Source organism: Flavobacterium cyclinae, from assembly GCF_021172145.1.
Classification (GTDB): Bacteria; Bacteroidota; Bacteroidia; order Flavobacteriales; family Flavobacteriaceae; genus Flavobacterium; species Flavobacterium cyclinae.
This window is the reverse complement of the sequence record NZ_CP089095.1, coordinates 1,094,823-1,152,493: the sequence shown is the minus strand read 5'-3', so window position 1 is coordinate 1,152,493 and position 57,671 is coordinate 1,094,823. Positions and strand designations below refer to the sequence as shown.

At 31.5% G+C, this 57,671-nt stretch carries 59 protein-coding genes (2 of these 59 cut by a window edge); 36 read left to right on the top strand and 23 right to left on the bottom strand.

Going from position 1 to position 57,671, the window contains the following annotated elements:
• The 6 genes from LOS86_RS05505 to LOS86_RS05480 all read right to left on the bottom strand — a co-directional run.
• Nucleotides 1-163: the start of a GmrSD restriction endonuclease domain-containing protein gene (locus LOS86_RS05505; protein WP_231843623.1), read on the bottom strand. The gene continues 1,241 nt to the left of window position 1, outside the view; 163 of the gene's 1,404 nt are visible here — the first part of the coding sequence; it begins with the start codon at nt 161-163; its stop codon lies beyond the left edge, outside the window.
• An 18-nt stretch (nt 164-181) separates the two neighbouring features.
• A complete protein-coding gene (locus tag LOS86_RS05500) occupies nt 182-3,040 on the bottom strand; it encodes an SNF2-related protein (protein WP_231843622.1) in 2,859 nt (952 codons plus the stop codon).
• A 410-nt stretch (nt 3,041-3,450) separates the two neighbouring features.
• Nucleotides 3,451-5,577 carry a virulence-associated E family protein gene (locus tag LOS86_RS05495; protein WP_231843621.1) on the bottom strand — a complete coding sequence of 709 codons (2,127 nt, stop codon included), beginning with the start codon at nt 5,575-5,577 and terminating at the stop codon, nt 3,451-3,453.
• Between the two features lie 97 nt (nt 5,578-5,674).
• Entirely contained in the window at nt 5,675-5,956 is a 282-nt protein-coding gene (locus tag LOS86_RS05490; protein ID WP_153200096.1) for a helix-turn-helix domain-containing protein, read from the bottom strand.
• 89 nt (nt 5,957-6,045) lie between these two features.
• Nucleotides 6,046-6,954 (bottom strand): hypothetical protein, encoded by a 909-nt coding sequence (locus LOS86_RS05485; RefSeq protein WP_231843620.1) that lies wholly within the window; start codon nt 6,952-6,954, stop codon nt 6,046-6,048.
• A gap of 326 nt (nt 6,955-7,280) precedes the next feature.
• Nucleotides 7,281-8,498: a site-specific integrase gene (locus tag LOS86_RS05480; RefSeq protein ID WP_231843619.1), complete on the bottom strand. Its 1,218-nt coding sequence runs from the start codon at nt 8,496-8,498 to the stop codon at nt 7,281-7,283.
• A 406-nt stretch (nt 8,499-8,904) separates the two neighbouring features.
• Here LOS86_RS05480 and LOS86_RS05475 point away from each other — a divergent pair, with 406 nt between their 5' ends.
• The 10 genes from LOS86_RS05475 (at nt 8,905) to LOS86_RS05430 (ending at nt 18,467) form a co-directional block, all read left to right on the top strand.
• Complete coding sequence (locus LOS86_RS05475; protein WP_231843618.1) at nt 8,905-10,206, top strand: hypothetical protein; 1,302 nt, start codon at nt 8,905-8,907, stop codon at nt 10,204-10,206.
• A gap of 644 nt (nt 10,207-10,850) precedes the next feature.
• Nucleotides 10,851-11,726 (top strand): hypothetical protein, encoded by an 876-nt coding sequence (locus tag LOS86_RS05470; protein WP_231843617.1) that lies wholly within the window; start codon nt 10,851-10,853, stop codon nt 11,724-11,726.
• 563 nt (nt 11,727-12,289) lie between these two features.
• Entirely contained in the window at nt 12,290-12,748 is a 459-nt protein-coding gene (locus LOS86_RS05465; protein ID WP_231843616.1) for a hypothetical protein, read from the top strand.
• Nucleotides 12,749-12,919: 171 nt separating this feature from the next.
• Nucleotides 12,920-13,453, top strand: coding sequence for a hypothetical protein (locus LOS86_RS05460; RefSeq protein WP_231843615.1), 534 nt, complete (start codon nt 12,920-12,922; stop codon nt 13,451-13,453).
• A 56-nt stretch (nt 13,454-13,509) separates the two neighbouring features.
• Nucleotides 13,510-14,079 carry a DUF3805 domain-containing protein gene (locus LOS86_RS05455; RefSeq protein ID WP_231843614.1) on the top strand — a complete coding sequence of 190 codons (570 nt, stop codon included), beginning with the start codon at nt 13,510-13,512 and terminating at the stop codon, nt 14,077-14,079.
• Between the two features lie 162 nt (nt 14,080-14,241).
• Nucleotides 14,242-15,282, top strand: a complete 1,041-nt coding sequence (locus tag LOS86_RS05450; protein WP_231843613.1) for a ligand-binding sensor domain-containing protein — start codon at nt 14,242-14,244, stop codon at nt 15,280-15,282.
• A gap of 176 nt (nt 15,283-15,458) precedes the next feature.
• Complete coding sequence (locus LOS86_RS05445) at nt 15,459-15,854, top strand: lipocalin family protein (protein WP_231843612.1); 396 nt, start codon at nt 15,459-15,461, stop codon at nt 15,852-15,854.
• A gap of 618 nt (nt 15,855-16,472) precedes the next feature.
• Nucleotides 16,473-17,051: an outer membrane beta-barrel protein gene (locus LOS86_RS05440; protein ID WP_231843611.1), complete on the top strand. Its 579-nt coding sequence runs from the start codon at nt 16,473-16,475 to the stop codon at nt 17,049-17,051.
• Between the two features lie 91 nt (nt 17,052-17,142).
• Nucleotides 17,143-17,751, top strand: coding sequence for an outer membrane beta-barrel protein (locus LOS86_RS05435; protein WP_231843610.1), 609 nt, complete (start codon nt 17,143-17,145; stop codon nt 17,749-17,751).
• Between the two features lie 107 nt (nt 17,752-17,858).
• Nucleotides 17,859-18,467, top strand: coding sequence for a hypothetical protein (locus LOS86_RS05430; protein WP_231843609.1), 609 nt, complete (start codon nt 17,859-17,861; stop codon nt 18,465-18,467).
• Nucleotides 18,468-18,582: 115 nt separating this feature from the next.
• On the opposite strand, the gene LOS86_RS05425 is transcribed toward LOS86_RS05430, so the two are convergent.
• A complete protein-coding gene (locus tag LOS86_RS05425) occupies nt 18,583-19,209 on the bottom strand; it encodes a rhomboid family intramembrane serine protease (RefSeq protein WP_231843608.1) in 627 nt (208 codons plus the stop codon).
• 79 nt (nt 19,210-19,288) lie between these two features.
• On the opposite strand from LOS86_RS05425, the gene LOS86_RS05420 reads away from it, so the two are divergent.
• On the top strand, nt 19,289-20,179 hold the full coding sequence (locus LOS86_RS05420) for a lysophospholipid acyltransferase family protein (protein WP_231843607.1): 891 nt from the start codon (nt 19,289-19,291) through the stop codon (nt 20,177-20,179).
• Between the two features lie 59 nt (nt 20,180-20,238).
• Here LOS86_RS05420 and LOS86_RS05415 read toward each other — a convergent pair whose 3' ends face one another.
• Genes LOS86_RS05415 through LOS86_RS05405 form a run of 3 tightly spaced genes read right to left on the bottom strand, consistent with a single transcriptional unit; the run spans nt 20,239 to nt 23,000 of the window.
• Complete coding sequence (locus LOS86_RS05415) at nt 20,239-21,726, bottom strand: aminotransferase class V-fold PLP-dependent enzyme (protein ID WP_231843606.1); 1,488 nt, start codon at nt 21,724-21,726, stop codon at nt 20,239-20,241.
• A 27-nt stretch (nt 21,727-21,753) separates the two neighbouring features.
• Nucleotides 21,754-22,230 (bottom strand): hypothetical protein, encoded by a 477-nt coding sequence (locus LOS86_RS05410; RefSeq protein WP_231843605.1) that lies wholly within the window; start codon nt 22,228-22,230, stop codon nt 21,754-21,756.
• A gap of 5 nt (nt 22,231-22,235) precedes the next feature.
• Nucleotides 22,236-23,000, bottom strand: a complete 765-nt coding sequence (locus LOS86_RS05405; RefSeq protein ID WP_231843604.1) for an MBL fold metallo-hydrolase — start codon at nt 22,998-23,000, stop codon at nt 22,236-22,238.
• Between the two features lie 108 nt (nt 23,001-23,108).
• Here LOS86_RS05405 and LOS86_RS05400 point away from each other — a divergent pair, with 108 nt between their 5' ends.
• Nucleotides 23,109-24,593 carry a TonB-dependent receptor gene (locus tag LOS86_RS05400; RefSeq protein WP_374107581.1) on the top strand — a complete coding sequence of 495 codons (1,485 nt, stop codon included), beginning with the start codon at nt 23,109-23,111 and terminating at the stop codon, nt 24,591-24,593.
• 67 nt (nt 24,594-24,660) lie between these two features.
• A complete protein-coding gene (rlmH, locus tag LOS86_RS05395) occupies nt 24,661-25,134 on the top strand; it encodes a 23S rRNA (pseudouridine(1915)-N(3))-methyltransferase RlmH (RefSeq protein ID WP_231843603.1) in 474 nt (157 codons plus the stop codon).
• A gap of 158 nt (nt 25,135-25,292) precedes the next feature.
• Here the strand turns inward: rlmH and LOS86_RS05390 are convergent, their stop codons facing one another.
• The 3 genes from LOS86_RS05390 to folP are packed head-to-tail and all read right to left on the bottom strand — an operon-like array spanning nt 25,293 to nt 27,380.
• Nucleotides 25,293-25,763, bottom strand: a complete 471-nt coding sequence (locus LOS86_RS05390) for a peptidase associated/transthyretin-like domain-containing protein (RefSeq protein ID WP_231843602.1) — start codon at nt 25,761-25,763, stop codon at nt 25,293-25,295.
• Nucleotides 25,764-25,817: 54 nt separating this feature from the next.
• Nucleotides 25,818-26,555 (bottom strand): hypothetical protein, encoded by a 738-nt coding sequence (locus tag LOS86_RS05385; RefSeq protein ID WP_231843601.1) that lies wholly within the window; start codon nt 26,553-26,555, stop codon nt 25,818-25,820.
• Nucleotides 26,556-26,558: 3 nt separating this feature from the next.
• Nucleotides 26,559-27,380 (bottom strand): dihydropteroate synthase, encoded by an 822-nt coding sequence (gene folP, locus LOS86_RS05380; RefSeq protein ID WP_231843600.1) that lies wholly within the window; start codon nt 27,378-27,380, stop codon nt 26,559-26,561.
• A gap of 69 nt (nt 27,381-27,449) precedes the next feature.
• Between folP and LOS86_RS05375 the strand changes: the two genes are divergently transcribed.
• From LOS86_RS05375 to LOS86_RS05355, 5 genes are all read left to right on the top strand, one after another.
• Nucleotides 27,450-27,989 (top strand): DUF1599 domain-containing protein, encoded by a 540-nt coding sequence (locus LOS86_RS05375; protein WP_231843599.1) that lies wholly within the window; start codon nt 27,450-27,452, stop codon nt 27,987-27,989.
• A 60-nt stretch (nt 27,990-28,049) separates the two neighbouring features.
• Entirely contained in the window at nt 28,050-29,138 is a 1,089-nt protein-coding gene (locus LOS86_RS05370; RefSeq protein ID WP_231843598.1) for a MauE/DoxX family redox-associated membrane protein, read from the top strand.
• Nucleotides 29,139-29,282: 144 nt separating this feature from the next.
• Nucleotides 29,283-29,783: a TlpA family protein disulfide reductase gene (locus tag LOS86_RS05365; RefSeq protein WP_231843597.1), complete on the top strand. Its 501-nt coding sequence runs from the start codon at nt 29,283-29,285 to the stop codon at nt 29,781-29,783.
• 99 nt (nt 29,784-29,882) lie between these two features.
• A complete protein-coding gene (gene tpiA / locus LOS86_RS05360) occupies nt 29,883-30,632 on the top strand; it encodes a triose-phosphate isomerase (protein WP_231843596.1) in 750 nt (249 codons plus the stop codon).
• A 136-nt stretch (nt 30,633-30,768) separates the two neighbouring features.
• Complete coding sequence (locus LOS86_RS05355) at nt 30,769-31,161, top strand: DUF1801 domain-containing protein (RefSeq protein WP_231843595.1); 393 nt, start codon at nt 30,769-30,771, stop codon at nt 31,159-31,161.
• A gap of 32 nt (nt 31,162-31,193) precedes the next feature.
• Here LOS86_RS05355 and rho read toward each other — a convergent pair whose 3' ends face one another.
• Nucleotides 31,194-32,945: a transcription termination factor Rho gene (rho, locus tag LOS86_RS05350; protein WP_231843594.1), complete on the bottom strand. Its 1,752-nt coding sequence runs from the start codon at nt 32,943-32,945 to the stop codon at nt 31,194-31,196.
• 186 nt (nt 32,946-33,131) lie between these two features.
• On the opposite strand from rho, the gene LOS86_RS05345 reads away from it, so the two are divergent.
• The gene (locus tag LOS86_RS05345) at nt 33,132-33,542 is read left to right on the top strand and encodes a DUF4293 domain-containing protein (RefSeq protein WP_231843593.1); all 411 of its coding nucleotides are present in this window, start codon (nt 33,132-33,134) and stop codon (nt 33,540-33,542) included.
• A gap of 108 nt (nt 33,543-33,650) precedes the next feature.
• Here the strand turns inward: LOS86_RS05345 and LOS86_RS05340 are convergent, their stop codons facing one another.
• Entirely contained in the window at nt 33,651-34,145 is a 495-nt protein-coding gene (locus LOS86_RS05340; protein WP_231843592.1) for a metallophosphoesterase family protein, read from the bottom strand.
• Nucleotides 34,146-34,242: 97 nt separating this feature from the next.
• Here LOS86_RS05340 and truA point away from each other — a divergent pair, with 97 nt between their 5' ends.
• The 11 genes from truA (at nt 34,243) to LOS86_RS05285 (ending at nt 44,538) form a co-directional block, all read left to right on the top strand.
• Nucleotides 34,243-34,989 carry a tRNA pseudouridine(38-40) synthase TruA gene (gene truA / locus LOS86_RS05335; RefSeq protein WP_231843591.1) on the top strand — a complete coding sequence of 249 codons (747 nt, stop codon included), beginning with the start codon at nt 34,243-34,245 and terminating at the stop codon, nt 34,987-34,989.
• 38 nt (nt 34,990-35,027) lie between these two features.
• On the top strand, nt 35,028-36,779 hold the full coding sequence (locus tag LOS86_RS05330; protein WP_231843590.1) for an ABC transporter ATP-binding protein: 1,752 nt from the start codon (nt 35,028-35,030) through the stop codon (nt 36,777-36,779).
• A gap of 419 nt (nt 36,780-37,198) precedes the next feature.
• Nucleotides 37,199-38,587 (top strand): dihydrolipoyl dehydrogenase, encoded by a 1,389-nt coding sequence (gene lpdA, locus LOS86_RS05325; RefSeq protein ID WP_231843589.1) that lies wholly within the window; start codon nt 37,199-37,201, stop codon nt 38,585-38,587.
• 80 nt (nt 38,588-38,667) lie between these two features.
• A complete protein-coding gene (locus tag LOS86_RS05320) occupies nt 38,668-38,979 on the top strand; it encodes a hypothetical protein (protein WP_231843588.1) in 312 nt (103 codons plus the stop codon).
• 104 nt (nt 38,980-39,083) lie between these two features.
• The gene (locus LOS86_RS05315; protein WP_231843587.1) at nt 39,084-39,662 is read left to right on the top strand and encodes a hypothetical protein; all 579 of its coding nucleotides are present in this window, start codon (nt 39,084-39,086) and stop codon (nt 39,660-39,662) included.
• Between the two features lie 124 nt (nt 39,663-39,786).
• Entirely contained in the window at nt 39,787-41,016 is a 1,230-nt protein-coding gene (locus LOS86_RS05310; RefSeq protein ID WP_231843586.1) for an ATP-binding protein, read from the top strand.
• A 138-nt stretch (nt 41,017-41,154) separates the two neighbouring features.
• Entirely contained in the window at nt 41,155-41,724 is a 570-nt protein-coding gene (locus LOS86_RS05305; protein WP_231843585.1) for a hypothetical protein, read from the top strand.
• Between the two features lie 29 nt (nt 41,725-41,753).
• On the top strand, nt 41,754-41,903 hold the full coding sequence (locus LOS86_RS05300) for a hypothetical protein (protein ID WP_231843584.1): 150 nt from the start codon (nt 41,754-41,756) through the stop codon (nt 41,901-41,903).
• A gap of 121 nt (nt 41,904-42,024) precedes the next feature.
• A complete protein-coding gene (locus tag LOS86_RS05295) occupies nt 42,025-42,807 on the top strand; it encodes an MlaE family ABC transporter permease (RefSeq protein WP_231843583.1) in 783 nt (260 codons plus the stop codon).
• A gap of 2 nt (nt 42,808-42,809) precedes the next feature.
• On the top strand, nt 42,810-43,556 hold the full coding sequence (locus tag LOS86_RS05290) for an ABC transporter ATP-binding protein (RefSeq protein ID WP_231843582.1): 747 nt from the start codon (nt 42,810-42,812) through the stop codon (nt 43,554-43,556).
• Nucleotides 43,557-43,563: 7 nt separating this feature from the next.
• Nucleotides 43,564-44,538: an MlaD family protein gene (locus LOS86_RS05285; RefSeq protein ID WP_231843581.1), complete on the top strand. Its 975-nt coding sequence runs from the start codon at nt 43,564-43,566 to the stop codon at nt 44,536-44,538.
• 6 nt (nt 44,539-44,544) lie between these two features.
• Here LOS86_RS05285 and LOS86_RS05280 read toward each other — a convergent pair whose 3' ends face one another.
• The 7 genes from LOS86_RS05280 to LOS86_RS05250 form a co-directional block, all read right to left on the bottom strand.
• Nucleotides 44,545-44,973, bottom strand: a complete 429-nt coding sequence (locus LOS86_RS05280) for a hypothetical protein (RefSeq protein ID WP_231843580.1) — start codon at nt 44,971-44,973, stop codon at nt 44,545-44,547.
• Nucleotides 44,974-45,020: 47 nt separating this feature from the next.
• Nucleotides 45,021-45,704, bottom strand: a complete 684-nt coding sequence (cmk, locus tag LOS86_RS05275) for a (d)CMP kinase (RefSeq protein ID WP_231843579.1) — start codon at nt 45,702-45,704, stop codon at nt 45,021-45,023.
• Nucleotides 45,705-45,739: 35 nt separating this feature from the next.
• A complete protein-coding gene (locus LOS86_RS05270; RefSeq protein ID WP_231843578.1) occupies nt 45,740-46,126 on the bottom strand; it encodes a hypothetical protein in 387 nt (128 codons plus the stop codon).
• Between the two features lie 102 nt (nt 46,127-46,228).
• The gene (porQ, locus tag LOS86_RS05265) at nt 46,229-47,248 is read right to left on the bottom strand and encodes a type IX secretion system protein PorQ (RefSeq protein WP_231843577.1); all 1,020 of its coding nucleotides are present in this window, start codon (nt 47,246-47,248) and stop codon (nt 46,229-46,231) included.
• Between the two features lie 120 nt (nt 47,249-47,368).
• A complete protein-coding gene (gene lon / locus LOS86_RS05260; protein ID WP_231843576.1) occupies nt 47,369-49,831 on the bottom strand; it encodes an endopeptidase La in 2,463 nt (820 codons plus the stop codon).
• Between the two features lie 166 nt (nt 49,832-49,997).
• Nucleotides 49,998-51,035: an RluA family pseudouridine synthase gene (locus tag LOS86_RS05255; RefSeq protein WP_231843575.1), complete on the bottom strand. Its 1,038-nt coding sequence runs from the start codon at nt 51,033-51,035 to the stop codon at nt 49,998-50,000.
• Entirely contained in the window at nt 51,022-51,675 is a 654-nt protein-coding gene (locus LOS86_RS05250) for a PASTA domain-containing protein (protein ID WP_231843574.1), read from the bottom strand. The genes LOS86_RS05255 and LOS86_RS05250 overlap by 14 nt, the downstream gene beginning before the upstream one ends.
• Nucleotides 51,676-51,852: 177 nt before the next feature.
• On the opposite strand from LOS86_RS05250, the gene LOS86_RS05245 reads away from it, so the two are divergent.
• From LOS86_RS05245 to LOS86_RS05230, 4 genes are all read left to right on the top strand, one after another.
• Complete coding sequence (locus LOS86_RS05245; protein WP_231843573.1) at nt 51,853-52,827, top strand: D-alanine--D-alanine ligase; 975 nt, start codon at nt 51,853-51,855, stop codon at nt 52,825-52,827.
• Between the two features lie 19 nt (nt 52,828-52,846).
• Complete coding sequence (locus LOS86_RS05240) at nt 52,847-53,455, top strand: zinc-ribbon domain-containing protein (RefSeq protein ID WP_231843572.1); 609 nt, start codon at nt 52,847-52,849, stop codon at nt 53,453-53,455.
• Between the two features lie 2 nt (nt 53,456-53,457).
• Entirely contained in the window at nt 53,458-53,916 is a 459-nt protein-coding gene (gene coaD / locus LOS86_RS05235; protein WP_231843571.1) for a pantetheine-phosphate adenylyltransferase, read from the top strand.
• 61 nt (nt 53,917-53,977) lie between these two features.
• Nucleotides 53,978-55,516, top strand: a complete 1,539-nt coding sequence (locus tag LOS86_RS05230; protein ID WP_231843570.1) for a SulP family inorganic anion transporter — start codon at nt 53,978-53,980, stop codon at nt 55,514-55,516.
• Nucleotides 55,517-55,575: 59 nt separating this feature from the next.
• Here LOS86_RS05230 and LOS86_RS05225 read toward each other — a convergent pair whose 3' ends face one another.
• The gene (locus LOS86_RS05225) at nt 55,576-56,211 is read right to left on the bottom strand and encodes a class I SAM-dependent methyltransferase (RefSeq protein ID WP_231843569.1); all 636 of its coding nucleotides are present in this window, start codon (nt 56,209-56,211) and stop codon (nt 55,576-55,578) included.
• A 174-nt stretch (nt 56,212-56,385) separates the two neighbouring features.
• Here LOS86_RS05225 and LOS86_RS05220 point away from each other — a divergent pair, with 174 nt between their 5' ends.
• Both LOS86_RS05220 and LOS86_RS05215 read left to right on the top strand, forming a co-directional pair.
• Entirely contained in the window at nt 56,386-57,123 is a 738-nt protein-coding gene (locus LOS86_RS05220) for a hypothetical protein (RefSeq protein ID WP_231843568.1), read from the top strand.
• 1 nt (nt 57,124) lies between these two features.
• On the top strand, nt 57,125-57,671 hold the 5' portion of the coding sequence (locus LOS86_RS05215) for a M14 family zinc carboxypeptidase (protein ID WP_231843567.1). It continues 1,166 nt past the right edge of the window; only the first 547 of its 1,713 coding nucleotides appear in the window; it begins with the start codon at nt 57,125-57,127; the stop codon falls past the right edge of the window.

Here is a 57,671-nt window from a genome sequence, read left to right as displayed (position 1 = left end):
GGAATTCGCGAATGGAAAAATCTTTTGCTTGCCAAATAATTTTTCTATTATCTTCTTCTGATAATTCTAATTCTTCATTTGTATCAAATTCATTTTGTAAATCTAATAAATCATCATCACTCCATTCATCGTTTTCTATATTTGAGTTTGATTGTGTATTCATGTATTCCAATATATTTTATTAAATTAATTCCCAGTTTATTTTAAAAAGTAATTTTAACTCTATCTTTTGTTGCAATTTAGCCTCAACAATATCTATGATTTTATCTTTTTCTTCTTCGATTTTTCTCCCTTCAATTTCATATTGTCGCCAAGCTTCATCGCGTTTTTGTTCTTTATCCTTGAGTTTTTTTCGCATGCTTAATTTCTCAGGTAAACTTTGAGATAATCTACTAATACGTTTTAGATCTTTGATTTCTTCCTCTAATTCTTTTAAAGTTACTTTCAGAGAATTTCTTTTATCATCTGACCATTTATCTAATTTCTCTAATTCTTCATCAAAAAATGTTGCATTTCTATTTTCAATTTGTCTTAAGATAGTTGCTTTATTTTTATCAAAAGTGTTTTCTAAAATTGATTCTTTATAGATTTCATAAGTAGTTAATTGTTCTTTAACTGGGAGGCTTAATAATCTTTCACATTCTTCTTTTGTTAAACGTGTGTCTTCTGAAATACCCGAAAGTACAATGTAATCTTCCTCTTCAAGAGCAGAAACTGTTACTTGATTTATTTGTAAACTACCTTTTTTGCCAATGTACTTTTCTAATAAGGCTATGTTTGTTTTTGTACCTGTATAATCAAAAGTTAAAGTACTATTTTCAAGATTAATTTCTTTAAAATAATTTATTATTGATTGAGCCAAAGGATGACCTAAACGATAAAAATAGGCACTTTCTGCTTCTTTATTTAATTGATATCTTCCAGTGTTAATGCTAGGAACATTGTAGGGATTTTTATTCAATTGAAATAAAAATTTATTATCATCAAAATTAGCTACTTCTTTTAGAGCCAATTTTGTTATTTTCCATAACCACTGCTGGTATTTGTTCAAATAAATTTCACTGTCGTTAAGTGTAACCTTTAGTTTTTCAATTACTTCTTCATCAAAATTTTCAAGTAATTTTTGTCTTGTTTTTTTATATTCTACATCAATGTCTTCTTTGAATTCTTCTTTTAATTTATCAAATGCTAGATTGATTTCTTCATTAGTTCTACAATATTGGTATATCTCAGCAATTTTCTTTTCAAAATCAATTCCACTTTCTATGGAACCCAATACTTCATCACTTGCCCCAAATACTCCATCAAATAATTTAAACTTTTCATTAAGAATTTCAAAAACTCTTTGATCAGCTGCATTGTTAGTATTTACAAAGTTTACCACAACGACGTCAAATTTTTGGCCATATCTATGACAACGACCAATTCTTTGTTCAATTCTTTGAGGATTCCAAGGTAAGTCGTAATTGATTAAAAGTGAACAAAATTGTAAATTGATACCTTCAGCAGCAGCTTCTGTAGCAATCATAATTTTAGCTTCGTTTCTAAAATGTTCAACAATAGCAGCTCTAGTATCAGCACTTTTAGCACCACTAATTACATCCGTGCCTTTATGTTTCGCTATCCAAGATTGATAAATTTCGTTAATTTCTGGTGTATTATTTTGACCATTGAATAAAACTACTTTTCCTTTGTAATCTTCTGATTGTTCTAATAACTCTTTTAAATAGTACTGAGTTCGTTGTGATTCAGTAAAAATTATAGCTTTTTCATTAGCTTTAAATTCTCTTAACTTATCAAAACCTTGTTCTAAGGCTGTTTTCAACTTTTCACCTTTAGCATTATGTACAATATTTTCAGCTAAATCTCTGAATGTGTATAGTTCTTCAACTTCGTTTTCTATTGCTTTTATTTCTTCATCAGTATAGAATTCCTCTTCTTCAACAACTTCGTTTTCGTAATATTCCTCCTCTAACTCTTCATAAGTATCGTAGTCTTCAAATATATCATCAAAAGATTGATTGACTTTGATTTTCTTTAATTTGTTGTCTAATTTAACTGCTAAAGACCCAATTGTTTTTGCAATAGCGTGAGTAGAAGAAGCAAGCAACTTTCTTAAAATTAGCGTTATTAGATGTCTTTGACTATTTGGTAAAGCGTATAAACTCTCTCTTTGTAGATACTCAGACACCATATCGTATAACAACTGTTCATCTTTACTGGGTGTAAAGTTAATTGTTAAGGGTATTCTGTTTGTATAGTTAATATACTCCTGAACTTGTCTTCTTAAGTTTCTTTTACAAATTGGTTTTAATCTTTCTTTTAAATCATCAAAATCTTCTTCGTTGTTAAGTCGAGAAAATTGAGATTTAAAACTTTTTATATCACCAAATGTAAATTCATCTATAATGCTTACCAAACCAAACAACTCTAAAAGGGAATTTTGTAAAGGTGTAGCAGTTAATAATACTTTCTTTCTTAATTCTAAAGCATTTTTGATGTTGTTGCCAATTTTATTATTTGGACGATATACATTTCTTAATTTGTGAGCTTCATCAATAATTACTAAATCCCAGTTAACCAAACTTAAAAAATCAGATTTATTGCTTGCAAAATTGTATGATGTAATGACTATTTGAGTTTGTTCAAATGGATTGAAAACATCATTTTTTTTGAACTGATTAAATGATTTTGTTTCTAAAATCATTGACGGTAAATAGAATTTATCCATCAATTCCTGATTCCATTGTTTTCTTAAACTTGAAGGACAAATGATTAACAACTTTCTTTTTCCAACAGCCCAATGCTGAGACAATAAAATACCAGCTTCAATTGTTTTTCCTAAACCAACTTCATCTGCTAAAATAGCACCCTTGGAAAGAGGAGAATTAAATGCAAATAAAGCTGCTTCAATTTGATGCGGATTTAAATCAACTTTAGCGTCCATTAATGTTGCACTAAGTTTTTCAACACTATCACTAGGACAACGTTTCGTTAATTCATAGGCATAATATTTGGCTTGATATTGATTAATAATCATCTTGAAGAATAGAATAGAAATGTATAGAATATTAATTCGTAAACTTACAAAAAAAGTATTGAAAGAAAAATGTGGAAAACCGTATTTACGTTAAAATTGATGAAAAATACTGCAAAATACCGCAGGGTGTAGGGTGTAGGGAAAAACCGAGTAAAAGATTTTTATTTTTTAGGAAATAAAAAAAACGGATTTATTTGAGGAATTTGGTGCAAACTACACTTTGAAGTTTATTGATTTGCTTTTGATTGTGCCGATGTTGCTAGAAAATTTGAAAAGTAAAAAAACTCAAAATGTTTGTGTGGAAATTTGGTTACACCCCTTACACCCTCTTTTTAGTATTCAGTTTTCGGTGGTCAGTTTGCAGAAAGAAAAGTGGCAACTTGCGTTTACCACTTTTGATTTTTTTGTGTTCATATTTCGGATTGTCGGTTGGTTTGATCTACTTCTTCGTAGGTGAATTCTTTTACTGCGTAGACTGGACTTCCTTTTCGCATTAGTCTTGTGAAATTGTGTTTTTTTAAAGCTTTTCCGATTTTGTTTATTGTTCCGTCGTTAATAGTGATTTTTGCTCTTTCGGCTAGTTTAGCTGCTATTTGTGAGGCGTTTAAATAATGTGTAGCATTTTCTCTATCGCAAGGTTCAAACCAAGTTAAAAGCAATTCTTCTTCTGGGCTTCGTAGTTGGTATTGTTCGTTGTTTTCGGTGATGTTTTTGATTTCTTCTTGGTCGAACCAATGTCTGAATCCTGTTTTAAATAAATACAAGGCTTGTGATAATACATTGTCAATATTGATTTCGTGTTGGTATTGGATGTTTTCTACCTCAAAACAAAGAAATCTTCTGCTTCCTGTACTGTCGTTTAAGAATTGCGCTGTGTTGACACTTCCGGCAAATGATGCGCGTCTTGGCATGGTTTCGTTGTTGTGTCCGTAGGCTTTTCTCATTCTGATTTGTGTCTTTGTGATGATTTCTTTTAAGCTTCCAATTTCGGAACGGTTTAGGTTTTCTAATTCGTCCAGGTTGATTAACATACATTCTGAAAGCTGCACTAAAGTGTCTTTGTTGTTTGGGTTTATGGTTCCAGAGAATAGATACTCTTTTAACTTTCTAGGTACTAGTTTTTCTACCCAAGTGGTTTTTCCTAATCCTTGTTTTCCACTGAATACAATTACCGTGTGATTGATTACTTTGTCATCCAATACACAACCTACCATTGCTACAATCCATTTTTTAAAACACTCTTGCCAAAGTTCTTGTTTTGTAGTGGTTATCGTGTTTGCCAATTCTAAAATATAATCTGTTTTTTCATCATACGATGGTAGATTGTAAAAGTAATCTTCGAACGGATTGTATAATTCACAGAAATCGGAATACAATAGGTTTCGCAAAGAAGAAAGGTTTGTTTTGATTCTTCCTTTTAAACATTCACGAAGCATTGAGTTTTCAATGAAATCGTTCATTACATGCCATTTCTTTTTACCGAAATACTGAAACTCTAACTTACCAGAAACCATGTTATGCCGAAATACATATCTTGTTGATAGGAATAGTTCTAATCGGTCGATTTGTGTTGGTTTTGGTTTGTCTTCGTCGTCGTCCTCATAGAAGTCGCCTCTCGACTCCGCTCGAGGTGACAAGTTTTGATTGTCTGATTTTTTTGTGTTGTTTTTAGTGTTTCTGTTCTTTTCAAAGTTTTCATCTTTACCAAATTCGTGAATGTTTCCGTAGGCGCTGTGAACGGTTTGTGTTACTTCTTTTTCGTCATAGCCAAAGTCTGTTAGTATGAAGCTTAGTGCTTCGTTTAATGAAATGCCTTTTCGGTTTAGGTTGCACGCGAGTTGGTGTACAAATACGTTTCGGCTACCTGTCGCGTATTGCACTTTTTTTTCGGTGAAGCGGACGCAGTGATTATAAACAGCTTCGCTGTTAGTCGCAGTCACAGTCGCGGTTGGCAGTTGTGTCACTTCGACAGGCTCAGTGTGACTGGATTGCTTCGTTTCACTCGCAAAGACGATAGCAGCTTCGTTTTGATAAAGGTTATCATCGAATGAGTAGAAACATAGTCGGGTTATGTCTTTTCCGGATTTGTCTATTTCATGGTTTAATAGGGTTTCATAGTATTTTTGAATGGCCAAAAAGGTTTCTTTGTGGTCTTCTTTTGTTGTGTTTACTTTTACTAAAATTTTTAATCCATTACCTGATGGACTTATGAAACTTGCATAGGTGTATTCGGATTGATTGGCTTTGTGCTTTGCGTTTTGTAAATCGTTTTGACTTAATTTATCGATGTCTAGGATAATGAAATTGGAGTATGCTTCTAGAAATTCCATTTTTCTTCCACCAACAAATTTTCCTGAAGGAGTGAATGCAGGTAATGATTTTTTGGCTTTTTCATAGGCTTCTAGTTTGTTTTCTGCTAATGATTTACGCAAATAGGTTATCCCTGGTCTGTACTTACCTGTTTTGATTTCGTGCAGGATTTCGGGAATTGTTTTGTGTTCTATTACTTCGTTGAAGTTTTTGAAGATTGTTATCATGTTTGAGTGATTAGTGAAAAGTGATTAGTGAAAAGTCTTAGTGGTTGTTCCTGTTTTACAGTCACAAACTTCACAGGTTCCGTTGCACTGTTTCATACTATTTCCCTTTGAATGATTTGTTGTAGTGTTCTTGTAGTAGTTTTTCAACATCAGAAAGTTTGTAGTAAATTTTGCTACCTACTTGACTGAATGAGATTTTACCTTCATCTCTCCAGGTTTGTGCTGTGCGTTTGGAGATTTTCATGAGCATGATGAACTCTTGATTGTCTAAGAAGGTTTCTTTCTTTGGGTCTGGCTTGGTGTTTAGTTGGCTTTGAATTGCGTCTAATTTTGCCATTAAGTCGTTGTACTGGTCTTTTGTTAAAATAATTGCTTCCATTTTCGTAGTTTTTAAAAGTTTATGGAGCAAAATTGTGAAGTAAAAACAAGTCCCTTAGTCCCAAACGGGTCCCAAGGGACTATTATTTATTAGAGGAAATTGTCGAGGTCTATTCGTTTGTGGGTCTTTGGTCGTTTATCGCCTCGAGATGGTTTGAGGATGGTTTCGACCGTTTGGGGACTTATTTCGTTGTTGTCTTTGTCGATAAAGTTATTGACGATCATATTTACTATTTCGCCATTGGAAGCATCAATAAATGATTTTCCATCAACAAATAGTTCACGACTTAGTTGGTAGAAAATATCTACTAATTGGTTTAGATTTCCGTTGAATTTCAGTTTTTTAGTGGTTAGTTTTTTCTCCAGTTCTAGTTCTTTTTCCTTCTCAATTTCCGAACGCATTTTGCGAAGCGTTTGTAATTTTTCAATCAGCTGAACACATTGTTGGTCATAAGAATGTAGTTTACTGTTTATTGAAATTATGTCAGCTTGTCGGTATTCGAAAATTTCTTCGTTTAAAAACAAGATTTGTTCATTGAACGATTCCATTTTTTCAACCTGTTGTTTGATTTCAAAAAATGAAAAATAACGATCTTCCGATTCGGCATTGATTAACCTTTTTGGAGTTGCTTGCTTAGTTTCTTTTACGCTCGAAGATTGCAGCTCTGTTCGTTTTTTCTCGATGATATTGTACAATTTGTTGAATCTACTCAATGCTTTTTGGCTAAAGAATAGTTCTTCATTGTTGGCTAATAATTTTTCAAACTTGTTTAACCAGGTGTTTCCGTCTTGGGCAAGTTGGAGTTGGTAGTTTATGAATTCGGGTAGTTGGGATTGTGGGATTGTAAATACTTTTTCGAGTAAAGCAATACAATAGTTTTCCAGTGTGGGTTCCTGGTCGTGAGTAATGTCAAAAATAGAAGCTGCACTTTGTGCTGTGTCGATGGTTCTCCATTCTGAGAACAATGATTTTTTGATGTTTTGCCCTTTTAAGTTCACGTTTTTTGCCGGTGTTAAATTTGTTCATTCGTAATTATTTGGTTAGTCCATGTAAAAACCAGTTTATTCACATCAGCTTTTAGCTCAAAGTTCGACTATACTTCAAGTAAATTAAGGCTTGATTTTGTGTAAATAAGATTTTTTTGGATGCCTAAAATTAGAACAAATAAAGTACCAGTTTGCGTTGTTTTTCGTACAAGTTTTTAACAAAATTGCGAAGGCTTGTATTTGCTAGGGTTTTGGATTTCGAGAGTATAAAAGAGCAAAATTTACCTTCGAAAAAGAAAACGAGAGTAATTTTTTGAAGTAATTACTCTCGTTCTGTTTTAGTAGATGTAGTTGTCAACCGCTTTGTCTAATTCTTCTGAAATGATTTTGGCATATACCTGGGTTGTGCTGATATCGCGGTGGTCCATTAGTTTTGAAACGTGCTCAATTCTCATTCCGTTATTTAAAGCATTTGTTGCAAAAGTGTGGCGGCTTATGTGAAATGTTACTTTTACTGGAATTTCTAATTTCTTTGCAATGCGCTGTAATTGAAAATTAGCCGCTTTATTGGCACTTTCTATAAAAGTATAACGGTATTCATCATTCTTTAAATACAGCTCTTTATTTGTGATTACAGGGAATATAAAGTCGTCTTGTTCTGCATCTTCCTTTTTGTACTTGTTGATGATGTTCAATGCTAACTGACCTATTTTAAACTGATGCATTCTTCCTGTTTTGCGAATTACTTTATGTATTCTTCTTTCTTCTTCATTGAAGTGTTTTACTTGAAATTCTAATACATCACTGAATCGTAATCCTCCTGCGAAAATTGAAAAGATAAACATATCGCGATATACACTCGCTTTTGATTTTTCATCTAGTTTATAATTGATAATCGCTTCGAATTGCTCTTTCTTTAAAAACTGTCTTCTGCTTGGGTCTTTCTTTAATTTCAACTTACTAAACGGATACATGTATTCCGGAATTAAATCTTCTTTGATAGCCTCTTTGAACATAATTGCCAAAATCATAATCGAATAACGTTGTGTTGTATTTCCGTTTTTTAGTTCGTTGCTTAGATAACTCATATAGTCCATTAATAATGAAACTGTAATGTCATCAAAATAAACCTCCTTCGTTCCTACCCATTTTTCGAACTTATCTAAATAGGCATGGTAATTTTTATAAGTTGAAATAGATACGTTGTTTTTGATTCGTTCACAATGTTTACGTGAGTAGTCGAAGAAGTTAGGCACTTCTTTTCCTTTTATGGCTTCTTTTAGTTTTTTAATGGAAACGGTTTTTACTTTTCGTTCCATGTCGGCAACTTGTCCTTCAGCATCGGCAATTTTTTGAGCAAGTGCAGCATTCATTCGCGCGCTATTAGGATAGCTTTTCTTAACTCTCTGCTTTGCTTCATCCCAATCACTTTCTTTAAGCTTGAGTCCGGCAGTGATAAATTTCGTTTTTCTATCTTTTATAATTCTAATGTACAAAGGGCTTTTACCTGTTTGATCTTTCTGGTTGGTGCGTAGTATTAATTTAATAGATGCCATAAAAATAGAATATTAGAAATGTTGTACTATATTTGTAAAGCGGTGCAAACGAGTGAAAGTATTGATTTTACTAGTGTTTCATTCTAGTGCAACGGAGTACTAAGGTACAACAATTGGTACAACAAATCAAGTATTTTTATGCTTTTTTATGCTTAAATTTGCTTTAGTATTTTTTATAAAGTCAATAAATACAGTACTTTAAGTGCAAAAGGGTACTTGCAGAATTATTATAGAGATAACAGCGGTTTGCTTCAATGGCTACTTCCGGATTTTCCTGCGGAAAATCCGCTGTTGAATGGAATGTTTTGTTATTTTTGTAATGGCTTGGTGTTGCATTTACGCCACATTTTTAAGCCGCGAAAAGTTAGCAGATAGTTTCCCCAAAAAAGCGTAAAAAATATCCTAAATGAAATTCTATATTAAATATCTTTTTTGCCTCTTCAGCTTTTTGGGAATTGCACAAAGTAATTTTCAAAATGATAGCGGTTCAATAACTCAAATAAAATTAATGTATTCCGAATATAAAGATTTTGTGTCAGTAAAAAATAAGTTATATGCTATATCTCAAAATAATGATTTAATTGAAATTGATTTAAAAAAAGATAATTTCAAATTAATTAAAAATAACATTACTGCAATTGCGAAAAAATCAAATGACGAATTAGTCTTTGGAAGTAAAGATGGAAAAATATTTATACTAAATAACAAACATAAAATTAAACAGATTGAGAAAATCGATGCAGAAATATTTTCTGTATTAATAAATACAAAAGATGAATATATAATATATTCCAACAAATCTATTTACTACAACAAAAAAAATTATATACCTAAAAGGGAAACCAATTTTTATGGAAAAGTTAGAGCAAAATACACTGGAACAATATTAATTGAACCTGATTACATTTATTTAGATAAAATGAATTTTATTTGGTTTGCCTATGATGAAGGAGAATGGGGAGGAAATGTTTGCTTTTTTGATTTAAATAAAAAAGAATTCATTTACGATCATTGGTTAAGACTTGATGAAGAGGTTAAATATAAAGACAGAAATGACTATTTCACAAAATTAAAGAAAAAATATCCAGAAATAATTAAAGTAACAGAAAGAGATACAATTTATAAATATCCATATAATTTAAGTATTTCAAGTGTAGCTAAAGGAGTTGCTTATAATAATACCGACGACTTATTCATAACTTCAAGTGGAGGTGGTCATACAATGATTTATGCTACCGAAAAAGACTTTCATTATTATGTTGATGGAACAATCGTGAAAATTTCAAAAAAAGAAAAAGATTATTATAAATCATGTTTTGATAAGGAAATTCTTGAAGATGAAAAATATAAGTTTGCTTTTGCGAGAAACTTTATGGGATTTAAAAATGATGACAGAGAATTGAGAGAAAAAATATTGACCGAGAATGAAATTAATAAATTAGGACCAATTACATTTAATAAATTCGATAATAAACTTTACTTCTTTAGCTCTAAAGGTTTTTATACTTTAAATAATTTAGATTGTTCTTTTTCAAAAAAACTATTTTTTAGTCCAAAACTAACTTGTAATTCACAATATGAGAAAGACTATTGTTTACATTTAAATGTGATTAAGTTTGAATTTATAAGTGAAAAAGAAATTCTATTTCTAACCAAAAATGATGGAATTGGATACTATAATGGTGAAAGTATAAAATATTATAGATAACTTAAATAATAAAACCATCTGCTAACACAGGTTTTGCAAGATTGCGGGTTTTGGGCTTAATTTAAAGTTAGTTTTATATCTTTGAGTTCAATGTTAAACCAAAATTTTGAGTTTGTTTAGTCCGCAACCTTGCAAAGCCGTAAAACGTTAAATGCAATATATTTTCCGAACTTACGCAGAAGGCTTCGCTCCTATTTTTCCGTTTGATATTTTTAAAAATAACTTGCCGAAAATTTTTGCGTGACAAGTGAAATCCGAACCGAACTTTGTCGATAAACTTTGTGTTGAAATTAAGTTTTCGGGAAAATTCGCTGTTAAACTAAAACCTGAAACTAAACGTTGCGTGAAAATATGCTTTGCGTGACAATCCGAACTTTGCGGATAAACGTTGCGTTGAGTTTTTAAGTTCCGAAAATATTATACTGTATACAACAGCGGTTTAAAAATATGGCTAGTTTCGGGAATTTTTGAAATGGCGCAGTTGTTTAATTTAAAGTTTTGGTTATATTTGTAATGGCTTGGTGTTGCATTTACGCCACATTTTTAAGCCGCGAAACGTTAACAACAAATTTTGACAACTAGGTCGGAAATACCGAAACAGCGACCAAAAAATCTGAAAGTAGGTTTTAATTAATTAATTTTATATGAAAATTTCTATTCTAAAAACTTTAGTGATTACGCTTTCTCTACTTTTATCAGAAAATGTAATTTGTCAAAACTCTGAATTTGAATTAACTGAATTAATTTCGACGGACGAACTTTTTAAAACCAAAAATTTGGTAACTGAAGAAAATTCTGTTGATTTTTTGAGACAATTTTATGCATTATCACTTGTAGAAAAAATTTCACAAAGTGAAGATTTAAAACTAGCGGTTCTAAATATAATTGATAAAGATATTTTTTCATGTAGTGAATTAGATGTTAAAAAAGTTTTAAACTTTATAAAAAAATCTAAAACAAAAAATGAAATCTTAAAGGAAATTGAGAAAAACTTTAATAGTCCAAATTCTTTTTTCAATGAAACCGCAGAAGAAGGAATTGCGGAATTTGAATTACTTAAATTAACTGAAGAAACTTATGCTTTAAACGCAAAAGTTTGTGGAAGTGGTGCAGGTTATCACAATCAATTTCTATTAGTACATAATTTTGATACAGTTAACCCAAATTTTATTGACGGTGACAAATTTTTAGAAGGTATATTTTTTACTGCAAAATCTAAATTAGAAAAAAAATTAAATGCAAAATTTAATAGACAATTTGCTAAAATGCAAAATTTTGGAACAACTCAAATAAACGGTGAAGATTATATAACACTTCCATATTATCAAGGAAATGAAAATATTGGAGGATTTTTATATGATTTAATTATTGCTTATAATTTTAAAAGCAACTCTTTTTATTATATTTATGATAATCCAAATTCTGAAAATGACAATTGGAAACGTGATAGAAACGATTTAGATTTTCAATTCTATACTTGGGTTACAGAAAAAAATCCGAATTGGAAAACTGTTGAATAAAAAAATCTGTTATTAACATTGGTTAGCTGTTATTGTGGCTTCTCGCCTACTTCCGAATTTTCTCCGAAAATCCGAAAGTGTTCGTATATTTGGTTTGGCTAGTAACTAAACACCACAACAGCAGCTAGTCAAGGACCGTTAAATGCAATATATTTTCCGAACTTTCGCAGAAGGCTTCGCTCCTATTTTTCCGTTTGATATTTTTAAAGATAACTTGCCGAAAATTTTTGCGTGACAAGTGAAATCTGAACCGAACTTTGTCGAAAAACTTTGTGTTGTAAATACATTCCGGAAAACCAAACTTTGCGCGACAGATCAAGTTTGCGTGACAATGGAAAGCCGAAAACCAAACTTTGTGGATAAACGTTGCGTTGTCTTTTAAGTTCCGAAAATATAAAACTGCATTTAACAGCGGTTTAAAAATATGGCTACTTCCGGATTTTCCTACGGAAAATCCGCTGCTGAATGGAATGTTTTGTTATATTTGTAATGGCTTGGTGTTGGCTCAACGCCACTGAGAGCAAGCCGCAGGACGTTGGCAATAATATCGAAACCTAATGAATATGAAACAAATCATTACAATAATATCTTTATTTATATCATTAATTAGCTTTTCACAAATTAATTTGACTTACGAAGAAGTTCAACAGAAATTCGGAATCGAAAACATATCAGAATCTCAAACAGCTGAAAACCATTTTGAGGTTAAAAAACAAAATGAATTGGAAACAATTAAATTCAATTACAATACTGAAAATATTGTGACAATGATAGAAATTGAAAGTAAACAATCAATAGATAATCATCGATTTCATAAACTTGCAAAAGAACTTAATCCAAAATTTAAATTGACATCATTTGGAGAAACTGATACGATGAATTTTTATTACGACTCAAAAAATAAACTTTTGAATATTAAAGTATATAAAACAAGTAAAAAATCCGAACTGAATAAAGTTATTTTTATTTCAGACACTGAAATAATTTCGGAATTAATTCCAGATATAAAAAAATGGAAATAAATACTATTGCCAACAATGTATAACGCAATTACGGCGGATTCGACTACGTCCGAATCCACTCGGAATTGCTAACGTCTGTGCTAAACCGAAAATTAACGCATATTAACCCGTAACTGACGGTTATACGAGACCGTTAGTGGCAATTTTACCGAAAACCTAAAAATAAGAAACATGCATAAAGTTCGAATATTTTTTCTTATTACATTCGCTCTAATTTCTTGTAATCAGAAAAAAATTGAAAAGAAAGACGATTTAAAAAAGTATGATGAAAATGGAAAGCTTATAGTATACAGCGAAGAAGTTTATTTTAAAATGTGGATAAAAAACAATAACTTGAACGTAACTGTTATAGACACTTTTTGCACAAACCAAAAATCAAGAGCCAAAGAAGACATTCAAAATGGAAAACTCGTTTATTTTGGTTATCATCCTAGAGAATTTAAAAAAATGACAGAAAAGCTTAAAAGATATGGGATTCAAACAAAAGAATATTTGAGAAGAGATATAGGAATGCCAGGATTCAAACCTTATTGTTATGAAGACGAAATGAATAATGAAATTAGCAGAAAATATGGAGAGAATTTCATTGATTCAATTTTTATTGTTTCTCAAAAAGAGAATGTGTTAGAAAATCCAAACGTTGAATATATAGAAGCTGGTAAAGATCTTAGGGAAAAATATCTGAATATAAAAAACAGCCACTAACCGCGGTTTGCTTTAATGGCTACTTTCGGATTTTCCTACGGAAAATCCGCTGCTGAATGGAATGTTTTGTTATATTTGTAATGGCTTGGTGTTGGTTCAAAGCCACTGAAAGCAAGCCACATAACGTTATGGGCAAGTTTAATACAGAAATGAAATACACAATTCTTTTAATATCGTTTTTGTTTATGAGTTGTAATTCGCAACCAAAGAACAATCTTTTTATTTCCGAATTTGGATACTCAATAATACTTCCTGAAAAATGGGCTGAATACGAAGACGAAAAAAATGTAAATGCATTCTTTGACACAGAAAATTGGACTGGTAATTTAAGAATTACTGTAATTGAATTAGATAGAAACATTGATGACCATTATATTGAAAAGGAATACAAGAGTCTTAAAAACGCCGAAAAAATTATTACTCAAAATGGTTATATTGGATTTAAGTATATAGAAAAATCTCAGGACGGTTTAATGTATTATTGGCAATTATTTTATAAAAATAAATTGTTTGTTTGTTCATTTTTATTGAACCCCGAAAATAATACAAAGTTAAAAGAAACCGAAATTGAAAAAGTTGGAAAAATTATAAATTCATTGAAAGCTTTTAATAAAACCAGCCCATAACAGCGGTTTGCTTCAATGACTACTTCTCAAGATTCCTTTGCATAATCCCATACTCTATAGAATGTTTCGTTATATTTGTAGTGGTTTGGTGCTTTTATATGTTACCTACTACTAGTCAGTGGAAATTCTATGACAACATTTTCAATCTTCAAAAAGACAACTATGAGATTATACCTACTTTTATTTCTTAGCACCTTTACTCTATTGACATCATGCAATGGACATACCACAAATCAGAACAAAAACACCAACCAAGGTATAAAAGGCGACATCGTAAAAGAACTTGGAAAAAGCATAATGGTGGTCTATCAAGACAGTAAAAACATTTATTGGTTTGGTAGTTGGGAAACAGGAGTATATAAATACGATGGAAAAAAATTGATTAATTATACAACAAAACATGGTTTGCCAAACAATAGAATTGATGAAATAAAAGAAGATAAATCAGGCAATTTATATTTCACAAGTAGTCATCCAAATTCTACAATAAGTAAATTTGACGGAAATACATTTACAACATTGGAGGCAATACCAAATAATGATTGGAAACTCAATTCCACAGATATGTGGTTCAAACATTCTTATGGAAATGAAAAAGTATATCGTTATGACGGAACTACTTTATATGAATTGCAATTACCTAAACCACCTAATCTTCCAAATCCATTTGAAATCTACAGCATTTATAGAGACCGTAAAGGAAATATTTGGTTTGGCTCTAACCCTGTTGGAGTATGTAGATATGATGGAAAATCGTTTGAATGGATAACAGAAGAAGATGTGACAGAATTTCGCGATGAAGGTGCAAACGGTGTGCGTTCAATTACAGAAGACAAAAATGGTGACTTTTGGTTCAATACGGAATATCGTTATAGTGTGTACGATAGCACCACATTAAAAAGCAATAAATTTTATACCCGACATAAAAGCATAGGTGGTTTAGATGGGAAAACTGCTAGCAATTTGGATGAATATCTTTCAACAGTAAGAGACAACAATAATAATTTGTGGTTTGTAACCTATCTAGATGGCGTTTGGAAATATGATGGAACGAAAATCACTCATTACGTAGTTCAAGAGAATTCAAAAGACATTACTTTATTCAGCATTTACAAAGACAACAATGGTGACCTTTGGCTTGGAACACACCAAAATGGAACATGGAAATTTAATGGAAAAACATTTGTAAAATTTGTACAATAACCAACAATGAAGAGTTTTCATTAAGAAAGGTATTGCTTCAAAAGCCTCTTCCGTATTTTCTTACATAAAACTTACTATTCAATAGAATGTTTTATTATATTTGTAAGGGTTTGGTGTTGCTTTAAGTCATTAATTCTAGCTTTAAAATTTGTCTAATATTGTTTTAAAATCATCAAATGAAACAGATAATAATCACACTTTTCTTTGTCATAAATTTATTTAGCATTACTAATTCAAATGAGAAAAAAATCTTAGGAGAATGGAGATATCAAAAAACTCAATTGACTGAAAAAATAGGAGAAAATCTTTACCGACAAAAAAACTCAGGAGTTGTTGGCGAACTCAAGATTAACTTTAAAAATGACTATACCGGAACTTCAAAAAATTCTCAAAGTGAAATTATTGATCAATTTACTTGGAAAGTATCAAGAGACAAATTGACAATTAAGTATCTTGGAGATGACTTGATTTTGAAATCATTTAGTAATGAGTTTAAAATCAAAATTCTGACAAAACATAAAATGGTGATTTATAATCAAGCAGAGAATAAGTCAATATTTTTTGAAAGGTAATTACAATAGCTTTTTACAGCTAATTATTGTAATTGCAATGAATAATACCCATTCGGAATTTATTTCGAAAATTCCATAAGTAATATTACATTTGGATTTTTTTGCCTTAAATTTAATTGACTACTTTAAATGGCAAACCCTTGAAAATAATTTAAAAAAACCTTATAAACATGAAACAAACTATTTCTAAAGTCTCTTAATTTATATTGTTAATCAACTATTCACAAATTAATCTGACTTTCTAATAAGTTAAATGTAAATTCTGATTAAATAATATAACTGAATCTCAAACCGATGGAAACCATTTTGAGATGAAAAAAATAAATGAAACGAAAACAATTAAATTTATAAAAAATATCCAAAATATAGTGATAATAATTGAAGTAGAATATAATCTATCAATAGAAAATCATAAATTTCAAAAATAATTCCTTATGTAAAAAAATGTAAATAAATACTTTTACCAACAATGTATAAATACACTTATTTATTATGATTTGACTTGGTTCAAATTCACTGAATAATTAATTTGTGTATTTACTAAATCGAAAAAACATTAACTTTATGCCTTAAGCTAATTTATAAAAATACAATCACAAGTAATTTTTAAAAAACATCATGAAAAAAACACTTTTTATTTTATTATTGAATCTAAATTTTGCTTTATTTTCTCAAGAATCCAAACTTAGTATTGAACTAAATTATCCTATCCCTGCCGACAATAATTTTATTGGAAAAAATTACACAGGTATAGTTGATATTGGAGGGAAATATAAAATTATTGATAAAAATATTTTAGATTTTGGAATTGCTTTAAATGCAGGCCTTTTAAAATATAATAATTCGAAAATTAATTCATCACAGAATTATAAAATTTATGCTTATCCAATTCAACCTAAAATATTTTGTGAGTTCAACATCAAAAATATTAAGAGGCTCCATCCATATACTTCACTTGGCTATAGTTTTATAATATTCAAGGCAACTGGAACCAATAATGGATTTGATATTTCAGACTTAAATGACACTCAAGCTGGGATTAACTTAAATTTTGGTTTATCTTATGACATTACAAGTAAACTTTTTGTGAATGGACAATTTGACTTTACTAAACTTCAAGAAGAAAATGGAATTCCAAATACTACCTTTAATACAAATGTTAATTTAGTAAAATTTGGTATTGGTTTAAGATTATAAAAACTATATTCAAGAATAGTTTACTTTGAAGATAACTTCATGATTATCTAACTTAAAATCCAAATGTAATTATAAAAACTAAATCCTTAAAATGAAAAAAATTACTCTTATTATTATCTTTTCTTTCTTTTTTAACTTTTCAAATGCTCAAAATTTTAGTTATGGAACTATTCTAGGATTTAATGCATATGATGTTGAAATAAACGGTCCAATAAATGCAGGGGCTGGATATAGTAATGTAAATTTTGGAGGTTTTATTGATTATAGTTTAAGTAATAGTTTTGGTATTAGAGGAAACTTGATATATAATAGCGTAAAAGAAGATAATTATTATCTAATAAATGGGAATCAAGTAGTAGGATATTTATTTAAAGAATCTGAAATAAAATCTTTACAATTGCATACACTTTTGAAATTCGATGTAAATAAAGAATATAATAAGGGGTTTTACTTAATTGGTGGTTTTAGAATGACTAATATTTTAAATGCCAAATTTGATGGTCAAGAAAATGATAATTTTTATAAAAAAATCAATTTCGGAGGAATATTTGGTTTTGGGGTTAATTTCGCAAAACATTTTGGAATTGAATTACTTCCAGAAGTTAATTTAACTAACACTATTGATTCAGAAAATAATAAATCTAAAAATTTTGGAGCCTACTTAAATCTAACCGTTAATTTAGAGTCAATAATTAATTAACAATTTCTTTTGGAAATACTTATAAGCAAGTTAATAGCATTAAAGAAATACTTAATAAAAAAACGTTCCAAATCAAATCAAAAAGATGCTGTAAAAGAATAATAAAAATGAAAAAAATCCAGTTAATTTTACTCCTAATTTCGTCTATTTGCTATTCACAAACTTCTACAAAAGATGGAATTAATATTGAGATTAAAAAAGTAAAAATTGTTGATAATGTTAGTGTAGTGGGTATACGCCAACTTAAAGTAACTAGTGACAAATTACAAAAAATAATGATTAAGTCTAAAATTAATTCTACAGCTGATAATAGAACTAAATTAAGTGCATTTTCACTTTTAGATACTAAAAACAAAATACGATATCGCCTAGCCGATTATAAAGGTTACACAGGTTTTATTGGATATCCTGAATTAATTCCTTTTCTAAAAACAGAATTGCTTAACAAAAATGGATATCCTTTGCTAGATGCACCTCCTTACGATCCGTCTGAAAAAGATTATTTTTATGACTATGATGTTAATGGTTATATGAACTTAGAATTACCTATTAACTTTGGGACAGAAAAAAATCCAAAAAAAAGTATTTTATACTTTGGAGAAACGTCGTATAAAAATTTTACCGCTGAATTATTTTTTGCACTATTGGTTGATCATATAAATTCAGATTTTGAATTATATTACAAAGACGAAAAAATAGCAGATATCAAATTTTAATGTATAAGAAAATTAAACTGGTCAGCTTACTTAACTGTTTTTAAAAAAATCGTATTCTATTTGATTAATCCTGATTTAAAAATTGAAAATTAACCCAAATAATTTTTTACTATTCTTAAATTTTCTTCATTTTAGCTAAAACAAATAAAATAACAATAGGAATTATCAAAGCTATAACGGTTATCGGTTTTTCAGTAATAAAATGGGGATTTTTTGCTAACGTAAGTCCAAAACCACCAATTGCACCTCCAAAATGTGCCACATGACCTATGTTGTCATTCTTAGCTTTCATGCCATAAATGGAAAATAGTAAGTATAAAAATCCAAAAACATATCCTGGAATAATTACATAAACATATAAATTGGGTTCTAAAAGAATAGCACTGTAAATGATTCCCGTAACAGCTCCTGAAGCCCCAACTGCTCTGTAATAATAATCGTCTTTATGAAAAAATAAGGTAAGTAAATTTCCTGCAACTAAACTTCCTAAATACAAATAAGCAAAATACAAGGAACCAAGATGATTAATTACAAAAGGCGTAAACATGTAAAGCGTTATCATGTTAAATGCTAAATGCATACTATCTACATGCAAAAATGCTGAAGAAAACATTCGGTATTGTTCACCAGATCGTATACTCCCAATATGAAATTCGTATTTTCTAAAAAAATAAGTATCATTAAATCCTTTAAAACTTATAAGTCCGTTAGCCACTAGAATTAATAACAATACAATGTTCATGGTGATTTTTTTGTAAAATTAAGAATAGTTTTCAGAATAAACTTATTTGTAAAAAAGTATATTTGTAAAAAATTTTGAAATGCAATTAGTAATTTATCTCATTATATACCCTTTTTTATGGGTAATTTCTATACTCCCTTTCCCTATTTTTTATCTTTTTTCTGATGCAGTCTGTTTTTTAGTCTATAGAATAATTGGATATCGCAAAAAGGTAGTTCGTCATAACATAAAATTAGCACTACCCCATTTATCAAAGAAGGAACGATTATCTGTTGAAAAGAAATTTTACAGCCATATGTGCGATATGTTTCTGGAAATGATAAAAACCATGAGTATTTCGCAAAAAGAAATGGAAAAACGTTTTGTTTTTACCAATATGGATGTGTATTATGATTTGGAAAAGAAAAACAAAAGTATTGCCTTAATGTGTGCTCATTATGCTAGTTATGAATGGGTGATTTCAATGAATTATTACACTAATTTTAAAGGATACGGTATTTATAAAAAATTAGCCAATCCTCATTTTGATGCTTTAGTGAAACGAATTCGCTCTAAGTTCAAAGCCGAACTAATTCCGACAAGGGAAACTATTGCGGTAATTAACAACAACTACAAAGAAAAAGTATTAAGCTTATACGGATTTGCAAGCGACCAATCGCCAAGACCAAATGCAGCTTATCATTTTACTTCATTTATGGGACACGTGGTTCCAGTTCATACGGGTGCCGAAATGTTGGCCAAAAGATTTGATATGAATATCATCTTTTTAAAAGTAAAAAAAGTAAAAAGAGGGTATTATGAAGCTAGTTTTGAATTGTTAACTGATGATGCTACATCTGTACCTAATTACGAGATTACAGATCGCTTTTTAGCTCTTGTAGAACAACAAATCTACGAAGCTCCTGAATATTATTTATGGACACATAAGCGTTGGAAAACCATTATAGAACCAGAAAGTAAAATATCCTAAAAGTCTTATATTGTGTTACTGAAATAAGTCTATAATTAAGACTTTTAAGATACTCCTTTTTATAATTGAAACCAGCTGTTTACTTTTTCTTTGATTTCGCTTTTGAAATTTTTATGAATAAATTCATTAGTTCGAGGATTGTATTCGTAATCGGCACTCCATTCTTTATGATTGGCCGCTAATTCTTTTATTTTATTACAAACAAATTCAATTTCTTCGGTTGTTGTTGTTGGATGTATTGACATTCTAATCCATCCAGGTTTTTGAATTAAATCACCCGAAGTAATTTTACAAACCAAATCATGTGAAGTTTCTTGGTCAACGTGCAACAAATAATGTCCGTAAGTACCCGCACAACTACAACCTCCTCGCGTTTGAATTCCGAATTTATCATTTAATAATTTAACACCTAAATTGTAGTGCAAATCATCAATATAAAAGGAAATAACTCCTAATCGATCTTGATGCTGATTAGCTAAAATATGAAGATTCTCAATATTCCCTAAAGCTTCAAAAATATAATCTACCAATTCATGTTCTCTCTCCAAAATATTTTGAACGCCCATTTTGTCTTTCAATTGGATAGCTAATGCCGTTTTAATTACTTGCAAAAACCCAGGAGTTCCTCCATCTTCTCTATCTTCAATATTATCGATGTATTTGTGCTCTCCCCAAGGATTGGTCCAGCTAACGGTTCCTCCACCAGGACAATCGGGAACATTATTTTTATATAAGTTTTTATTAAAAATTAACACTCCAGATGTGGCAGGCCCTCCTAAAAATTTATGTGGCGAAAAGAAAATAGCATCCAAATAACTTTCTGGATCTTCTGGATGCATGTTAATACTTACATACGGACCCGAGCAAGCGAAATCAGCAAAACAAACGCCGTTGTTTTGATGCATCAACTTTGCTACTTCATGATATGGGGTTTTAATTCCGGTTACATTGGAGCATGAAGTAATGGATGCAATTTTAAAACTTCTATCTTTATATTTTTCTAATAAAATTTTTAAATTTTCTATACTAAACAAGCCGTTTTCATCTGCAGGAATAATTTCAACATCGGCAATGGTTTCTAACCAAGACGTTTGATTCGAATGATGTTCCATGTGAGAAATAAAAACTACCGGTTTAATCGCTTTTGGAATAGTAGTAAACTCTTTTAAATTTTCTGGAATGCGAAGTCCTAAAATACGTTGGAATTTATTTACAACTCCTGTCATTCCAGTTCCATCGGTAATTAAAATATCATTTTCATTGGCATTAACATGATTTTTGATAATATGTCGCGCTTCATGATACGCCATGGTCATTGCGGTACCTGTAATAGATGTTTCAGTATGTGTATTGGCTACAAAAGGTCCAAAATCATTCATCAATCGTTCTTCAATAGGTCGATACAATCTTCCACTTGCCGTCCAATCGGTGTAAATGATTTTCTTTTCCCCAAAAGGAGAAATAAAGTTTTGATTGATTCCGATAATGTCTTTTCGAAATGCATCAAAATAATATTCTAATTTGGTTTTAGTTTGTGTTGTAGCCATTGTAAAAACTATGTAGGTTAGTAATGATTAGTATAACACCGTTTCAACGGTTTCAAATTGGGTAACTTTTCCTTCTTCTACAAAATATTTTAATAATACTTGTCCCCATAAATCTCCATTTGAAAATTCGGCAATAATCCAACGGTGATTTAAGGTTTTTGAAGTGTTAATTAAAAATGGTTTTCCATCAATTGGATCATAAGGAACTAAAGGATTTCCGTTTTTATTTTCGTTTAATGAAATTAAGTCTTCCTTTACTTTAATTCCTACTTTTTTATAGTCTAAATTATTCGAATAAAAATATTCTTGCGCATCTTCATCACTTTCCAAAGCAAAGTAATTAGCATTTGCTAAAGCAGCTACAGAATCTCTTGAAGTAAGCAAATTGGTCTTTACATGATCCATTTCTTTTTGCTTTGCATCTAAAATTTTAGTCGAATTCACATATTGGAATACATTAAATAATAATGAGAAAATCAAAGCGTACAAAATAACATTCTTCATAAATCTTACATATTAATTACTAAATTATCATAGGCCAAAAAAACATGTTCTGGCAACTTATTTTGAATTTCTTCATGAAAGCCAAATAAATGGCTGATATGCGTTAAATAGGTCGTTTTTGGCTGCACCAAAGATATAAAATGTAATACTTCTTCTAAATTAAAATGAGTAGCATGTGGTTCTTCTCTTAAACAATTTACAACCAACACCTTACAATTTTTAATCTTATTTATTTCTGAAGTTTCTATTGTTTTTACATCCGTTAAATACACAAAATCTTGAATACGATAGCCAAAAACCTGTAAAGTACCATGCATGGCATTAATTGGAACTATTTTCTCGTTATTTACAGAAAAGGATTGGTCTTCTTTTACTTCATTTTCAACGACAGAAGGTGCTCCAGGATATTTATTTTCGGTTTGAAAAATATAATCAAATCTTCTTTCTAAATTTTTTAACACGCGTTGGTGTGCATAAATTGGAATTGCACCTTGTTTAAAGAAAAAAGGACGAATATCATCTAAACCTGCCGTATGATCGGCATGTTCGTGTGTAAACAATAAAGCATCAATATGTTGGCATTTTGAATTTAGCATTTGTTGTCTAAAATCAGGTCCACAATCAACAACTAATGAGGCTTTTTCAGTTTCAACCCAAACGGAAACTCGCAGTCGTTTGTCTTTTTCGTCTGAACTCAAACAAACAGAATGCTGACTTCCAATAACCGGAATTCCCTGAGACGTACCTGTTCCTAAAAAATATACCTTCAAATCATAAAGTTTTGCACAAAAATAATAATAATTATGGTGTTATTTACAAAATGATTAACTTTGCCAATAGAGTTTTAATTTGATATACAAAGCCCCAAAGGTGATTTCATGAAAAGTATAGTAACAGACATCAAAGTTCGAGGAGATAAAGCGATAGAGCAAATTCCATCCATCAAAGACAAAGCCTTACGAATTAATCTTAACGAAAGTATCTATGGAACTTTTGCTGAGATTGGAGCCGGACAAGAAACCGTTCGTAATTTCTTTAGAGCTGGAGCCTCTTCTGGAACCATTGCAAAAGCTATGTCGGCATACGATAAGGATTTTAGTGATGCTATTTATGGTGAGGAAAAAGACGGCCGTTATGTAACGGAAAGTCGACTAAGAAAAATGCTTACTCATGAAATCAATCTGGTAGAGCAACGTTTAAGTAGAGATAAACATCCGAACAAATTGTTTTTTAGTTATGCCAATACTGTTGCTACTATTGATTTTGCTAAACAATACAAAGGGCATGGATGGGTAGGAATTGTATATCAAGTAGAGCCTGATGAAGCATATAACGAAATTATTCTTCACATCCGTTTTAAAGAAAACGATGCTAAATTACAACAAGAAACACTTGGTATTTTAGGGGTAAATTTAATTTATGGTGCGTTTTACAAATACAACGATCCAAAAAAATTACTTCGCTATTTGTATGACCATTTGGATAAAGACCAATTAGAAATAGACACTATTAACTTTTCTGGTCCTCGTTTTGCTGATGTTGACAATCGTTTGATGAGTTTACAATTGGTTAAAAACGGAATGACGGATGCCGTAATGTTTGGCCCTGATGGTAAAAATATATTACCTGCTGCTGTACTATATAAGAAAAACATCTTGGCTTTAAGAGGAAGTTTTAGACCGGTTACTAAAGTTAATATGGATATGTATGAACGTTCCTATGAAATGTTTATACAAGAAAATAAAGTAGATAAAGACAATACTTTTGTGGTTTTTGAAATTACACTTTCCAATTTAAAAGCTGAAGGTGAAATTGACGAACGTGATTTCTTAGATAGAGCTGAGTTACTTTGTAAACTAGGTCAAACCGTAATGATTTCTAACTTCCAAGAGTATTTCAAAGTAGTTGAATATTTCTCTAATTATTCTAAAGCTCGTATGGGATTAGCTATGGGTGTAAATAACTTAGTTGAAATCTTTGATGAAAAATACTACCGCCATTTATCAGGTGGAATTTTAGAAGCTTTTGGAAAATTATTCTACCGCGATTTAAAAGTGTACTTGTACCCAATGAAGGATGAAAATGGCAACATTATTACATCTGAAAACTTAAAAGTACATCCTAGAATGAAAGAATTGTATAAATTCTTTAAGTTCAATGGAAAAGTAATTGATATAAAAGATTTTGAAGAAAAGAATTTAGATATTTTTTCAAGACATGTATTAAAAATGATTTGTAACGGAGAATCGGGTTGGGAAGAAATGCTTCCTGAAGGAACAGCTTCCATAATTAAAGAAGAAAAACTGTTCTCTTATTCTTGTGAAATTGATACTCCTGAAAAAGAAGCTGAAAAAATTAACTAATATTGAAAATCACTCCAAAAAGAGTGATTTTTCGTTTTACGCAACTATTTTTGCAAAAATAAATCCTATGAATATTCGTCTTATCGCTATCGGAAAAACAGACAATAAAGCGCTTCAATCTTTAATTGATGACTATACCAAGCGTTTGTCTTTTTACGTGAAATTTGATTTGGAAATCATTCCCGATATCAAAAACGTAAAGAATTTATCCGAAGCCCAACAAAAAGAAAAAGAAGGCGAATTGATTTTATCAAAAATCACCCCAACCGATCAATTAATTTTATTAGATGAAAACGGCAAAACATTTAGCAGCGTTGGTTTCTCCGACTTTTTGCAAAAGAAAATGAATGCCGGAATTAAAACCTTAGTATTCGTCATCGGAGGTCCATACGGGTTTAGTGAAACCGTTTATAAAAAAGCACAAGGCAAAGTTTCCTTATCCGAAATGACGTTTTCGCATCAAATGGTACGATTGTTTGTAATCGAACAAATTTATAGAGGGTTTACGATTTTGAGAAATGAACCTTATCATCATCAGTAAGATGGAGTTGGGAGTTAGGAGTTGGGAGTTGGGAGTTGAGAGTTGAGAGTTGGGAGTTATTAGTTATTAGTTTTAAAGAGAAAAATGTTCTTCTGAAAGAGAATGTATAGTAATACTTAGCGATAAACTGATTTATTATATACTATCTTATTTTTAAACTACTTCCCTTTTCTGTCTAAATCTGGTTGAATTGGTTTAAAATTTCTAACATAACAGCTTTGTTTATTCTGAAAAATTCCCTTGTCCGTTGCAAGTAAATGTTTTTCATTCAACTTTTTAAATCTTTTCTTTCGTAATCTGTCTATTTTTTTTGACGAAATAAAATCATATATAACATAATGCATCATAATAACTTCAACATTTTCACAATCTTCATTCAACTTAATGTCAGCAAACTCCATACCTGTGAAGCGAAACAATAAACTATCATTTTTTTGTGAAATGATAATTTTAAATCGACCATCAAAATCCGTTTCTCCAAGGAGTTCATTATCAGAATTTTTTATTTGCACCCCAGCTAGCGGTTCTAAATCTTCAGAGATCACTTTACCATAAACACTTCTATTTTGACCATTGACGAAAAAACCTAGAAAAAGTACAAGAATTATTATTAAATATTTAATCTTCATAATAATCAAATTTATTTAGTTGAATTCTCCCAACTCCCAACTTCAAACTCCCAACTATAACTTACACCCACATTCTGGCAATTTCTTCTCATCGTACACAAACTCGAAAGAAGACAATTGAATTTCATTATTCGTTGCTTTCCAAGCCAATATTTTATTTTGAATGTATTGGTCATACGTTAGACGGTTATCGAAATTCAAATGTAGCATCGTGATTTTTCCATCACTAGTAAAATCGGCAAATTCTTTGATGTAATTGGCAAATTCTTCTCTTGAAACTTCCACTCCATCAACTGTAATTCTATTGTCTTTATTGAAGTTTACAGTGAAATTGTGGTAATTTCTGTAATGTTCGGCATGTTGTTTTATAAAGAATTTTGAAAAATGATTTCTATACTTGAATTCCACATCTGTAAATGGGAAAAAAGCCAAATTCTTCGCCACGCTATCGGAATAAGTAAAAACGTTTAAAGTACCTTCTTTTGAATGCGAACTGCGTTTCTTTTTGTCTTGTAAATGCATCACTTCTGGAATGACTAATTTCAACGGCAAACGTTTGTCGATATTAAAAACCCAATTGGTTGAAGAGATTGAATTCTTGCGATTTACTTCTACAATGGTATCCATTTTCTCTTTAAAATCGGGATTTTCTTTTATTTTAAAAAACATATAGATGGGTGAATGATCGGTCATTTCTTTTAAAACCGAAACATTTTCTTGTGGTAACAATACTTCTTCTTTATTACAAGAAAACAAACCTATTAAAGCAACAATAGCAACTAATTTCTTCATTCTTTATTTTAATTTACTGACTAATTTTATACATTCCACCGCTTCTTTTACATCGTGAACTCGCAGAATTTTTGCCCCTTTTTGTAATGCAATCGTATTTAAAACAGAAGTTCCATTCAAAGCTTCTTGTGGCGAACTTTCCAATACTTTATAAATCATGGATTTTCTGGAAACTCCTACTAATATTGGCAACTCTAAGATTTCGAACAACTCCATTTTATGCATTACTTCGTAATTCTGTTCCAATGTTTTGGCAAAACCAAATCCAGGATCAATCACAATATCCGAAATTCCAAAGCTTCTCGCCTTTTGAATTCGCTCTGAAAAGTAGAAAATCATTTCTTTAACAATATCGTTATAATCTGTCAAACTTTGCATCGTTTGAGGATTGCCTCGCATGTGCATCATGATGTAGGGCACTTTCAATTCGGCAACAGTTTCCAACATTTTATCATCCAACAAACCTGCGGCAATGTCATTTACTAAAGCTACTCCATTTTCTACTGCTGCTTTTGCAACATGAGCTCGAAATGTATCAACTGATAAAACAATATTAGGAAAGGTTTCAACTAATGATTTTACAATAGGAACCAAACGATTAATTTCTTCATCTTCCGAAACAAACTCGGCACTTGGCTTACTCGAATATGCTCCAATATCAATGAAATCAGCTCCTTCCGATAGCATTTTATCCACTTGATGTATTATCGAATTGATTTCTTTATGCTTTCCACCATCGTAAAACGAATTGGGCGTCACATTCAAAATCCCCATCACTTTTGGAGTGGTTAAATCGATTAAATTTCCATTGCAGTTGATATTCATCTTAATTTCTTTTCCATTTTGAGTTAATTCCTTACTTTTGAAAATTCTCACACAAATATACAGCAAATAATGTCGAATACTTCTCAACAATATGATAAAGTTATAGCGGTTTGTCGCGATTTATTTTCAAAAAAAGCACATGATTACGGCACCGCTTGGCGCGTTTTACGTTTGCCTTCCTTAACTGACCAAATTTTTATTAAAGCGCAAAGAATTAGAAGCTTACAAGAAAATGAAGTACGTAAAGTGGACGAAGATGAAACTTCTGAATTCATAGGAATTATCAATTATTGTGCGATGGCTTTGATTCAAATGGAAAAAGGAGTTGCCAATCAACCTGATATGTCGGCTGATGAAGCGGTACAATTATACGATGAAAAAATCGCGGAAACGAAAGCCTTGATGGAAAATAAAAATCACGATTATGGCGAGGCTTGGCGCGATATGCGAGTTAGTTCGTTAACCGATTTAATCATTCAAAAGTTACTTCGCGTAAAGCAAATCGAAGACAATAAAGGAAAAACTTTAGTTTCAGAAGGAATTGACGCGAATTACCAGGACATGATTAACTATTCAGTTTTCGCTTTAATATTAATGGAAAATAAATAACAAGTCGTTAACACATTACCTTTTTTGTAAATTGTATTTTTATCAAAAATCAAAAAAAGCATGAAAAAAGAAAACTTAAGTTGGATTTTACGCCTTATTATTTCTGCCTTATTTATTGTTTCGGCTGTAGCCAAATTATATCCATCGCCGTATTTTGCAATTTCTACGTTTGAAGTAAAACAATTATATCCATTAGGATTTTCAGAAGGTTTTGCTCCTTATTTTTCAAGAATTTTAATCGGAATTGAATTTGCCCTTGGAATTGCAATTTTATTAAAAGATTACTTGAAAAAAATTACGATTCCGGCTACAATATTATTGTTATCGGTATTTGTAATTCACTTAAGTTACACGACTTTCATTAGTGGAAATTCAGGAAACTGTGGTTGTTTTGGAGAATTACTACCAATGACTCCAGTAGAAGCCATCATTAAAAACATCATTGCGATTGGATTGTTAATTTGGTTAATCAAATTACTACCTGCTGACGGAAAATCAAATTTTTGGTTGTTGAAATCGGTTGGTTTGGGTTGTGTTTTAGCCCTTTTTATGCTGGCTCCAATTCGCCCTGTTGAAAAAGTTACGGAAGAACCAACTTCTGAAATTCAAGAAAATTTAGGCGTTGTTGCAGATTCTACATCTTTATTAACAGTTGAAATTCCAGAAACTGAAGTGCCAACAACAAATGTTCCAACAGTTGAAAATCCTGAAGTTGATGTAAAAAAAGCTGAAGAAACTCCTACAAAAGTAAAATCGGGTTACGAGAAATATTTTCCAGGAATTGATACCGATAAGAAAATTCTGTGCTACTTTGTACCAGGTTGCGACCATTGTATGGATACCGCAAAAGAATTGAACGAAATGCGTAAAAAAGACAAGAATTTCCCTCCTATTTATGTGATTTTCATGAATGAAGAGCCTGAAAAAGTTCCAACATTCTTTGAATTTGCAGGTACTAAATTCCCATACAAAATGATTGATGTAATTCCGTTTTGGACGGAATTAGGAGATGGCAGAGACACACCTGGAGTAAAATATCTTTGGAATGGTAACGAATTCAAATACTACGACGGCATTAATGAAAATAAATTCAACGGAGCTGAATTCAAAAAATTAATTAAAAAACCGTATTCGGAATTAAAAAAATAATTATTAAACACATAGCAACATAGAAAAGTTAAAAGCGATATCTAATGTGATAAAATCCAAAGATTTTATTCTGTAAAACTTTTATACATAGTAATTAAACTAAAAACTATGTACCTATGTGTTTTTAACCTAAAAAAGTAAAATATGAAAAAAATATTCGTTTTAGCAACCATGCTAATCAGCGTTTTAGGATGTGCACAAAAAGAAGAAACAAGCTTTAAAAATGAAAGTTTGAATTATGTTTTAAAAACAACTGAAGACCAACCAATTTCTTTTCAGGAAATCTTAAAAAAACATGAAGGAAAGACAATATTTATAGAAATTTGGGCTTCATGGTGTTCCGATTGCGTAAAAGCCATGCCTGAAGTAAAAAAATTAAACCAAACTTATGGTAAAGACGTTGTTTTTGTAAACTTATCCTTTGACAAAACAGTTGAAAAATGGATTCAAGGAATTGAAAAATATGAAGTGGAAGGTGAAAATTATTTCATTGGTGACAATATGAAAGGAACATTCGGAAAATCATTAGACGTTGATTGGATTCCAAGATATTTAATAGTGGACAAAACGGGTAAAATTGTTTTATATCGAGCTATTGAAAAAGATTTTGACAAAATAAAAGAAGTATTAAACAAGGTTAAATAAATGTCGAATCTTCGCAAACCTTTGCGTAATTTTATTGCAATCAACTAGCAAAAAAGTATTCAAATTAGTACTTTTGAATTCATTAAAAATCATAATCTAATGAGAAAAAATATCGTTGCCGGAAATTGGAAAATGCACAAAACACAAAAAGAAACTGTTGCATTACTAGAAGAAATTATCGCAAAAAAACCTAATACAACTACTGAAATTATTGTAGCACCAACGTTTGTTAACTTATCAAAAGCTGTTGAAATAACCAATGGGAAAGGAATTACAGTAGCTGCACAAAACATGCATCAAGCAGAAGGTGGCGCTTTTACAGGCGAAATTGCAGCTTCTATGTTGACTGATATTGGAGTTAACACTGTCATCTTAGGTCACAGTGAAAGACGAGCGTATTTTCATGAAACCGATGCTTTATTGGCAAGTAAAGTGGATACCGCTTTAAAACATGAAATGCGAATTATTTTCTGTTTTGGAGAAGAATTAAAAGACAGACAAATTAATAACCATTTTAATATTGTTGAGAATCAATTACGAGATGGATTATTCCATTTAGAAAAAAAAGATTGGGCGAATATTGTTTTAGCATACGAACCAGTTTGGGCTATTGGAACAGGTGAAACCGCTTCTCCGGAACAAGCACAAGAAATGCATAAATTCATTAGAACGTTAGTAGAAAAAGTGTACGGTTTCGATATTGCAGACAACTTGACTATTTTATACGGTGGAAGTGTTAAACCAGATAACGCCAAAGAAATCTTTTCAAAACCTGATGTGGATGGTGGTTTAATTGGTGGTGCTGCTTTAAAAGCAGATGACTTTTTAGCTATTGTAAATGGGTTTTAATTTGTTTGGAACACAGATAACATAGATTTAACGGATTTTCACCGATCTTTTAAATGTGTTATTTCAAAATAAAACTATTATTAAACTCCGAGACTTCTCGGAGTTTTTTATTACATTTGGTTGAAACAATAGTTTTATGAATCTAGATATTCAGGCATATAATAACTCGCAATCTGCAGAAGACAAATTAATCTGTTATATATTAGCAGAACAAATCAACTTACAATTACCCGAAGCAGAAAATAAAATTTGGCATGCACATCCTGTCTGGTTTTTAGAAGAAAATCCGATTGTAGGTTACAGCAAACAAAAGAAAGGCATCCGATTGCTATTTTGGAGCGGAAAGTCATTTGAAGAAACTAAACTCAATGTTTTAGGAACAAAATTTCAAGATGCTTCTATTTTTTATAATTCGGTTAACGAAATAGATATTACCGATTTAAAAACTTGGCTACAAAAAGCACAAGAAATTCAGTGGGATTACAAGAATATTGTAAAACGAAAAGGCATTTTGGAAAGACTAAAATAAAAAAACTCCGATTTTCATCGGAGTTTCTATTTTTATTCATTCATCGAAATTAAGAATTCTTCGTTGTTTCTGGTTTTCTTGAAACGGTCGTGGATGAAATCCATAGCTTCTACTGGGTTCATATCGGCTAAATATTTGCGCATAATCCACATTCTTTGAATGGTATTTTCATCTAATAATAAGTCATCACGACGCGTACTTGAAGAAACCAAGTCGATTGCAGGGAAAATACGTTTGTTGGCAATTCTTCTGTCCAACTGTAATTCCATGTTACCTGTTCCTTTGAATTCTTCGAAGATAACTTCGTCCATTTTAGAACCGGTTTCTGTTAATGCGGTTGCAATGATACTTAACGAACCTCCATTTTCTACATTACGAGCCGCTCCAAAGAAACGTTTTGGTTTTTGTAACGCATTTGCATCAACACCACCACTCAATACTTTTCCAGATGCTGGTTGTACCGTATTGTAAGCTCTTGCTAAACGAGTAATCGAGTCTAATAATATCACTACATCGTGACCACATTCTACTAAACGTTTTGCTTTTTCTAAAACAATATTGGCAATCTTAACGTGCTCTTGTGGTTCTCTATCGAAAGTAGAAGCAATTACTTCACCACGTACGCTACGTTGCATATCTGTTACCTCTTCTGGACGTTCATCAATCAATAATACAATTAAATAAACTTCAGGATGATTCGCAGCAATAGCATTCGCAACATCTTTTAACAACATCGTTTTACCCGTTTTTGGTTGGGCTACAATCATACCACGTTGTCCTTTTCCAATTGGCGAAAACAAATCAATAATACGAGTTGAAATAGTACTACTACGTTCTGCTAAATTGAATTTTTCTTTTGGGAAAATTGGCGTTAAATGATCAAAAGCAATTCTATCACGCACGACTTGTGGGTCATGACCGTTGATTTTCAATACTTTTACCAATGGGAAATATTTTTCTCCTTCTTTTGGAGGACGCACTACTCCTTTTACTGTATCACCCGTTTTTAATCCGAACAAACGAATTTGAGAAGTTGACAAATAAATATCATCTGGAGATGCTAAATAGTTGTAATCAGACGAACGTAAAAAACCGTAACCATCCGGCATCATTTCTAAAACACCTTCACTTTCGATAATTCCGTCGAACTCATAATCAGGTTCTCTGAAATTTGGTTTTTTATTCTGATGTGGGTTCTGATTTTTATTAGTATTCCCATTTGTACCATTTGTTCCTTCAGTAGCAATATTCTTTTTGTAATCAGGATGGTTGGGATTATTTTGATTCGCTTTATGATTTGGATTTTTAGGCTGAATCTTTTCTTTTGAGGTGTTTTCGGCTACTATGGTTTCAGTTGTAGCTTTTTCTTCAGAAGCAGTAACTTCTTCTTTGTTTTCAGTAGGTAAAGGCTTCTTATTTTTAAAATCTTTACGAGGTGATTTTGTACTTGTTTTTGGAGCCGCTTCTAAAACTTCTGTTTCTTTCTTCTCTGGTTGTTTCTCTTCCACTTTTACAGGTTCAGAAAACAAATCTTTCTTTTCTACAGTTGGTTTAGCATTATCCTTTTTGGGAGCAATTCTTGCTCTTTTTTCTTTAGGCTTTTCAGCCGTTGGTTCAGGAGTTTTTTCTGATTTAATAACTTCAGGTTGTGCCGCTTGCAAATCTAAAATCATATATACCAAATCGTCTTTTTTTAGCGAACGGTATTTATTGATTTTCGCAACTTTTGCAATCTCTTGCAAATCAGAGAGTTTCATCTCCTTTAATACTTCAATATCAAACATGGATATAAGTTGAATAAAATTGTTGATTGAGTTAAAAACAAAAAATGATGGATTTTTTTTGAGATGTAAGGTGTCGTAGAATGAAGTACTTACGACTAATACATTGCAATAATACGAATAAATTTGAATATAACAATAGTTTTAATTGAAAAGAAATACTATTTTTGCTCAACAAAATAATTTGAAATGATACAAAGAATTCAAACGGTTTATATGGCTATCAGCGCTATTGCGATGGGCGCTTTGCCTTTTGTGTTTTCTTTATGGACAACAACCGATAAAAAAGAAGTGTTTTTTACTTCATCTTTATTGTATATTGTTTTATTTGTCGTTTCAGCATTATTAGCGATTTTTAGTATTTTAAATTTTAAAAAGAGACAACATCAATTTGTATTGAACAGATTGAACATGATATTTAACTTTATTTTACTAGGATTTTTTGTGTATCGCTCGCTAAACTTATCCGGAGAAACGGAAGTTTCTGAGAAGGGTATTGGGATGTTTCTTCCTGCAATTTCTATCGTTTTATTAGTCTTGGCCAACAAGGCAATAAAAAAGGACGAAGATCTCGTAAAATCTGTTGATCGATTACGATAAACCTATCATCTTAGTTTATTAGTGCGTGAAAAATCCGATTCGAAAGTTTCGGATTTTTTTTATTTAAACTAAACACTGTGACTGAAAACTGCAACTGAATACTTAAGACTATTTCTTTCCTAGTTCAATTACTTCCAAACTCTGAATTTTATCGCCATCAATTTCAAAACGCAACATCGTACGAACATGGTGAAAACCATATTTTCCACAAGCACCCGGATTCATATGCAATAAATTCAACTTCTTGTCGAATTGGACTTTTAGAATATGCGAGTGGCCACAAATAAATAATTTCGGAGGATTTTTTGTGATTTCGGCACGAATTGCCTGATTGTATTTGTCGGGATAACCCCCAATATGAGTAATCCAAACATCAACTCCTTCACAGAAAAAACGATTGTTTAACGGGAATTCTAAACGCGCTTTTTCATCGTCGATGTTGCCATAAACGGCACGAAGTGGTTTTAATTCTTTAATCGTATCGGTGATTTCTAAATTTCCAATATCACCTGCGTGCCAAACTTCATCAGCTTGATTGACGTATTTTAAAATGGCATCATCAAGGTGACTGTGCGTATCGGATAACAAAAGAATTTTCTTCATAAAGCAAAATTAAGTTTTTATTATCACAATTTGAAACGAACTTTACTTTTGAATTTTGTAAATTTGCAAGCTATTTAAGAAAACGAAAAAGCCAATTTTGAGATATTTCATAGAATTTGCCTATAACGGAAAAAACTTTCACGGATTTCAGAGTCAGCCTGACGCCGCTTCGGTACAGGAAACTTTGGAAAAGGCGCTTTCTACCCTTTTCAGAGAAACTATCGCCATCGTAGGTGCCGGAAGAACTGATTCAGGAGTACATGCCAAGCAAATGTATGCGCATTTTGAAAGTAATTTGGAATTGGATTCCGACTATTGGACACACAAATTGAATTCGTTTTTACCGCCGTCGATTGTAGTGTATCGTCTTTTCAAAGTAGCTGATGATGCTCATGCGCGTTTTGATGCGACTTCGAGAACTTACGAATATTACATCCACACATTTAAAGATGCGTTTATTACTCATGGAAGTTGGTATCATTCCCATCATTTGGATTTGGATAAAATGAATGAAGCCTGTAAAATTTTATTCGAATACATTGATTTTGAGTGTTTTTCGAAAGTACATACCGATGTGAATACCTTTAATTGTAAAATTTCGGAAGCACATTGGAAACAATCAGGAAATCAGCTTATCTTTACCATCACTGCTGATCGATTTTTACGCAATATGGTGAGAGCTATTGTGGGAACTATGGTAAACATTGGTTTAGGCAAAATAGAAGTCGCTGATTTACGCACCATCATCGAAAGTAAAAACAGAGGAAAAGCCGGATTTTCAGTTCCAGCACACGGATTGTATTTGGTGAAAGTAAAATATCCATATATTGATTATAGAAAATAGATTTTAGAAAACAGAACAAAGAATAAAGAAATAGATAAATGAAGCTCATTAAATCCAATTCATTAAAAAAAGTATTGCTCTATGCGAAGCCTTACCAAAAAAGGTTCAATTGGGTAATCGTTTGGGCTATCTTACTTTCTATTTTCGCTGCAGCGCGTCCGTATTTATTGAAACAAACGGTAGACGAATACATCAAACCTGAAGATAAACACGGATTACTTCTCTATGTAGTTTTAATGGCAGTTGTACTTTTGTTAGAGGTTTTAGCACAATTTTACTTTACCTATTGGGCAAATTGGCTTGGACAAGACATTATTAAAGACATTCGCGATAAATTATTCCATCATATCACTTCGTTTAAGATGAAGTATTTTGATAATGAACCTGTTGGGAAATTGGTAACGCGCTCGGTTTCGGATATTGAATCGATTGCTAGTATTTTCAGTCAAGGTTTGTTTATGATTGTAAGTGATGTGCTTAAAATGATTGTGATTTTAGGAATCATGTTCTTCATGAACTGGAAATTATCATTAATCGTACTCTTGGCCATGCCAGTCTTAATTTACGCTACTGATATTTTTCAAAAGAAAATGAAAGTGGCTTTTAACGAAGTTCGAAACGAAGTAGCCAACCTAAATACTTTTGTACAAGAGCGATTAACCGGAATGAAAATTGTACAATTGTTTAATAGAGAGGCGATTGAACTTGAAAAATTTAAAGAAATCAATCAAAAGCACAACAAAGCTTGGTTGAAAAATATTTTGTATAACTCCATCTTCTTCCCTATTGCTGATATTGTTTCATCGTTAACTCTTGGTGCGATTGTCTATTACGCTGGAATTTCCATTATAAATGGTGACACATTAACCACTGTTGGAGATTTATTCGCTTATACAATGTTAATCAACATGTTATTCAACCCATTACGCCAAATTGCTGATAAATTCAACGTAATGCAAATGGGAATTATTGCTGCAGATAGAGTTTTTGAAATTTTAGAAAAAGACGAAAACGTTCAAGACAAAGGAACAGTTGAAGCCTCACATTTTAAAGGATTCATTCAATTGAAAGACGTTCGTTTTAGCTATATTAAAGATGAAGAAGTTTTAAAAGGCATTAATTTAGAAGTACAACCTGGCGAAACTATTGCTATTGTAGGAAGTACCGGTGCTGGAAAATCGACTATCATCAATTTATTGAATCGTTTTTACGAAATTGATTCGGGCGAAATTACTATTGATAATCGTAATATTAACGAATACACTTTAGAAAGTCTTCGTAAGCAAATTGCGATTGTATTGCAAGATGTTTTCTTATTTGCGGATACCATTTACAACAATATTACACTACATAACGAAGCGATTACTAGAGAAGATGTAATCATTGCAGCAAAGAAAATTGGGGTGCACGATTTTATCATGAGCTTACCTGAAGGCTACGATTATAACGTTAAGGAGCGTGGTGTAATGCTTTCTTCTGGCCAACGCCAATTGATTGCCTTTTTAAGAGCATACGTGAGTAATCCAAGTATTTTAATTTTGGATGAAGCGACTTCGTCAATCGACACACATTCTGAAGAACTAATTCAAAAAGCTACGGAAACCATTACTAAAGATAGAACTTCTATCGTAATTGCTCACCGATTAGCGACTGTAATCAACGCGAGTAAAATCATTGTAATGGATAAAGGGCAAATCGTAGAATTCGGAACACATAGCGAATTGGTGAATAAGCCAAATGGTTATTATAAGAAATTGTACGATTCGCAGTTTGCTGTGGAGGTTGAGTAGTTCCGTAAGTCGCAGTCTTCAGTCTCAGTCACAGTTTGTCATGTTGCTAAGCATCTTTTGAACAAGTGATAAGTTTTTAGAACGCGGATAACACAGATTAAAAAGATAATCGCTGTTTTACTTTGCGTTTCTTAGCGTAAAACTTTGCAAACTTTGCGGTTAATCTTTTTTACACAGAGATTCATAGAGTTTTTTTAATTTGATTTGTGTTGAGAGCTACACAGAGTCCGAAGCTTCGGACGTTACACTTTTATACTTGAAATTGAATTTGACCTTGAACTTGAATATAAATCACAGATTTCCTATGCGTTTCTTTGCGTAAAACTTTGCGTCCCGAAATTTCGGGATTTGCGTTTAAACTTTTAAAATAATTCCTTAAATTCGCAACTTATAAATAAAACTGAAATACTTTATAAAAAATGAAATACGATATCATAGTTTTAGGAAGTGGTCCTGGTGGTTATGTAACTACTATTAGAGCATCACAATTAGGCTTCAAAGTAGCCGTTATCGAAAAAGAAAATTTGGGTGGAATTTGTTTGAATTGGGGTTGTATTCCAACGAAAGCATTATTAAAATCAGCTCAAGTTTTTGATTACCTAAAACATGCTTCAGATTACGGATTAACCGTTAAAGAATTTGATAAAGACTTCAATGCTGTAATTGCACGTTCGCGTTCGGTTGCAGAAGGAATGAGCAAAGGAGTTCAATTCTTAATGAAGAAAAATAAAATCGACGTTATTGATGGTTTTGGAAAAGTAAAACCAGGAAAAAAAGTTGACGTTACTGCTGCTGACGGAAAAGTTACTGAATATTCAGCAGATCATATCATCATTGCAACAGGAGCGCGTTCTCGCGAATTACCAAACTTACCTCAAGATGGTAAAAAAGTAATCGGATACCGCCAAGCAATGACATTACCTGAGCAACCAAAGAAAATGATAGTTGTTGGTTCTGGTGCGATTGGAGTTGAGTTTGCTCATTTCTATAACGCAATGGGAACTGAAGTTACTATTGTAGAATTCATGCCTAACATTGTTCCAGTGGAAGACGAAGACATCTCAAAACAATTTGAGCGTTCGTTGAAAAAAGCAGGAATCAACGTAATGACGAATTCTTCTGTGGAACGAATTGATACTTCTGGAAATGGAGTAAAAGCATTCGTTAAAACTGCAAAAGGAGAAGAAGTTTTAGAAGCAGATATCTTATTATCGGCGGTTGGAATTAAAACCAACATCGAAAACATCGGATTAGAAGAAACAGGTATTGCTACCGATAGAGATAAAATCTTAGTTAACGCGTATTACCAAACAAATGTTCCAGGTTACTACGCTATTGGTGACGTAACTCCAGGACAAGCTTTAGCACACGTGGCTTCGGCGGAAGGTATTTTATGTGTGGAAAAAATTGCAGGAATGCATGTTGAACCATTAGATTATGGAAACATTCCAGGTTGTACGTATGCTACTCCAGAGATTGCTTCTGTAGGTTTAACAGAAAAAGCAGCAAAAGAAAAAGGATACGAAATCAAAGTGGGTAAATTCCCATTCTCAGCTTCTGGAAAAGCAAAAGCTGCTGGAACTCCAGACGGATTTGTAAAAGTAATTTTCGATGCGAAATACGGTGAATGGTTAGGTTGCCACATGATTGGTGCCGGTGTTACCGATATGATTGCAGAAGCAGTTGTAGCGCGTAAATTAGAAACAACAGGACACGAAATCTTAAAAGCAGTTCACCCTCACCCAACCATGAGTGAAGCGGTTATGGAAGCGGTTGCTGATGCTTACGGTGAAGTAATTCACTTATAGTATATAGAAAAAAAATAGATTTTATAAAAATAGATTAAATCCGATTTGTGTAAGCAGGTCGGATTTATTATTTTTATAAAATGAAAAATTACATCGCTAAATTATTATATGCTAGTGGCTTACTACTTTTCCTTCTGGGATTTGTAATGGACTATTATCATTTTTCATCTACAAGCCATAGATTCAGTCATAGAATACATGCTGTTAGTGAAAATCATATTGATGGGTTTAGTTTAAAAGTTATTGGCTTTCTTGTTTTTCTTATGGGTATTGTTGCTTTTTATGGAAAATCAGCAAGAATTACTACAAACCCAATTGATAATTTCAAAAAAGCTCGAGATATGGAGAGATTAATGAAACTTATCAGAAAAAACAAAAAATATCCCAAATAAACTTTCTAAAAATCATGTTCGAACTTTTCTTTATAATTTTATTTGCTGTCTTATTCTTTTATCTCATTAAAGCTTTCAAAGAAGATAAAATCGAAAGACTTGAAATGAGAAAAAGACTTATGGAAGATGTGGATGAAACTCCCTATTACTCGATAACTGATGAAGAAATTGAACGCTATAAAGCACTATTTCTTAATGAACAGATTCTTTCTATCAAGGTTTTTCAAATAAATAACACTTTTTATGACATAAAAAATAAGCGTGAATATATGATTGATGGAGGTATTGAATTTCATTTACCAAAAGGATATTTATGCTTTGGATTTTCTTCTTATTTTGATCAGTACATATTAAATTCAGAACCTTTTCAAAAAAATTATACGCATGAAAATGAATATGAATTAACCCCAAATGAAGTTCCTGAAATTTTCAATTTAATTAATAAAAAAATCATCGATGTAAAAATCAAGTGTAAAGAGTTTCATGAAATTATTGATTACACTATGCAAACTCAAAAAATAAAGAAACCCATCGAAATAATTTTAAAATTTGAAAATGGCGAAATACTTCAAGTATCAAGTGTCAATTTTGATTTAGGAGAAAATTCAGAACCTGAAAATTATGTATATTCCAATGAAAATGAAATTCTAATTGCCTTTAAAGAAACCAAAATAAAATCTTAAAACGAAATCCGATTTGTGTAAGCAGGTCGGATTTTTTAATCTTTAAAAATCAAATCTCTAAAATAATTAATTATCGAAATTTTCTTTTTTTACAAGTTTCGATAATTATTATTATCTTTGAAATATGGAAAATTATACAAATCGAAAAGAATACATAGATAAATTATTTTCATACAAAGATAAAGATCTTATTAAAGTTGTCAGTGGCTTGAGAAGATCTGGAAAATCTACTTTATTGGAAATATACAGGGAACTACTACTTAAAAATGGAATTGAACAAAAACAAATCCAATTTTACAATTTTGAATTACCTGAAAATTATGTCAATAAAAGTTGGGACACTATTTACTTTGAAATTAAAACGAAACTTGTAGAAAACAAACCAAATTATATTTTCTTAGACGAAGTTCAGAATATCCCATTATTTGAAAAATTAGTGGATGGGCTTTTTGCATCACAAAATGTTGATGTTTATATTACAGGTTCTAACGCCTATTTGTTAAGTAGCGAATTAGCAACTTTATTAAGTGGTCGTTATATAGAAATCTCTATATTACCATTTTCTTTTAATGAATATTTAACGGCAAGAAATATTGATACAAAAAATAAGTATTTGAATTATGAGACTTTATTTTTTGATTATATTAATGAAACATCACTACCAAAAGGAATAGACCTTCGTGATGCTGGATTTGACAAAATTTATGAATATTTAGAAGCAATTTATAAAACTATTATTGAAAAAGACATAACCCAGCGCCATAAAATTAACGATAAAAGAGCATTTGAAAATATTTTAAAATTTGTAGCATCAAATATTGGTAACGCATTATCACCTAACAATATATCAAATATTTTAAAGCAAGACGGACAAAGTATCCATCATGCAACAGTGGAAAAATACATAGACTATTTGGTAGGAAGTTTTGTATTTTATAAAGTAAATAGATTTGACTTAAAAGGGAGAAAACAACTTGCTACACAAGAAAAATATTATTTAGTAGATATGGGATTCCTCAATGTATTAGTTGGTAAAGAACGGACAACAGAAAGAGGACACATTTTAGAAAACATAGTATATTTAGAACTACTTAGAAGAGGAAATAAAATTTGGACAGGTACAACCAGAAACAATGAAGTTGATTTTGTATGTAAAACAAAAACAGGAGAAATTGAATATTATCAAGTAGCATGGCAAATGAATAGTGATAAAACAATAGAACGAGAATTTAGTTCATTAGAAAAAATTAAGGATAACTATCCAAAATTTCTCCTTACAACTGATAATTTTACTCAGAACAGAAGTGGTATAATTCATCTCAATGTTTTTAATTGGCTCATAAATTCGAATTAAAATACATAAACCATACCTTTATATCTACATATAGAATCCGATTTGTGAAAGCAGATCGGATTTTTTGTTGATAACTTGGAAAGGGTTTGTAGGAAAAATTGATTATATTTGAGCAATACATTTTTCAAGAATTAATTAATGGAATCATTAGGTCACTTTCTATTTGAACTTATAAAAATTACTATTTTAGGTTTTATCTACGCTACAATTTTATATTATATCTATAAATTAATTCCAGAAAATAAAAAACCTGAGTGGATTAAAAGTTGGCTAAAAAACAAAAAAAGACTTTGGTTATCTATTTCATTATTTCTCTTATTTTATATGTTTACACCTTACGGTTACCATGGTTTAGGCGATAGTGCTAGAATTCCAATCAGCTTTACAAAAGAAATCAGTAATATAAATTGGACAAAATATGCTCAATTAGACAACATAAAAAGTATCGAAGACAATGATATTTATTTGACACGATTTAAAATAGTAAACAACACTTTATGTGGTAATTTAGATAGTGATTTTTTTAGTTATCAAAACGATTACTTTGTTTATGATATTGATTCAGAAAAGTTAGAAGAATTTCAAACTGAAACCGATTACAATAAATTTGCTGAAAGTAAAAAACTTCCAAAATCTCATGAATTGAAAAGCTTTGAAGAGAATTACAATGAATATTGGAGCGGTTGGAGATTTTTTTTGTTACCATAATTTGAAAATCAATTACAAAAATCACTACAATGACACAACAAATTTTATTTCTTATGGTGGTTTTAATTGGAGCCTATTATGCCCGTAAATACGGAAATAAAGCAAAACGCGATATTGAAAAATACAATCAGAATAAAGAACAAGATAAGATTAAAAAAACTGATAGCTCAGATTTCTAATCCTTGTCATAAAGCTAAAAATCCAACTCCACCACAACTCCAATTTTTTACTACAACTCTTACAAATATCATGTTCTATCTGATTAAAAATCACTATATTTGATTGTAATTAAGATGCTTCATGAAAAAATATTTCGATAATCTTACTGAAGCTTTACAAAACTTCCTCATCGAAGTGGGCGAACTCTCCTACTTTGCAGGGCGTTTTTTCAAAGAATTTTGGAAACCGCCTTACGAATTCAAAGAACTCTTGCGTCAGTGTTTTTATATTGGAAATCGGTCTTTGTTGTTAGTTAGCGTTACGGGTTTTATCATTGGTTTGGTATTTACACTACAATCACGTCCTACTTTGCAGGAATTTGGTGCTGTTTCATGGATGGCGTCTATGGTGAGTGTTTCTATTATTCGTGAAATTGGCCCCATCATCACCGCTTTAATTTGCGCGGGAAGAATTGGTTCAGGAATTGGTGCCGAATTAGGTTCTATGAAAGTAACCGAACAAATTGATGCCATGGAAGTTTCGGGAACCAACCCTTTTAAATTTTTAGTCATTACCCGAATCCTAGCAACTACTTTGATGTTGCCGTTATTAGTAATCGTAGGTGATTTCATTGCCATTTACGGTTCGTATTTAGTAGAAAACATCAAAGGAAATGTGTCGTTTACCTTATATTTCAATCAGGTTTTTACTATTTTAGAATACAGCGATATTGTACCGGCTACCATCAAAACCTTCTTTTTTGGGTTTGCAATTGGATTAGTGGGTTGCTTCAAAGGCTACAACTGTAAAAAAGGTACGGCTGGCGTAGGAAAAGCGGCAAATTCTGCAGTAGTTTATACGTCTATGCTGTTATTTATTATTGACTTTGTAGCGGTATTTGTAACCAACATTTTTTACGATTAATCATGACAACTCCAACTAAAAATGCGATTATCACCATCAAAGATTTGCACAAGCAATTTGGTAGCAATGTGGTTTTGAATGGTTTTAATTTGAATCTTTTTGAAGGAGAGAATTTGGTTGTAATGGGAAAATCAGGTTCGGGAAAATCGGTGATGGTTAAATGTGTGATTGGTTTAGAACAGCCTGATAGCGGTTCGATTTTAGTGATGAATCAGGAAATCAACAAACTCGAACAAGAAGATTTAGACGAATTACGCACCGAAATCGGATTTTTATTTCAAGGAAGCGCGTTGTACGATTCGATGTCGGTTCGAGAAAATTTAGAGTTTCCACTGCGTCGTCATACGAAAAAATTTGGCGTTATTGAAGATACAACTCCTTTGGTGATGGAAGCGTTGGAAAGTGTTGGTTTAGCCCATGCGATTGATTTAATGCCGAATGAACTTTCAGGCGGTATGAAGCGAAGAATTGCTTTAGCTAGAACCTTGATTTTAAAACCGAAAATTATCTTATACGACGAACCTACAACCGGTTTAGACCCAATTACATCAAAAGAAATTGTACTTTTGATGAATTCGATACAAAAACAATACAACACCTCATCAATTATCATTACGCATGATGTAGATTGTGCGAAAGTAATTGCCAATCGTATGATTTTATTGATTGATGGTGTAAATTATAAAGAAGGAACGTTTGGCGAATTAGCCAATTCAACCGATCCAAAAGTGCAAGCTTTTTTTAAATAAAAATAAGATGGAAAAGACAAATTCACAAAAAATACAACTCGGAATCTTTGTAATTATCAGTACGCTTGTATTTTTAGCTGCCATATATTTTATTGGTAATAAGCAAAATATATTTGGCAATACTTCGCAATTAAAAGCGGTTTTTGTTAATGTAAATGGATTGCAACCCGGAAACAACGTTCGTTATGCTGGAATTGATATTGGCACGGTAAAAACCATTGAAATGATTAACGATACTACCATAAATGTACACATGATAATTGAAAACAAAATCATGGAGCACATCAAGAAAAACGCTATTGCTACGATTAGTTCGGATGGTTTGGTGGGCAACATGATTATCAATATTATTCCTGGAAAAGGTGTGGCGAAAAAAGTTGAAAATGGCGACACCATTCAATCCTATAGTCGAATTGGAACCGATGCGATGCTTGAGACATTAAATGTAACCAATGAAAATGCCGCCATGTTAACGGCTGATTTATTAAAAATTACACAAGAAATCACACAAGGAAAAGGAACGGTTGGAATGTTGATTCAAGATACCACAATGTCAAAAAATCTTCAAGAGACGATGAAGTATTTACACCTTACAACTAAAGGAACATCAGAATCCGTAGCGAATTTGAATAAATTAATCACCGAATTAAACCGAAAAGACAATGTTATCGGTACTTTGAACGATACCGTTGTAGCCAATCGAATGAAAAAAATCGTCATTAATTTAGAAAAATCAAGTAATGAAATTGATAAAGTAGTGACCAATTTAAATGCCACTATTACCAATGTAAAAGATGGAAAAGGCGCATTAAATTACCTTTCAAATGATCCAAAATTAGTACAACAAATCGATTCAACGATGACCAATTTGAATAAAGCGAGTATCAAGCTAAACGAAGATTTAGAAGCGTTGAAACACAATTTCTTGTTTAGAGGGTATTTTAAGAAACAAGCGAAAGAGAAAGCGAAACAGGGGAAATAGTTAAGATTACAGATAAAACTTTTGACCTTCTATGTATTTGTTAGGTAAAATTGGACTTTTTATTCCAAATGGACCAGTTCCTCTTTTGTAATAATACAATTCTTCATCAATATCAGTATATCTTCCTGAACATAATAGACTAAAAATTGTAGTGTTTTCTTCAGATTTCAAAACATTAATATCAATCCAAACAGGAACTTTCTCTTTTCTACACAAAAAATCAACAACCTCATTTTCAGTTAAATTTAATTTTACCACACCATTATCTTCAGGATAAAGATCGAATTTAGCATTGCAATTTTCATCCATGGAAGCATTTAAAATTAAATCATATTTAAAATTGTTTAATAGCTCATTATTCACATATTTCTTTGCGAATTCAAAAGCATACATGCTTGATTTAACTAGATATTTTTGGAAATCTGATTTAGTCATTTTATACTTTATGTGATTTCTCCTACGTCGAAATGACAAAAAAGGTTCTACAACTTCTCTTTCACCAAATTCAAAACCAATTCAAATTGTTCTTTTTTGGTAAGGCTTGAGTTGTCTACTTCGATAGCATCATCAGCTTTTACAAGTGGCGAATCTTCTCTGTGTGTGTCAATATAATCGCGTTCTTCTACATTTTGAAGCACTTCTTCAAACGTAATGTGCTGTCCTTTTTCTACTAACTCATCAAAACGTCTTTGCGCTCTGGTTTTCGAACTTGCGGTCATGAATAATTTCAACTCGGCATCAGGAAAAACTACGGTTCCGATGTCTCTTCCATCCATTACTATGCCTTTGTCTTTACCCATGGCTTGTTGTTGCTCGACTAATTTTGCACGCACTTCTGAAATTTCGGCCACTTTACTCACCATACGTGAAACTTCGATGGTTCTAATTTGTGTTTCGATGTTTTCGTTGTTCAAATACATTTCGGCAAATCCTAAAGTTGGATTGAATTGAAAACGCAAATTGATATTTGGTAATTGCGCAACCAAACCAGCAGTATCTAAATGCGTTTCTGAAACCAAGTTATGTTGCATCGCAAAATACGCTACTGCACGATACATCGCCCCCGTATCTACATACACGTAACCTAATGCTGCAGCCAATTGCTTGGCCAATGTACTTTTCCCTGTTGACGAAAAACCGTCTATTGCTATGGTAATTTTTTTCATGTTTATTAAAAGTAGAATATTTATTCTACATAACTTTATCTTACAATTATTTTTTTATCCTTAATCGTTTTATTTGGAAAATGATATTCAAATAAGTATTCACAATAAGAATCACACAAATAACCTTTTTCAAATTCTGAAAAAATGAAAATTGTATCATTAGAATATTTCACATTATCCTTTGGATTTCGACAACAATCTGAATAAATATTAAACTTAATTACAGTTGAATCATTTAAAACTTGTTTTTCCAAATTTCTTATGGATGATCGATACTTCTCAACAGAATCATAATTTGGATGATGCAAAGGAGAACCATCTTCTGCCATATTAATATCTTTCCCCTTAAATGAATAATCTTTCTTTAAATCATCACAAGAAAAAATTAAAAATGATAAGATTAGTAATATAAAATGTTTCATTAAAATACTTTTTAAATTTAACTAAATCACAATTATCAAATGAATAAAACAAATTTAAGCTAATCACTAATCACTAATTCCTCTTGACTAATCACTCAAATGCTACTCCAAATCAATCATCAAACCAAACAAACTGGTATTGGCTGCCACTGTATATCTCGAATACGAATAATCAAATTTAATTTTCCCAAAACGAATTCCAACACCAACAGAAATTCCTGAAAAATGACGTTGTTCTAAGATGCGTAATTCTTCACTTCTTCTAAAATTATAACCCAATCGAATGTTGAACCCTTTTTGAGGAAATAATTCGGCACCTAAAATTATATGACGTAATGCATTATTAAAAAACGAGACTTTTTCTTCTGTCGCAGTTCCGTCTAAATTACTTTGAGCTCTATTCGGATTTGAAAAAGCAATATTCCATTGTTGTAAATTTTCAAAAGTTACATGCCAACGAATGGGAACATTTTCCATCAATTGCGAAATTCCAGCGTCTATAGCAAGTGGCAATTTTTCATTCGTATTTTCATAGGGTTTCAATTGAAATCCAAGATTTCGAACTGATAATCCGTAATTAATATCGTTATCATAATCCACATATAAAAACCCTAAATCAACGGCAGCACCCCAAGAATTATAACTTTCTAAAGTAGAAGATATTAATTTTGCATTAGCACCTATATACATATCCGTCCAAGGCAAATTATAAGCATACCCTAAAGATAATGCTGCTTCACTTCCGGTAAAATCTGAAGTTAAATTACCCAATTCGTCTCTTCCTTCAAAACTTCCGTAATTGATGTAACTAATTCCGGCATGAAAAGTTTGCAAATGACGATCGTACGTATAGGCATAAGCTGCAGTTCCATAAGAAACTTCTCCAAAATAACTTCCATAATTCACCGACAATCGATTGTGCATATCGGCATTGATAGTCGCTGGGTTATAAAACGCTTGATTCACGTCATAATCTACAACTGTAACTGTTTTTCCACCTAAAGCGGCTTGTCGAGGCGATTGTGCTAAATTCAAAAACTGATATACTGCCTGACCTCCTATTTGGCTAAAAACGGAAGCCGATAGAAGAAAAGTAAAAAGGAATACGAGTTTTCTTAGCATTTTTTGTTGTTATTCTTACTTATAACGCAACTGCGAAGATAAAATTATATCAGTTAGGAAACAAAAAAAGAACTCCCAATAAATGAATTATTGAGAGTTCCTACTGTATTTGTTTTATAATTACTTTTTAACTTCTAAAACTTTAGCATTTTTGACCTTTTGATTCGTAATGGCGATCTCTAAAACTTCGCTCATTCTGTCTACATAATGAAAGGTTAAACCTTCTATATAATCCGGTTTGATTTCTTCAATATCACGTTTGTTTTCTTTGCACAAAATGATTTCCTTGATGTTTGCTCTTTTTGCTGCTAAAATCTTTTCTTTGATTCCGCCAACAGGTAAGACTTTTCCACGAAGGGTAATTTCTCCAGTCATAGCAATACTTTTCTTAACTCTTTTTTGAGTAAATGAAGACACCATAGAAGTCAACATCGCAATTCCGGCACTTGGGCCATCTTTAGGCGTTGCTCCTTCTGGAACGTGAATATGAATATTGAAATTATTTAAAACTTCTGGATTAATTCCTAAATCTTCTGCATTAGCACGAATGTATTCTAAAGCAATCGTAACCGATTCTTTCATGACGGTTCCTAAATTCCCTGTCATCGTCATCGCTCCTTTTCCTTTTGAAATTAAGGATTCAATAAACAAAATATCACCTCCAACAGATGTCCAAGCTAAACCTGTTACAACTCCTGCTACATCGTTATTTTCGTATTTATCGCGCTCCATACGTGGCGATTTCAATACTTCTAAAATATCAGTATCGGAAACTTTCACGTTGTAAGGTTCTTCCATAGCAATCGATTTTGCAGCATGACGCACTATTTGAGCGATTTTCTTTTCTAAACCACGAACACCTGATTCACGCGTATAACCCACTACGATTTTTTCCAATTGTTTTTTACCAATTTGTAAATCTTTAGCCGTTAATCCGTGTTCTTTTAATTGTTTTGGTAATAAGTGCGTTTTCGCAATCTCGATTTTCTCTTCAATGGTATAACCCGTCATTTCGATAATTTCCATACGGTCGCGAAGTGCTGGCTGTATAGTGGATAAACTATTTGAAGTCGCAATGAACATCACTTTTGATAAATCGTACCCTAATTCCAAGAAATTATCGTGGAATTCTTTGTTTTGTTCTGGATCTAAAACTTCCAACAAAGCCGATGATGGATCTCCGTTATGACTTGAAGATAATTTATCAATCTCATCTAAAACAAATACCGGATTTGATGTTTTTGCTTTCTTAATATTTTGTAGAATTCGTCCTGGCATAGCTCCGATATAGGTTTTTCTGTGACCGCGAATTTCCGCTTCATCACGTAAACCACCTAACGACATTCTGATGTATTCTCTTCCTAAAGCTTCAGCGATGGATTTCCCAATTGATGTTTTACCAACCCCTGGAGGTCCGTACAAACATAAAATTGGAGATTTCATGTCATTTCGCAATTTTAAAACTGCCAAATGCTCAATAATACGTTTTTTTACTTCCTCTAAACCGTAATGGTCTCTATCTAGAATTTTTTGAGCGCGTTTTAAGTCGAAATTATCTTTGGTAAATTCATTCCAAGGCAATTCTAAAAACAACTCAATATAATTACGTTGAATACCAAAATCTGGAGAATTTGGATTGGTACGTTGCAACTTAGACAATTCTTTTTCAAAATGTTGCGCTGTTTTATCGTCCCATTTTTTCTTTTTCCCTTTGGCACGCATTTCTTCAATTTCGGCTTCATACGAAACGCCACCCAATTCTTCTTGAATGGTTTTCATTTGTTGCTGTAAGAAATATTCGCGTTGTTGTTGGTCTAAATCAAAACGCACTTTTGACTGAATATCGTTGCGAACTTCTAATTTTTGAAGCTCTAAGTTCATGAAACGTAACGTTTCAAGTGCTCTGTCTTTTAAATTTGGAATTGATAGTAATTCTTGTTTTTCTTCTACTGAAAGATTCATGTTAGAAGAAACAAAATTGATTAAAAACGGATTACTTTCGATATTTTTAATTGCAAAAGTAGCTTCTGTTGGAATATTCGGACTCTCCTTGATAATTTGGATAGCCAAATCTTTAATTGATTCTACAATCGCTTTAAATTCAACATCATTATTATCAGGACGTTCTTCAGGAACTTCTTTGATAGTAGCTTTTAAATATGGTTCCTCTTGAGTAAAGGAATCAATTTCAAAACGTTTTTTTCCTTGAAGAATAACAGTTGTATTTCCATCAGGCATTTTTAAAACGCGCATGATACGAGCTACAGTTCCTATGTGATGAACATCATTAGGAGTAGGTTCTTCTACATTTTCATCAATTTGTGCTACTACACCAATGATTTTACCTTTGGCATTAGCATCATTAATCAATTTAATTGATTTATCTCTTCCGGCTGTAATAGGAATAACAACACCAGGAAATAAAACAGTATTTCGTAAAGGTAAAATAGCAATATCTTCGGGCAATGCCTCGTTGTTCATTTCTTCTTCATCTTCAGGCGTCATCAACGGAATCAATTCCGCATCTGGATCCATTTCTTGAAGTGACAAATTGTCAAGTGCTAGTATTTTTTGCTGTGGCATATTTATAAATAAGGTCTTTTTGTCAGTTTATGATTCTTTTAAATCGGTTCAAATTTATTGATTTAAAATTTAACAAATTGAAAATCAGTAGTTAAAATAATAAATCAACATGTAATTCTACTCAAGTAGTTCAAGATGTATGCCAATAAAAAATTGGTTCTAAATATTATTCTTCAATAAAGGTTTGCGCTTTTGAGTACACGCGCCATTTATCGATACATTCTTGAAATTCTTGTGGAATTGGAGAATCAAAACGTAAAAATTCTTTTGTAATAGGATGTTCAAAACCTAATGTTTTAGCATGAAGTGCTTGTCTTGGTAACACTTTAAAACAATTATCAACAAACTGTTTGTATTTGGTAAAAGTGGTTCCTTTTAAAATAGCATCGCCCCCGTAACGTTCGTCGTTAAAAAGAGTGTGACCAATGTGCTTCATGTGAACGCGAATCTGATGGGTTCTCCCTGTTTCTAATTGGCACGAAACTAAAGTAACGTAACCAAAACGCTCTAAAACTTTGTAATGGGTAACTGCAGGTTTACCTTTATCTTCATCGAGATGAACTGCCATTTGCATGCGATTCGTATCATGTCGACCGATATTTCCTTCCACAGTACCTTCATCTTCTTCCATATTTCCCCAAACTAATGCGATATATTCTCTTTCCGAAGTTTTTTCAGCAAATTGTTTGGTTAAATAAGCCATTGCAACATCTGTTTTTGCAACAACTAATAAACCGGAAGTGTCTTTATCAATTCGATGAACCAAACCTGGTCGTTCTGAACTGTTCATGGGTAAATTTTCAAAATGATAGGCTAATGCATTAACCAAAGTTCCTGAATAATTGCCGTGACCAGGATGTACGACCATTCCTGCGGGTTTATTAATTACCAACAATTGATCATCTTCATAAACAATGTCTAATGGAATATTTTCTGGCGTTAATAACTGCTCGTAAGTTGGATGAGCTAACACCAAACGCACCACATCACCTGCTTTAACTTTATAATTTGATTTTACAGGAACATCATTCACTAAAATTGAGCCTTTTTCAGCCGCTTGTTGAATTTTATTCCTAGTGGTATTTTCAATCATGTTCATCAAAAATTTATCCACACGTAAGGAAGATTGTCCTTTACTTGCTTCAAAACGATGATGTTCGTATAACTCATCTTCGAGTTCGGTTCCTACATTATAATCCGTCATCTCCTTGTTTAAATTCTTCTGGTTGTGTTTCTTCTACTGGTGCTAATGTATCTGCTGGTTCTTCTGAACTAAACGTATCTTCATTAAACACTTCTTTTCCATCCCCTAAAACAAAATCCAAAGTAGAATTTTTCTTTACCTTATCACCTGCTCTTAATCGTCTTCCGTTCTGGTAAATTTGCAACACTACATCTTTAGCAATGTGAGGTTTATAGGTAATCTTACCTTCTTTCAAAGTTAAAGATTTAATTGTAGCTGAAATTTGTCGGAATGTTTTATCCTTAAATTCTGGAATTGTAATTTCGGTAAACTCACCCGCATTTAGCTTTACATAAACTTTTCTACCATCTTTTACAAAACTTCCAGCTTTAGGATCTTGCTCTAAAATAGAGAAAGGTGGATAATCTGCATTATATTCCACTGTATCTAATAGAAATATATTCAAATTTAAATCGTTCAACTTTTCTTCAGCAACTTCTAATTTCATTTTAGATAAATCAGGCACTTTAATTTCCTGACCATGATTTGTTCTAAATGCTAATAACTGAATAACAATAAATGTAAAAACCACCACAATTGCTATTGCAATAGCCAATTGAGTGAAAAAAGTTTTACTGGTTACATATTTAAATAAGCTCATACCCTATGATATTTTGACAAAGATATAAAAATCATAAAGAATTTGCATTGCAATTCTATATCATTTCATACTTCTTTAAAACGTTACAATTAAAAAAATATTTCTTGAAGAATAGTTTAATTCATCACAACATATGAATAAATAATGTAATTTTGTGTATTACTTTTAGAATTCAAAATGAAAAACGTTGCCATTATCATGGGAGGTTACTCTAGCGAGTACAAAATTTCGTTAACCAGCGGAAATGTTGTGTATAACAATATTAATCGTGCTAAATTTAATCCGTATCGAATTCATATTTTTAAAGAAAAATGGGTTTATGTGGATGAAAATGACGCTGAATTTCAAGTTGATAAAAACGATTTTTCGGTAACTATAAATGGTAACAAAATTAATTTTGATGTTGTTTTTAATGCCATTCACGGAACACCTGGTGAAGATGGGTTAATGCAAGCTTATTTTGAATTATTGAATATTCCTCAAACGTCATGTGATTATTACCAAGCCGCGTTAACATTCAACAAACGCGATATGCTTTCGGTTTTAAAACCTTACGGAATAAAAACTGCTGAATCGTATTATTTGAATTTGGGCGACGAAATTAATGTTGACAAAATTCTAGCGAAAGTAGGATTACCCTGTTTTGTAAAACCAAATAAATCAGGTTCTAGTTTCGGAATTTCGAAAGTAAAAACGAAAGAAGAATTTCTACCAGCTATTGAAAACGCTTATAAAGAAGATGACGAAATCATTATAGAAAGTTTCCTTGACGGAACTGAAGTTTCTGTTGGAGTAATCAATTATAAGGGAAATGTTACGGTTTTACCTATTACCGAAATTGTATCAGAAAACGACTTTTTTGATTACGAAGCAAAATATTTGGGAAAATCTAAAGAAATTACGCCAGCTCGAATTTCGGAAGAACTAAAAGTAAAAATAGAAACAGTTGCTAAAAGAGCCTATGAAGTCTTGAAAATGAAAGGTTTTTCGAGAAGTGAATTTATTATCGTTAACAACGAACCTCACATGTTAGAAATGAACACCATTCCAGGTTTAACTACTGAAAGTATTTTACCACAACAAGCACGCGAAGCTGGAATTTCGTTGCCTGAATTGTTTGAAAACGCTATTGAATTGGCTTTAAATAAATAATATTCTCAAATATAATTATATGATTTTTTACGGTACAAATGCTAAAAGTATTAAAAATGGAAAAATAATTAATGTTCAATGTCCAAATTGCGAACAGAATACTTCAATGACATATTCTGTTTTCGGAAAATATGCTCATATATATTGGATTCCATTTATTCCTTATAAAAAAGTCAGCATTACTGAATGTGATTCTTGCAAAAGAACTTTTGAATCAGGTGAATTACCACAAAATATAGTTAATAAATTAAATCAAGATTTTGAAAGAGGCAATTCAAAATATCCAATATGGATGTATAGTGGCGCTTCTATATTAGCTGGAGTATTATTATTTACGTTTTTCATGAACATGAAAAATAAAGAAGATGAAGAAATATATATTAAGGAACCGAAAATTGGTGACTTATATCACTATAAAACTGAATCTGGAAATTATTCCATAATGAAAGTACACAAAATTTCAAAAGATAGTATTTTACTACTTGTAAATGAAATGGAAACAAACCTAATGTCTGGAGTAAAAGAAATAAACTTAAAAAAACACTTTAAAGAAGTTTATGGATTTTCCAGAAAAGAAATAGAAGATTTGTATAAAGAACAAAATATATACGAAGTTAATAGAGAATAACTATGAGAAAAGCAATATTCCCAGGTTCGTTTGATCCTATCACCAAAGGACATTACGATATTATAAAAAGAGGTATTTCTTTATTTGATGAAGTAATTGTTGCCATTGGTGTTAATGCCGAAAAAAAATATATGTTTTCTTTAGAAGATAGAAAACGTTTTATTGAAGAAGCATTTAAAGACGAACCAAAGGTTAAAGTTATTACTTACTCTGGCTTAACAATCGATTTATGTAAAAAAGAAAATGCGGAATTTATCTTACGTGGATTACGAAATCCGGCCGACTTTGAGTTTGAAAAGGCCATTGCGCATACCAATAGAAAGTTATCTAAAATTGAAACCGTTTTCTTATTAACTGCTGCTAAAACTTCTTATATATCATCTAGCATTGTTAGAGATGTATTACGAAATGGTGGTGATATCTCTAAATTAGTTCCCGATTCTGTCTTGAATAAGAAGTAAAAATACTTTATTTTGAAATCCGTACTTTTGCATCATAATTTCTATAAAAGCCAAAATTTACATGCAAAAAGTACTCAATCTCTTCGATTTTAAACAAAAAGTAGACTACAAAATTGAAATATTAGCAGGATTAACGGTTGCCATGACCATGATTCCTGAATCGTTATCTTTTGCCATTTTAGCAGGCTTCCCTCCTCTTGTTGGCTTGTATGGTGCTTTTATAATGGGATTGATTACCGCAATTTTTGGAGGTCGACCTGGTTTGATTTCTGGTGGTGCTGGTGCAACAGTAATTGTTCTTATTGCCTTAATGAAATCGCATGGTTTGGAATATGTTTTTGGAGCCATTGCTTTAGCTGGAGTCATTCAAATCTTAGTTGGGCTTTTTAAATTGGGTAAATTCATTCGTTTGGTTCCCAATCCTGTAATGTATGGTTTTGTAAACGGATTAGCGGTTGTTATTTTCATGTCGCAATTTGAACAATTCAAACAAGTTACCAACGGAACTTCTGAATGGCTTTCAGGAACACCTTTGTTCACTATGGCGGCTTTAGTCGCTTTAACAATTGCAATTATTTTAATTTTTCCTAAAATCACAAAGGCTATTCCGGCTTCATTAGTTGCTATTCTTGTTGTTTTTGCTTTAGTAATTGGTTTTAATATCGAAACAAAACAAGTGGCAGATATTGCTTCTATTAGTGGTTCTTTACCTCCATTTCATATTCCTGAAATTCCAATTACTTGGGAAACTTTCTTAATTATTTTACCCTACGGAGCCATTATGGCCGCTGTAGGATTGACAGAAGGTTTACTAACACTGAACTTAGTTGATGAAATTACAGCTAGTAAAGGAAACAGCAACCGTGAATGTTTAGCACAAGGAACAGCTAATATTGCCAATGGTTTTTTCTTTGGAATGGGCGGTTGTCCCATGATTGCACAAACTTTAGTCAATTTATCTGCTGGTTCGCGTGCTCGATTATCTGGAATTGTAGCAGCAATAACCATATTAACCATCATTTTAGTTGGCGCACCTATTATCGAATTGGTTCCACTAGCAGCATTAACAGGTGTTATGATTATGGTAGCCATTGGAACTTTTGAATGGGCAAGTTTTAAAGCGTTTACCAAAATGCCTAAATCGGATATTTTTGTAATGGTAGTCGTGACGTTAATCACCATTTTTATGCACAATTTAGCTTTAGCGGTTTTAATTGGAGTAATTATTTCTGCTTTAGTTTTTGCTTGGGAAAGTGCAAAACGTATTCGCGCTCGAAAATATATTGATGAAAATGGAGTTAAGCACTATGAATTATATGGACCTTTATTTTTTGGCTCTACAACTGCTTTTGCAGAAAAATTTGATGTAAACAACGACCCAAACGAAATTATAATTGACTTTGCCGAAAGCAGAATATCCGATATGAGCGCTATTGATGCAGTTAACAAAATTACTGAACGTTATGCCGCATTAAACAAAAAAGTACATTTAAGACACTTGAGTGCCGATTGCGTAGAACTTTTAAAAAATGCCGAAGCCATAATTGATGTCAATATTATGGAAGATCCGTTGTATAAAGTCGCTGTTGAGAAAGTGTAAACTAAATCATAACACCAATTTCAATAATTTACACTAATTCATTCGTGCTAATTCGTGTTTTATTTCTCAAACACAATCAACTTTTCTTGAATAATTAAATTCGAAAAGTGGAATTCTTCTTTTATCCATTCTAAAGTTTTGGGTTGGTAAATGAAAACGTGCGTAAAATCATCTTTGTAATACCAATCTTCAAAAGGTTTTTGGTTTTTAAAAACTTCGGTTTTACAATACAATTTGCCGTTTGGTAACAACATCGAATGCAACAATTGAAACTCTTGCAAAGGTTGTTTAAAATGTTCCATTACTTCACAACATGAAATATAATCATACTTTCTTGTTAGCAGTTCTGGATTATTTTCAAAATACAAGTCGTAATTTTCTATTTGAAATCCTTTATCTCGAAGCATTTTAGAAACTACTGGTCCAGTTCCTGAGCCAAAGTCCAATCCTTTATCATTTGAAGTAAAATCTTGTAAAACAGCATTTACAATTGGTGAAACAAAGTTTTGATAACGCACATCGTTTACATCATTATTATGCAATTCATAATGTGCTTTTTCAGCATCTGGAGTTAAATATGTATTTGTAGGGCGAAAAACACCTTCACACTCGTTACATTTATAAAACAAATGTTTTGGTTTTTCACAGAAGATTTCCGCTTCACCTTTACATAAAGGACAATTTTCTAAATTCATAAAGCAAATATAAACTCTAATTGTCTAAACTAAAAAAATGCCACGGATTACATAGATTAACACATATTATTTATACATAATAATTTAAAATCCTTTTAATCCTTTAATCTGTGGATAAAAAAAATTATACCTCAAAAAGATTTTCTATTTTTGAAAATCAAATAAACAACAACTATGCGTTTTTTACAAATAAGCCTACTTTTTATCTCAATTTCAATTTTTTCTCAAACAAAAACATATGAATTAATTGATTCAAAGCTTGAATGTCATTCAACTGCTACAAATAGAGTAAATCAACGTATAATTTCTTCAAACATTGATAGAGATACTTTATCGATTAAAATTCAATACACAGAAAACTGCAATAATGGTGACATCTTAAACTATTCTATTAAAAAAGACACCATTCAATTCAATTTTGATTTCTCATCTAAAGAAATTGCAGATTGTGATTGTGTTTTTACAAATAATATAAAAATTAAGAAACCTAAAATTAAAAACCCTATTTTTAAAATCAATAACACTCGCGGGATTAAAGAATTAAAACTTTCCGATAATTATTATTTACCCGCTGAATACATAATTAAAAATAACGATACGTTAATGATTTATGATGATAATGGTCATTATTTTAAAAGAACATACTATGAATCTGGAAAAATTAGTTCTATATGGATAAAGAAAAATTCATATAGCGAAAGAATTGTATATCATGAGAATGGAAAAATAAAATCTATTAGACAATCCTTACCTGATTTTGATCATTTTATTTTAAGAGAATGGGATGAAAATGGAAAATTAATTAAATTCGAAAGTACAATCGAAATTGACAATATTAGACTAACGGAAGAACAACAAAATAAAGATGCTATATTAATCATTTCGAGAGGAAAAAACGTTAAACAAAATTAGTATGAAATATATTTTTCTATTGTTCTCAATTTCAATTTTTTCACAAAACTTAAGAACACCTTTCGAAAATGGCAATGGCAATCAATCTACTACTTATGAGGAATGTATTGCGTTTTATGAAAAATTAGATGAACGTTTTGCCAACATTCAAATGATTCACAAAGGTACAACCGATAGCGGAAAACCTTTACATGTAGTACTTTTTTCAAGCGAAGGCAAATTTGATTTTGACGAATATTTCACTAAAAACAAAGCAGTAATATTAATCAACAACGGAATTCACGCGGGTGAACCTGACGGAATAGACGCTACTATGATGTTGATGCGCGATTTAGCCATGGGAAAAATCAAAACGGCTAAAAACACTCTAATTGCAGCTATTCCGGTGTATAGTGTTGGTGGGATGTTAAATCGAAATTCGCATTCGAGAGCCAATCAAAACGGTCCAGAAGAATATGGTTTCAGAGGAAATGGACGCAATTATGATTTGAATCGTGATTTTATTAAATCGGACACAAAAAATTCTAGAAGTTTTCAAAAGTTGTTTA

Excerpts from the sequence above, each read along its gene's own strand:
- LOS86_RS05420 (WP_231843607.1), top strand. The coding sequence starts at position 19,289 with ATGCAATTAGTAATTTATCTCATTATATACCCTTTTTTATGGGTAATT.
- cmk (WP_231843579.1), bottom strand. The coding sequence starts at position 45,704 with ATGAAAAAAATTACCATAGCAATAGACGGTTTTTCGTCAACAGGGAAA.
- folP (WP_231843600.1), bottom strand. The coding sequence starts at position 27,380 with ATGAATATCAACTGCAATGGAAATTTAATCGATTTAACCACTCCAAAA.
- LOS86_RS05285 (WP_231843581.1), top strand. The coding sequence starts at position 43,564 with ATGGAAAAGACAAATTCACAAAAAATACAACTCGGAATCTTTGTAATT.
- LOS86_RS05440 (WP_231843611.1), top strand. The coding sequence starts at position 16,473 with ATGAAAAAAACACTTTTTATTTTATTATTGAATCTAAATTTTGCTTTA.
- LOS86_RS05375 (WP_231843599.1), top strand. The coding sequence starts at position 27,450 with ATGTCGAATACTTCTCAACAATATGATAAAGTTATAGCGGTTTGTCGC.
- LOS86_RS05305 (WP_231843585.1), top strand. The coding sequence starts at position 41,155 with ATGGAATCATTAGGTCACTTTCTATTTGAACTTATAAAAATTACTATT.
- LOS86_RS05390 (WP_231843602.1), bottom strand. The coding sequence starts at position 25,763 with ATGAAGATTAAATATTTAATAATAATTCTTGTACTTTTTCTAGGTTTT.
- LOS86_RS05230 (WP_231843570.1), top strand. The coding sequence starts at position 53,978 with ATGCAAAAAGTACTCAATCTCTTCGATTTTAAACAAAAAGTAGACTAC.
- LOS86_RS05385 (WP_231843601.1), bottom strand. The coding sequence starts at position 26,555 with ATGAAGAAATTAGTTGCTATTGTTGCTTTAATAGGTTTGTTTTCTTGT.
- LOS86_RS05220 (WP_231843568.1), top strand. The coding sequence starts at position 56,386 with ATGCGTTTTTTACAAATAAGCCTACTTTTTATCTCAATTTCAATTTTT.
- LOS86_RS05320 (WP_231843588.1), top strand. The coding sequence starts at position 38,668 with ATGAAAAATTACATCGCTAAATTATTATATGCTAGTGGCTTACTACTT.
- LOS86_RS05365 (WP_231843597.1), top strand. The coding sequence starts at position 29,283 with ATGAAAAAAATATTCGTTTTAGCAACCATGCTAATCAGCGTTTTAGGA.
- LOS86_RS05480 (WP_231843619.1), bottom strand. The coding sequence starts at position 8,498 with ATGGCATCTATTAAATTAATACTACGCACCAACCAGAAAGATCAAACA.
- LOS86_RS05245 (WP_231843573.1), top strand. The coding sequence starts at position 51,853 with ATGAAAAACGTTGCCATTATCATGGGAGGTTACTCTAGCGAGTACAAA.
- LOS86_RS05330 (WP_231843590.1), top strand. The coding sequence starts at position 35,028 with ATGAAGCTCATTAAATCCAATTCATTAAAAAAAGTATTGCTCTATGCG.
- LOS86_RS05475 (WP_231843618.1), top strand. The coding sequence starts at position 8,905 with ATGAAATTCTATATTAAATATCTTTTTTGCCTCTTCAGCTTTTTGGGA.
- LOS86_RS05410 (WP_231843605.1), bottom strand. The coding sequence starts at position 22,230 with ATGAAGAATGTTATTTTGTACGCTTTGATTTTCTCATTATTATTTAAT.
- porQ (WP_231843577.1), bottom strand. The coding sequence starts at position 47,248 with ATGCTAAGAAAACTCGTATTCCTTTTTACTTTTCTTCTATCGGCTTCC.
- LOS86_RS05290 (WP_231843582.1), top strand. The coding sequence starts at position 42,810 with ATGACAACTCCAACTAAAAATGCGATTATCACCATCAAAGATTTGCAC.
- rlmH (WP_231843603.1), top strand. The coding sequence starts at position 24,661 with ATGAATATTCGTCTTATCGCTATCGGAAAAACAGACAATAAAGCGCTT.
- coaD (WP_231843571.1), top strand. The coding sequence starts at position 53,458 with ATGAGAAAAGCAATATTCCCAGGTTCGTTTGATCCTATCACCAAAGGA.
- LOS86_RS05425 (WP_231843608.1), bottom strand. The coding sequence starts at position 19,209 with ATGAACATTGTATTGTTATTAATTCTAGTGGCTAACGGACTTATAAGT.
- LOS86_RS05315 (WP_231843587.1), top strand. The coding sequence starts at position 39,084 with ATGAGAAAAAGACTTATGGAAGATGTGGATGAAACTCCCTATTACTCG.
- LOS86_RS05345 (WP_231843593.1), top strand. The coding sequence starts at position 33,132 with ATGATACAAAGAATTCAAACGGTTTATATGGCTATCAGCGCTATTGCG.
- LOS86_RS05300 (WP_231843584.1), top strand. The coding sequence starts at position 41,754 with ATGACACAACAAATTTTATTTCTTATGGTGGTTTTAATTGGAGCCTAT.
- rho (WP_231843594.1), bottom strand. The coding sequence starts at position 32,945 with ATGTTTGATATTGAAGTATTAAAGGAGATGAAACTCTCTGATTTGCAA.
- lpdA (WP_231843589.1), top strand. The coding sequence starts at position 37,199 with ATGAAATACGATATCATAGTTTTAGGAAGTGGTCCTGGTGGTTATGTA.
- LOS86_RS05255 (WP_231843575.1), bottom strand. The coding sequence starts at position 51,035 with ATGACGGATTATAATGTAGGAACCGAACTCGAAGATGAGTTATACGAA.
- LOS86_RS05280 (WP_231843580.1), bottom strand. The coding sequence starts at position 44,973 with ATGACTAAATCAGATTTCCAAAAATATCTAGTTAAATCAAGCATGTAT.
- LOS86_RS05355 (WP_231843595.1), top strand. The coding sequence starts at position 30,769 with ATGAATCTAGATATTCAGGCATATAATAACTCGCAATCTGCAGAAGAC.
- LOS86_RS05430 (WP_231843609.1), top strand. The coding sequence starts at position 17,859 with ATGAAAAAAATCCAGTTAATTTTACTCCTAATTTCGTCTATTTGCTAT.
- LOS86_RS05415 (WP_231843606.1), bottom strand. The coding sequence starts at position 21,726 with ATGGCTACAACACAAACTAAAACCAAATTAGAATATTATTTTGATGCA.
- LOS86_RS05400 (WP_374107581.1), top strand. The coding sequence starts at position 23,109 with ATGAAAAGTATAGTAACAGACATCAAAGTTCGAGGAGATAAAGCGATA.
- LOS86_RS05460 (WP_231843615.1), top strand. The coding sequence starts at position 12,920 with ATGCATAAAGTTCGAATATTTTTTCTTATTACATTCGCTCTAATTTCT.
- LOS86_RS05500 (WP_231843622.1), bottom strand. The coding sequence starts at position 3,040 with ATGATTATTAATCAATATCAAGCCAAATATTATGCCTATGAATTAACG.
- LOS86_RS05370 (WP_231843598.1), top strand. The coding sequence starts at position 28,050 with ATGAAAAAAGAAAACTTAAGTTGGATTTTACGCCTTATTATTTCTGCC.
- LOS86_RS05445 (WP_231843612.1), top strand. The coding sequence starts at position 15,459 with ATGAAACAGATAATAATCACACTTTTCTTTGTCATAAATTTATTTAGC.
- LOS86_RS05465 (WP_231843616.1), top strand. The coding sequence starts at position 12,290 with ATGAAACAAATCATTACAATAATATCTTTATTTATATCATTAATTAGC.
- LOS86_RS05250 (WP_231843574.1), bottom strand. The coding sequence starts at position 51,675 with ATGAGCTTATTTAAATATGTAACCAGTAAAACTTTTTTCACTCAATTG.
- LOS86_RS05225 (WP_231843569.1), bottom strand. The coding sequence starts at position 56,211 with ATGAATTTAGAAAATTGTCCTTTATGTAAAGGTGAAGCGGAAATCTTC.
- LOS86_RS05495 (WP_231843621.1), bottom strand. The coding sequence starts at position 5,577 with ATGATAACAATCTTCAAAAACTTCAACGAAGTAATAGAACACAAAACA.
- LOS86_RS05240 (WP_231843572.1), top strand. The coding sequence starts at position 52,847 with ATGATTTTTTACGGTACAAATGCTAAAAGTATTAAAAATGGAAAAATA.
- lon (WP_231843576.1), bottom strand. The coding sequence starts at position 49,831 with ATGCCACAGCAAAAAATACTAGCACTTGACAATTTGTCACTTCAAGAA.
- LOS86_RS05340 (WP_231843592.1), bottom strand. The coding sequence starts at position 34,145 with ATGAAGAAAATTCTTTTGTTATCCGATACGCACAGTCACCTTGATGAT.
- LOS86_RS05470 (WP_231843617.1), top strand. The coding sequence starts at position 10,851 with ATGAAAATTTCTATTCTAAAAACTTTAGTGATTACGCTTTCTCTACTT.
- LOS86_RS05455 (WP_231843614.1), top strand. The coding sequence starts at position 13,510 with ATGGAATGTTTTGTTATATTTGTAATGGCTTGGTGTTGGTTCAAAGCC.
- LOS86_RS05490 (WP_153200096.1), bottom strand. The coding sequence starts at position 5,956 with ATGGAAGCAATTATTTTAACAAAAGACCAGTACAACGACTTAATGGCA.
- tpiA (WP_231843596.1), top strand. The coding sequence starts at position 29,883 with ATGAGAAAAAATATCGTTGCCGGAAATTGGAAAATGCACAAAACACAA.
- LOS86_RS05450 (WP_231843613.1), top strand. The coding sequence starts at position 14,242 with ATGAGATTATACCTACTTTTATTTCTTAGCACCTTTACTCTATTGACA.
- LOS86_RS05435 (WP_231843610.1), top strand. The coding sequence starts at position 17,143 with ATGAAAAAAATTACTCTTATTATTATCTTTTCTTTCTTTTTTAACTTT.
- LOS86_RS05310 (WP_231843586.1), top strand. The coding sequence starts at position 39,787 with ATGGAAAATTATACAAATCGAAAAGAATACATAGATAAATTATTTTCA.
- LOS86_RS05270 (WP_231843578.1), bottom strand. The coding sequence starts at position 46,126 with ATGAAACATTTTATATTACTAATCTTATCATTTTTAATTTTTTCTTGT.
- LOS86_RS05295 (WP_231843583.1), top strand. The coding sequence starts at position 42,025 with ATGAAAAAATATTTCGATAATCTTACTGAAGCTTTACAAAACTTCCTC.